This window comes from Bradyrhizobium ferriligni, assembly GCF_056837965.1.
The window spans coordinates 1-47297 of record NZ_JBXEJO010000078.1; the positions used below are offsets into that span (position 1 = coordinate 1).

At 64.9% G+C, this 47297-nt stretch carries 44 protein-coding genes; 23 read left to right on the plus strand and 21 right to left on the minus strand.

What is annotated here, in order from left to right; translation table 11 throughout:
• The 5 genes from AC1VNY_RS34525 to AC1VNY_RS34545 all read left to right on the plus strand — a co-directional run.
• Window positions 1-253: hypothetical protein (locus AC1VNY_RS34525; RefSeq protein WP_482408537.1), on the plus strand; the 253-nt coding region annotated here is incomplete at its 5' end.
• 3 nt (window positions 254-256) lie between these two features.
• A complete protein-coding gene (locus AC1VNY_RS34530) occupies window positions 257-1180 on the plus strand; it encodes a division plane positioning ATPase MipZ (RefSeq protein ID WP_482408538.1) in 924 nt (307 codons plus the stop codon).
• A 406-nt stretch (window positions 1181-1586) separates the two neighbouring features.
• A complete protein-coding gene (locus AC1VNY_RS34535; RefSeq protein WP_050999547.1) occupies window positions 1587-2528 on the plus strand; it encodes an alpha/beta hydrolase in 942 nt (313 codons plus the stop codon).
• A gap of 87 nt (window positions 2529-2615) precedes the next feature.
• Entirely contained in the window at window positions 2616-3356 is a 741-nt protein-coding gene (locus tag AC1VNY_RS34540) for a vWA domain-containing protein (protein WP_212056629.1), read from the plus strand.
• Between the two features lie 84 nt (window positions 3357-3440).
• Entirely contained in the window at window positions 3441-4160 is a 720-nt protein-coding gene (locus AC1VNY_RS34545) for a DnaJ domain-containing protein (RefSeq protein ID WP_461193090.1), read from the plus strand.
• Window positions 4161-4399: 239 nt separating this feature from the next.
• Here AC1VNY_RS34545 and AC1VNY_RS34550 read toward each other — a convergent pair whose 3' ends face one another.
• On the minus strand, window positions 4400-6193 hold the full coding sequence (locus AC1VNY_RS34550) for a serine hydrolase (RefSeq protein ID WP_482408539.1): 1794 nt from the start codon (window positions 6191-6193) through the stop codon (window positions 4400-4402).
• A 423-nt stretch (window positions 6194-6616) separates the two neighbouring features.
• On the opposite strand from AC1VNY_RS34550, the gene AC1VNY_RS34555 reads away from it, so the two are divergent.
• On the plus strand, window positions 6617-6955 hold the full coding sequence (locus tag AC1VNY_RS34555) for a phasin family protein (protein ID WP_076858084.1): 339 nt from the start codon (window positions 6617-6619) through the stop codon (window positions 6953-6955).
• A 72-nt stretch (window positions 6956-7027) separates the two neighbouring features.
• On the opposite strand, the gene AC1VNY_RS34560 is transcribed toward AC1VNY_RS34555, so the two are convergent.
• Complete coding sequence (locus AC1VNY_RS34560; RefSeq protein ID WP_482408540.1) at window positions 7028-8908, minus strand: TadE/TadG family type IV pilus assembly protein; 1881 nt, start codon at window positions 8906-8908, stop codon at window positions 7028-7030.
• 514 nt (window positions 8909-9422) lie between these two features.
• On the opposite strand from AC1VNY_RS34560, the gene clpS reads away from it, so the two are divergent.
• Together clpS and clpA are read left to right on the plus strand one after the other, a co-directional pair.
• Window positions 9423-9755: an ATP-dependent Clp protease adapter ClpS gene (gene clpS / locus AC1VNY_RS34565; protein WP_028343354.1), complete on the plus strand. Its 333-nt coding sequence runs from the start codon at window positions 9423-9425 to the stop codon at window positions 9753-9755.
• 260 nt (window positions 9756-10015) lie between these two features.
• Window positions 10016-12421, plus strand: coding sequence for an ATP-dependent Clp protease ATP-binding subunit ClpA (clpA, locus tag AC1VNY_RS34570; RefSeq protein ID WP_028336408.1), 2406 nt, complete (start codon window positions 10016-10018; stop codon window positions 12419-12421).
• Window positions 12422-12518: 97 nt separating this feature from the next.
• Here the strand turns inward: clpA and AC1VNY_RS34575 are convergent, their stop codons facing one another.
• The 3 genes from AC1VNY_RS34575 to AC1VNY_RS34585 form a co-directional block, all read right to left on the minus strand.
• The gene (locus AC1VNY_RS34575; RefSeq protein WP_482408541.1) at window positions 12519-13940 is read right to left on the minus strand and encodes an MFS transporter; all 1422 of its coding nucleotides are present in this window, start codon (window positions 13938-13940) and stop codon (window positions 12519-12521) included.
• 124 nt (window positions 13941-14064) lie between these two features.
• A complete protein-coding gene (locus AC1VNY_RS34580) occupies window positions 14065-14418 on the minus strand; it encodes a PilZ domain-containing protein (RefSeq protein WP_482408542.1) in 354 nt (117 codons plus the stop codon).
• Between the two features lie 215 nt (window positions 14419-14633).
• On the minus strand, window positions 14634-15590 hold the full coding sequence (locus tag AC1VNY_RS34585) for an AraC-like ligand-binding domain-containing protein (RefSeq protein WP_482408543.1): 957 nt from the start codon (window positions 15588-15590) through the stop codon (window positions 14634-14636).
• A 207-nt stretch (window positions 15591-15797) separates the two neighbouring features.
• Between AC1VNY_RS34585 and AC1VNY_RS34590 the strand changes: the two genes are divergently transcribed.
• Window positions 15798-16808 (plus strand): carbon-nitrogen hydrolase family protein, encoded by a 1011-nt coding sequence (locus tag AC1VNY_RS34590; RefSeq protein WP_076834510.1) that lies wholly within the window; start codon window positions 15798-15800, stop codon window positions 16806-16808.
• Between the two features lie 30 nt (window positions 16809-16838).
• Window positions 16839-17891 carry a phenylacetaldoxime dehydratase family protein gene (locus tag AC1VNY_RS34595; RefSeq protein WP_482408544.1) on the plus strand — a complete coding sequence of 351 codons (1053 nt, stop codon included), beginning with the start codon at window positions 16839-16841 and terminating at the stop codon, window positions 17889-17891.
• A gap of 242 nt (window positions 17892-18133) precedes the next feature.
• On the opposite strand, the gene AC1VNY_RS34600 is transcribed toward AC1VNY_RS34595, so the two are convergent.
• Entirely contained in the window at window positions 18134-19063 is a 930-nt protein-coding gene (locus AC1VNY_RS34600; protein WP_482408545.1) for a glycine reductase, read from the minus strand.
• Window positions 19064-19184: 121 nt separating this feature from the next.
• Between AC1VNY_RS34600 and AC1VNY_RS34605 the strand changes: the two genes are divergently transcribed.
• The 5 genes from AC1VNY_RS34605 (at window position 19185) to tsaA (ending at window position 23080) form a co-directional block, all read left to right on the plus strand.
• Window positions 19185-20261: a lytic transglycosylase domain-containing protein gene (locus tag AC1VNY_RS34605; RefSeq protein ID WP_482408546.1), complete on the plus strand. Its 1077-nt coding sequence runs from the start codon at window positions 19185-19187 to the stop codon at window positions 20259-20261.
• 188 nt (window positions 20262-20449) lie between these two features.
• A complete protein-coding gene (locus tag AC1VNY_RS34610) occupies window positions 20450-21202 on the plus strand; it encodes an AzlC family ABC transporter permease (protein WP_482408547.1) in 753 nt (250 codons plus the stop codon).
• Window positions 21199-21543: an AzlD domain-containing protein gene (locus AC1VNY_RS34615; RefSeq protein WP_028336400.1), complete on the plus strand. Its 345-nt coding sequence runs from the start codon at window positions 21199-21201 to the stop codon at window positions 21541-21543. The genes AC1VNY_RS34610 and AC1VNY_RS34615 overlap by 4 nt, the downstream gene beginning before the upstream one ends.
• Before the next feature lie 61 nt (window positions 21544-21604).
• A complete protein-coding gene (locus AC1VNY_RS34620) occupies window positions 21605-22585 on the plus strand; it encodes a Bug family tripartite tricarboxylate transporter substrate binding protein (protein WP_482408548.1) in 981 nt (326 codons plus the stop codon).
• Window positions 22586-22588: 3 nt separating this feature from the next.
• Window positions 22589-23080 (plus strand): tRNA (N6-threonylcarbamoyladenosine(37)-N6)-methyltransferase TrmO, encoded by a 492-nt coding sequence (gene tsaA / locus AC1VNY_RS34625; protein WP_482408549.1) that lies wholly within the window; start codon window positions 22589-22591, stop codon window positions 23078-23080.
• A gap of 108 nt (window positions 23081-23188) precedes the next feature.
• Here tsaA and AC1VNY_RS34630 read toward each other — a convergent pair whose 3' ends face one another.
• The 4 genes from AC1VNY_RS34630 to AC1VNY_RS34645 all read right to left on the minus strand — a co-directional run bounded on the left by AC1VNY_RS34630 (window position 23189) and on the right by AC1VNY_RS34645 (window position 26307).
• A complete protein-coding gene (locus AC1VNY_RS34630; RefSeq protein ID WP_482408550.1) occupies window positions 23189-23614 on the minus strand; it encodes an HIT family protein in 426 nt (141 codons plus the stop codon).
• A 52-nt stretch (window positions 23615-23666) separates the two neighbouring features.
• Window positions 23667-24917, minus strand: a complete 1251-nt coding sequence (locus AC1VNY_RS34635; RefSeq protein ID WP_482408551.1) for a GNAT family N-acetyltransferase — start codon at window positions 24915-24917, stop codon at window positions 23667-23669.
• A 166-nt stretch (window positions 24918-25083) separates the two neighbouring features.
• Window positions 25084-25836, minus strand: coding sequence for a glycerophosphodiester phosphodiesterase family protein (locus AC1VNY_RS34640; RefSeq protein ID WP_482408552.1), 753 nt, complete (start codon window positions 25834-25836; stop codon window positions 25084-25086).
• A gap of 3 nt (window positions 25837-25839) precedes the next feature.
• A complete protein-coding gene (locus AC1VNY_RS34645; protein ID WP_482408553.1) occupies window positions 25840-26307 on the minus strand; it encodes a RidA family protein in 468 nt (155 codons plus the stop codon).
• 265 nt (window positions 26308-26572) lie between these two features.
• Here AC1VNY_RS34645 and AC1VNY_RS34650 point away from each other — a divergent pair, with 265 nt between their 5' ends.
• Both AC1VNY_RS34650 and AC1VNY_RS34655 read left to right on the plus strand, forming a co-directional pair.
• A complete protein-coding gene (locus AC1VNY_RS34650) occupies window positions 26573-27439 on the plus strand; it encodes a cell envelope integrity EipB family protein (RefSeq protein WP_482408554.1) in 867 nt (288 codons plus the stop codon).
• Between the two features lie 246 nt (window positions 27440-27685).
• The gene (locus tag AC1VNY_RS34655) at window positions 27686-28087 is read left to right on the plus strand and encodes a RidA family protein (protein WP_038388572.1); all 402 of its coding nucleotides are present in this window, start codon (window positions 27686-27688) and stop codon (window positions 28085-28087) included.
• Window positions 28088-28277: 190 nt separating this feature from the next.
• Here the strand turns inward: AC1VNY_RS34655 and AC1VNY_RS34660 are convergent, their stop codons facing one another.
• The gene (locus AC1VNY_RS34660; protein WP_482408555.1) at window positions 28278-29594 is read right to left on the minus strand and encodes a DNA polymerase IV; all 1317 of its coding nucleotides are present in this window, start codon (window positions 29592-29594) and stop codon (window positions 28278-28280) included.
• A complete protein-coding gene (locus AC1VNY_RS34665; protein WP_225646969.1) occupies window positions 29573-29872 on the minus strand; it encodes a DUF3572 domain-containing protein in 300 nt (99 codons plus the stop codon). Before AC1VNY_RS34665 ends, AC1VNY_RS34660 begins: the two co-directional genes overlap by 22 nt.
• A gap of 228 nt (window positions 29873-30100) precedes the next feature.
• On the opposite strand from AC1VNY_RS34665, the gene AC1VNY_RS34670 reads away from it, so the two are divergent.
• Together AC1VNY_RS34670 and AC1VNY_RS34675 are read left to right on the plus strand one after the other, a co-directional pair.
• On the plus strand, window positions 30101-30466 hold the full coding sequence (locus AC1VNY_RS34670; RefSeq protein WP_016845968.1) for a response regulator: 366 nt from the start codon (window positions 30101-30103) through the stop codon (window positions 30464-30466).
• Window positions 30467-30481: 15 nt separating this feature from the next.
• Window positions 30482-31855 (plus strand): PleD family two-component system response regulator, encoded by a 1374-nt coding sequence (locus AC1VNY_RS34675; protein ID WP_028341032.1) that lies wholly within the window; start codon window positions 30482-30484, stop codon window positions 31853-31855.
• A gap of 140 nt (window positions 31856-31995) precedes the next feature.
• Here the strand turns inward: AC1VNY_RS34675 and AC1VNY_RS34680 are convergent, their stop codons facing one another.
• Window positions 31996-33201, minus strand: a complete 1206-nt coding sequence (locus AC1VNY_RS34680) for a serine hydrolase domain-containing protein (protein ID WP_482408556.1) — start codon at window positions 33199-33201, stop codon at window positions 31996-31998.
• Window positions 33202-33344: 143 nt separating this feature from the next.
• Window positions 33345-33947, minus strand: coding sequence for a TetR/AcrR family transcriptional regulator (locus tag AC1VNY_RS34685; RefSeq protein WP_482408557.1), 603 nt, complete (start codon window positions 33945-33947; stop codon window positions 33345-33347).
• Window positions 33948-34080: 133 nt separating this feature from the next.
• Here AC1VNY_RS34685 and AC1VNY_RS34690 point away from each other — a divergent pair, with 133 nt between their 5' ends.
• The 3 genes from AC1VNY_RS34690 (at window position 34081) to AC1VNY_RS34700 (ending at window position 37415) form a co-directional block, all read left to right on the plus strand.
• A complete protein-coding gene (locus tag AC1VNY_RS34690) occupies window positions 34081-35313 on the plus strand; it encodes an MFS transporter (protein WP_482408558.1) in 1233 nt (410 codons plus the stop codon).
• A gap of 503 nt (window positions 35314-35816) precedes the next feature.
• Window positions 35817-37214: an ammonium transporter gene (locus AC1VNY_RS34695; RefSeq protein WP_482408559.1), complete on the plus strand. Its 1398-nt coding sequence runs from the start codon at window positions 35817-35819 to the stop codon at window positions 37212-37214.
• A 72-nt stretch (window positions 37215-37286) separates the two neighbouring features.
• Window positions 37287-37415, plus strand: coding sequence for a hypothetical protein (locus tag AC1VNY_RS34700; RefSeq protein WP_256527872.1), 129 nt, complete (start codon window positions 37287-37289; stop codon window positions 37413-37415).
• On the opposite strand, the gene AC1VNY_RS34705 is transcribed toward AC1VNY_RS34700, so the two are convergent.
• The 7 genes from AC1VNY_RS34705 to topA form a co-directional block, all read right to left on the minus strand.
• Window positions 37412-37942, minus strand: coding sequence for a hypothetical protein (locus tag AC1VNY_RS34705; RefSeq protein WP_028341027.1), 531 nt, complete (start codon window positions 37940-37942; stop codon window positions 37412-37414). The two genes, AC1VNY_RS34700 and AC1VNY_RS34705, sit on opposite strands and share 4 nt — an antisense overlap.
• A gap of 109 nt (window positions 37943-38051) precedes the next feature.
• The gene (gene rpmG / locus AC1VNY_RS34710; RefSeq protein ID WP_018271988.1) at window positions 38052-38219 is read right to left on the minus strand and encodes a 50S ribosomal protein L33; all 168 of its coding nucleotides are present in this window, start codon (window positions 38217-38219) and stop codon (window positions 38052-38054) included.
• Between the two features lie 128 nt (window positions 38220-38347).
• The gene (locus tag AC1VNY_RS34715) at window positions 38348-39673 is read right to left on the minus strand and encodes an LLM class flavin-dependent oxidoreductase (RefSeq protein ID WP_482408560.1); all 1326 of its coding nucleotides are present in this window, start codon (window positions 39671-39673) and stop codon (window positions 38348-38350) included.
• Window positions 39674-39877: 204 nt separating this feature from the next.
• Window positions 39878-40627, minus strand: a complete 750-nt coding sequence (locus tag AC1VNY_RS34720) for an NUDIX hydrolase (RefSeq protein ID WP_482408561.1) — start codon at window positions 40625-40627, stop codon at window positions 39878-39880.
• 36 nt (window positions 40628-40663) lie between these two features.
• Entirely contained in the window at window positions 40664-41101 is a 438-nt protein-coding gene (locus tag AC1VNY_RS34725) for a DUF983 domain-containing protein (protein WP_028341024.1), read from the minus strand.
• On the minus strand, window positions 41092-43452 hold the full coding sequence (gene rnr / locus AC1VNY_RS34730; RefSeq protein ID WP_482408562.1) for a ribonuclease R: 2361 nt from the start codon (window positions 43450-43452) through the stop codon (window positions 41092-41094). Before rnr ends, AC1VNY_RS34725 begins: the two co-directional genes overlap by 10 nt.
• A complete protein-coding gene (topA, locus tag AC1VNY_RS34735; RefSeq protein ID WP_482408563.1) occupies window positions 43453-46224 on the minus strand; it encodes a type I DNA topoisomerase in 2772 nt (923 codons plus the stop codon).
• A 229-nt stretch (window positions 46225-46453) separates the two neighbouring features.
• Between topA and AC1VNY_RS34740 the strand changes: the two genes are divergently transcribed.
• Window positions 46454-46693 (plus strand): hypothetical protein, encoded by a 240-nt coding sequence (locus AC1VNY_RS34740; protein WP_482408564.1) that lies wholly within the window; start codon window positions 46454-46456, stop codon window positions 46691-46693.
• The last annotated feature ends 604 nt before the right edge of the window (window positions 46694-47297 follow it).

Here is a 47297-nt window from a genome sequence, read left to right on the forward strand (position 1 = left end):
AATCTGGGTGGGACGGGCTGGCGTTCGGCAGGTCTCGCAGCTTACCAAGTCCGAACCGCTATCGGCAAACCGCCGCGACAAGCCTTACCCGATCTCGGACGCGCGTGGATCGCAGCTGCCGTGCCGCCGATCGACGCAGCAGTCTTGCTTGATCGACGCATCATTGAGCACGGCCGCAATTGATTTCCTGTCGCGCGATGCATTTCACTTGACCGCAGCGGCGCGCGCTTTGAAGATCATTGCCGGGATTTGAATCATGTTGGTGCAGGCTCGTCAGGGTCAATCCGGCTCCGCACATGTCATCGTGCTGGGCAACGAGAAGGGTGGATCGGGAAAGTCGACCACCGCCCTGCATATCGCCGTCGCGTTGCTGAAGGCCGGGCAGCGCGTCGCCAGCATCGATCTCGACTGCCGCCAGCAAAGCTTCACCCGCTACATCGGCAATCGCCAGGCCTGGGCGCGACGCACCGGGCTCGACCTCGAACTCCCCGCCCACCACTGCATCAAGTACGGCGAGACGATGCAGATCGAGGCGAACGAGAACGCGGAATTCCAGCAGTTCATGGCCGCGGTGAGCGCGGTGGAATGCGCCTATGATTTCATCGTCATCGATACCCCGGGCGCCGACAGCTACCTGATGCGGCTCGCGCATTCGATGGCCGACACGCTGGTGACGCCGATCAACGACAGCTTTCTCGATTTCGACGTGCTCGGCACCGTCGATCCCGCGACCTACGCGGTGACCGGCGAGAGCCATTATGCGGAGATGGTGCGCGACACCAGGCGCAAGCGCCGCCAGCTCGACGGTGCCTCGACCGACTGGATCGTGGTGCGCAACCGCCTGTCGATGCTCGGCTCGCGCAACAAGCAGCTGGTCGCCGACGGCTTGAAGCAGCTGTCGCTGCAGCTCGGGTTCCGTTCGGTCGACGGCTTTGCCGAGCGGGTGGTCTATCGCGAATTCTTCCCGCGCGGGCTGACGGCGCTCGACGACATCGACGAGGCGACGCTCGGCACCCGCCCGAGCCTCGGCCACGTCACCGCCCGCGAGGAGGTGATGAGCCTGCTCCGCCAGCTCAAGCTGCCGCTGGACGAGCGCGGCCGCCGCCGGGCCGCCAACCGGGCCGAATGGTTCAGCCAGGTCGACAAGCCGCTGGAAGTCGACGACATCATCGGCAGCTAGGCCGTCAGGCCTCCCCTCGGGCAGGTTCCAGGTCGGGCAGGTTCCAGGGCGGCGGCCGTACAGGAGGTGACGATCGTCACTTCCGGGACGATGTCGAAGCGCGGTAGTCTTGCGGGGTTTTCGGCCACTCCGTCGCCAAAATGCCGGAACAAAGCTGGCCAGATCCGGTTTTCCCAAGCCAGCCGTGTTCTCGCTCCCGCTCGGCTGGTCTTGAGGTATTATCGTGCCGCAGAGCCATGGCGCTAGAAGCGAATGCACAAAGGTTGTGTGCACCGCACAATGAACGTGCTGCGAAGTCCCAACTTTTAGACTTCCTGTCACAGCGCTGTGACATATATTCTCAAAAGGAGGCCGAAGAGTCTCCGGCCAAGAATAGCCCTGAAAAGGCGGGCACCTCGAGGACGTCATGAAGCGTGGAATTCTCGTTCTGCTTTCTCTCTCCGTGGTGATCACGGCGGCCTATTTCACCGCGAGCAAGTGGGCGATCCGTCACGAAACTCTCATGTTCAAGGACCCGACGCGCGATGAGCGGCCGGTCGCGGTCGATGTTGCCGTGCGCTTCGACAAGGAGATGCAGGCCGACGCTGGCATGATCACGCTGCCGGTTGCGATCCTCAATCATGGCAATACCGTCAAATTCACCGAATATTCCTTCCTCGCGAACGTGTTCGCCGCGCGCGGCTATCTGACCATCAGCATTCAGAACGACCTGCCGTCGGACGGACCGATGGTGACCAAGGTCGGCGAGCTCTATGTCGGCCGCCTGCCGCAGTACCAGCGCGGCATCACCAACATCAAGTTCGCGATCGAGGAGATGAAGAAGCGCCAGCCGAACGCGGACTACAGCAAGCTGACGATGGTCGGCCATTCCAATGGCGGCGACATCGCGATGTATTTCGCCAAGCAGTATCCGGACGAGATCAAGAAGGTGGTGACGCTGGACAATCTGCGCGTGCCGTTCATGACCGACGGCAAGTTCAAGATTCTTTCATTCCGGTCTCACGATTCGCAGTTCAAGCCGGATCCGGGTGTCGTTCCCGATGCCGACGAATGCGAGAAGGCCGGCATCACCGTGGTGAACACCAACTTCCAGCACAACGACATGCGTGACACCGGGCCCGAGAAGGCCAAAGACTCGATCCAGGCCATGCTCGATAAATTCCTGGCCGACACCGACAGCGCTGTCGCGCCGGTCGACACCAGGAACGCGCCGCCGAAGATTCTGGAGCCTGGTCCCGTCTCGCTCTACGTGCCGGTCGAGAAACCTCAGACCTTGACCGACAAGCTCAAGAAGTCGCTCTCGCTGACCAAGACCGAGACGAAGAAGGATCCGTCGGTTACGAATTGACCGGGCGGCCCGGGATCCAGGCTCCCGTCACGTTGACCAATCCGCTGCCGCGGCCCACATAGTGTTTGCTGTACGAGGCAAGCGCTGATGGCCGGCAAGACGATCAAACCGACATCCGGAAGCGATGTACGCCCGGCCCATGCGCCTGGCGTGCCGACATCCAGCGCGAACGACATCGCGGCATTCGTCGCCAAGGCGCGGGCGATGTCGCCGCATCGCGCCGGCGCCCGCGGCAGGCTGGTGTTCGCGCTCGACGCCACGATGAGCCGGCAGCCGACTTGGGACATGGCGTGCACGCTGCAGGCGGACATGTTCCGCGAGGCCGGCGCGCTCGGCAGTCTCGATATCCGCCTGGTCTATTATCGCGGTTTCAACGAGTGCCGTGCGTCGGGCTGGATCTCCGACAGCGCGCAGCTCGCGCGGCTGATGAGCAAGATCGATTGCCAGGGCGGCAATACCCAGATCGGCAAGGTGCTGTCCGAGACGCGTCGCGAAGCGGTCGAGGCAGGGGTGCGCGCGCTGGTGTTCGTCGGCGACGCGATGGAGGAGAGCGCCGACGATCTCTGCGCCAAAGCCGGCGAGCTCGGCCTGCTCAAGGTGCCGGTCTTCATGTTCCAGGAAGGCCACGACGCGACCGCCGAGCAGACGTTTCGCGAGGTCGCGCGGCTGACCGGCGGTGCATGGTGCAGGTTCGATCCCGGCGCGGCCGCCCAGCTCCGCGAATTGCTGCGTGCCGCCGCAGCCTATGCCGCCGGCGGCCGCGAGGCCCTGCTGCAACTGGCCAAGACCGCGAGCGGCGCGGCGAAGCTGATCGGTCAGATGAAATAGCGCCGCGTCGTGTCAGGCTCCGCCTGATGCCGGTGAGACGAAGCTTCGCATGCTTTTTGCCGCCGGGCCGCCTATATTCCGGACATGCCAACCCTGATCGCTGGCGTCGTCGCCGTTGTCGTCCTTTATTCCGCGCTGCAGATGTTTCGTGCGGCCAATCCCGCCGTGCTTGCGCGCGCGATCAAGATCGGTGGCGGGGTGCTCGCACTGGCGGTCGCGGCCTTTACCGGCGTGCGGGGCGAACTGGCGGTGGCAATTCCGCTCGGCATCTTCGGCGCCGGACTGCTCGGCTGGTCGCCGTTCGGAAGCACCGGATTTCCCAATTTCGGCGGCATGTTCGGCGGTTCGCGCAGCCAGGGACAAAGCTCGCGGGTGCGCTCGCAATATCTCGATATGACCCTCGATCACGGCAGCGGCGTGCTCAGGGGCCAGATCGTGGCCGGACCGCAGGCCGGCCGCATGCTCGACGAGTTCGACCTGTCGCAGCTATTGGCGATGGTCCCGAGCTTCGACGCCGAGAGCGTCGCGCTACTTGAAAGCTATCTGGACCGCCGTTTTCCCGCCTGGCGTCAGGACGCACAGGGCGACCGGGCACGGGGGCAGGGCCGTGCGGCGTCGGGTGGCAAAATGACGAACGAGGAGGCCTATCAGATCCTTGGCCTGCAGCCGGGAGCGTCGCGCGACGATATCGGCCGGGCTCACCGTACCCTGATGAAGAAACTCCATCCCGACCAGGGGGGCTCGACGTACCTCGCGGCCCGTGTGAACGAGGCCAAGGATACTTTGCTTCGCACGCATCTCTAACTCCGGCTACGCTACCAACGCCACAGCCGAGAGCTGCCTTCCGTTTCTGATTGATGCCCCGTCTGGCCCGCCGCTGTCCGGCGTGGCCGATCGTTGTTTCGGGAAAACTTAACCGTAAAATCTTGACGAGAAGTTTCATGGTCGCGCCGCGCGCGGCCGGCCGGCCGTTTTCGCGACGGCAAAAGCAAAACGGCCGGCGCTTGCGGCGCCGGCCGTTTGAAGTCAGCTGATACCGACGATCAGTTGCGAACGGTGATGCAGGAGATCTCGGCGCGCTTCAGCGTCTTGCAAGCCGCCTCGGCCTGATCGCGCTCGAGGCCGGCAAAGCGGGCGCGATAGAGCTTGCGATTATCCTTGGCGACCACCTCGGTGAACGGATCCGCCTTGCTGAGCAGGCCGCGGGCCGAGCTGCGCGCGAGGTCGATGCGCTTGTTGGCCTCGCCCTCGGACTCCAGCGCGCCAACCTGGATGATCCAGCCGGTGTGCGCGGCGCTCGGCTTAGCGGAGCTGGTCGGCGGAGCGGCCTGCAGGCTGCGGGTAGCGGGTTCGATCGACGCCACGGCCTGCGGCGCCGGGGCCGCGGGTGCATGGACGGCCGAGGCCGGCAGCACGCCGAGGATGCCGTTTCCGGTGCCGAAATTGGCCGGCTGCGGCGGCATTTCGGGCCTCGAGGTCTCGGCGGCCCGCGCCATCATCGCATTGGAGGTCTCGGGGACTTCGCCGCGCGCGGGGATCGTGTTGGTGACCGGAGGCGCGGACTGGGCCGGGCCGGCCGCGGCGAGCTTGATCTGGCCGGCCTTGACCTGCACCGTCTTCACCTTGACCGGCTTCATCGGTTCAGCCGAGCCGGGGATCGCGGCGATCGGCTGGGTCTGGATCACGCCTGAGGTCAGCGGCGCCGGCTCGGGCTTGGCCTGCGGCTCCGGCTTGGCCGGGAGCGGCGGCAGCGCGGCGGCGGCGGCTGCCATCAGCGAGGGCTTGCTGGCCGGGCGCGGAGCCTGGATCGCAGCAGCTGCAGCGGCGGGCTCCGACGCGGCGACGGGCGAGGTGTCCGGCGCGCGCGCGTTATCCGCGTCGGCGACCTCGACATTGGCGTCGGCCGGATTGCGTTCGGAGATCGCGGCGGCGGTGCGGGTGGTCGCGGCCTTCCCGACGTTCTCTGCGAGCAGGTTGCGCATGATGGCGTCACGCGAGCCGCCGCTGCGCCCGCCGAGCACCACGCCGACCAGGAAGCGATTGCCGCGGCGCATCGAGGTCACGAGGTTGAAGCCGGAGGCGCGGGTGTAGCCGGTCTTGATACCGTCAACGCCCTCGACGTTGCCGAGCAGATGGTTGTGGTTGCGGATCGATTGGCCGCGGAAGTTAAACACCGAGGTCGAGAAGTAGCGGTAATAGCGCGGGAAGCGATCCTGGATCGCGCGGCCGAGCGTCGATTGATCGCGCGCCGTCGTCACCTGCTCATCGTTGGGCAGGCCGGAGGCGTTGCGATAGACGGTCCGGCTCATGCCGAGCGCACGGGCCTTGCGGGTCATCATCCGGGCGAAATCGTCTTCGCTGCCGCCGATCGCCTCGGCGATCACGACCGCGGCGTCATTGGCCGAGCGGGTGACCAGGCCCTTGATGGCATCTTCGACCTTGATGGTCGAGCCGGGCCGCAGGCCGAGCTTGGTCGGGTCCTGTTCGGAGGCGTGCTCGGACACCGGCATCTCGGTGTCGAGTTTCATCTTCCCGGAATCGAGGCGCTCGAACAGCAGATAGAGCGTCATGATCTTGGTCAGCGAGGCGGGGTGGCGCAGACCGTCGGGACTGGTGGCGGTGAGCACCGAACCGGTGTTGCCGTCGACGATGATCGACGCGAATTGCGGGCTGTAGCTCTCGCGCGCTTCCTGGCTGTGATGGTGACGGGCGTAGTGGCGCCGGTGACGGCGCGCCTCGGCGCTATCACTCGTGATCAGGATCGCCGTCGTGACGGTAACGAGCCCAAGAACGCCAACTCGCAGCGCCCGCGAGGAGGCCAAGGTTGTTCGAAGCATCTACTTCCCCGTCCCAATTTCTATCTAGATCACTGGCTCGTGAGGCGAAATTGTGCCCGGCGGCCATCGATCCTTGCCTGCGCAACAAACCACTTCGGGCCGAACCATCGGCCCACGTGGCGGCTCAGGTCGCTCTTCTAGCTAAGGTGTTGTTCACAAACAGCTTTCGAGGCTGCCTGTCGGAAGGCGAACAAAGTCCGGGAATCAGGTTAGGCGGACCGAGTTTCCAAAAGATTAAGCAACCGTTGCGTAGTCCCCCGGGGTTTATCGCGAATGCCGGAGATTCGAAGCTGTGTGATTGTGCGATGCACAATATTCATTGACTCTATTGTGCGATGCGATATGGCTATCGGCGTCAGGGGGCCGGGAGCTTCCCGGCAATGGGAATTTGCGCCTTCAAGTCTGGGAAAAGGAATTCCATCCATGGTCAAGATCGAAGACATTCAGAACTACGGCAAAGAGCATTTCGAGTCGGTCACCGCGTCGGCCAACAACCTGCAGAGCGGCGTTCAGGCCATCGCCACCGCCTATGGCGACTATGCCAAGAAGTCCTTTGAGGACACCAAGTCGTTCGTCGAGAAGCTGTCGGGCGTGAAGTCGCTGGACAAGGCGCTTGAGGCGCAGACCGAGTACCTGCGCTCGTCCTACGAGACCTTCGTTGCGGAATCGCAGAAGATCGCCGGCCTGTACAGCGACTGCGCCAAGCAGACCTTCAAGCCCTATGAGGGCTTGGTCTCCAAGTTCACGCCGGCCGCTCAGTAAGCGTTGCCGACCAGGACAAACGAAAAGCCCGGCCGTTTGGCCGGGCTTTTTTGTCGTGCCTGAAGCGGGCAGCTATTTCGCCAGCCGCAGCTTGCTGAGGGCGGTTCCGATCGTGTTGAACGTCGTCAGGATCTGGGTCGAACTGGTCAGCATGAAGAATTTGTCGGGCGTGCTGGCGCAGTTCTTCAGGACGGTTGAGGTCGGATCGGCGGGCGAACTCGTGTTCACCTGGATCGTGTAGATCGTATACAACGGCGCTCCGTTGGAATCCTTCGCGTTCTGCAGGTTTTGGCACATCAATGTCTGCCTTGCGTCGATCGGATTGCCTGAGGCCTGCGAGCTGCCGTCGCCGTATTCGGGCCAGCGGTCCTCGGTATTCAGACCGTCGGACAAGAGGATAATGACCCGGTTGTAGGTCGTGTTGGTGTCCTCCGACGGCGTGTTCAGCGGACCGCCCACCAGCAGCGACTGCCACGCCCAGGCGAGCCCGACGGCCTGGTTGGTACCGCCGGTCGGCTGCATCGCGTTGACCGCCGTCTTGAGCGCGCTCCAGTTGTAGCTCAGCGGAATGATGGGCTCGAGCGACGTCGAGGCGCTGCTGTTGCAATAGAAGGTGCTGTTCTCATAGTACTCGTTGGCCGGGAACAGCGTGGTGACGTCGGACGACGCCGGCAGCACGCCGGTCGCATCGTTCGGCTGGGTGCGGTCCGTGATGCAGCCCGTCCAGTTGCCGATCGGATTGGTAGAGGCCTGCCGCCAGTCGTTCTTTACCGTCGGAGTCTGACTGGTCGAGGTCCACTGGTTGTTGGTCCACCCGACAACGGCGCTGACCCGGGGCTGGCTCGTATTGTCCACCGTGTCGTTGGGGCCCGGCTGCGTCCAGTCGTGGGTATACAGCTTGCCGGTGCACTGATAGACGCCGCTGGTCGTCTTGCAACTGCAGCCGGACACCGCGTTGCCCGAGGAGTCCGTCGGACATGCACAGGAGTTCGACCCGCTGCAGAACACGCCGGTGCCAGCCGCGGTGCTCACCCAGCAGCCATTGTAGCGCGTGTGCGAGTTCGCATCGACGCTGGGGCAAATGTAGCCGGAATAAGTCCCGCTCGAGGGGATGTAGTTCGTGTTGGACGTGCTGGTCGGGTTCTTCGTGCAGGTGAAGCCGCCATTGCTGTTGGTCCAGGGGCATCGCGCACCGGGTCCGACCGCGTGCCAGTTCATCGGCAGGCTCGCCTGCATGGTGCCGTTGGCGGGCTGTGTGGTTGGCGGGTTGAGCCAGTCGGTCCAGTCGATCCAGCTTTGGCCGACATTGCTGGTGCCGACATTGACGACCTTGGCGAACGGAATGACGGAGATGTAGACGTCACCATTGTTCTTGCTCAGCGCGCTGAGCTGGTCGATCAGTCCGCCGGTTCCGGCCACGGCGTTGCGCAGCGCAGTGATCTTGCCGTCCTGCGACATCGATCCCGTGTTGTCGAGGGCGAGGGCGACGCGCATCTTGACGTTGCCCCAGGTGGTGGTCGTCGAGCTCTTGAAACCCAGCGTCGGAAAACCGGCCAGTTGCATGAAATCGGATTTGATGTGGCCGGATCCGCCCAGCAGGATGTTGGCCGCCGCGCTCGAGGTCGGGGTGGTGTAGTTGGCCGTGACGGAAATGCCCTGGCCGTCCTTGTTGGTGTAAAGCGCGGTGAAGTAGGTCTGCGCCTTGCTCGGGATCTCCGCAGCCGTGATGTTGCCCATGGTCAGATCCTTGGACAGCATAAGCGCGGTCGAATCGAGCGCCGCTTGCATCGCGGAGCGGGCGTTGTTGGCGCGGGTATAGTCGATCGCGGCTCCCACGAAAGCGAGGAGCGGCAGCATTGCGAAGGTGAAGATCACCGCGACATTGCCGTTATTTGCCCTGGAAAACCGGCGAGCAACCGCGCAGATGCGATCGGAAATGGCTGAACGAAGCATGGCACTCTCGTCGAAATGAATTGCGGTGGCATCTCGACCGGCGCCGCTAAACAGATGGTGAATCGGGCGCGGGAAACCCGGCAGGGTGGCGTGGGGGAGGCTCAAAAGCCGGGCAAAAGCGCTGGCTATCCTCAATGACGTCTAAATTGGCCGCCCGACTCCTTTGTCAAATCAGGCAGAAATGATTAACCTTCCGAGGGTTGCCGCGCCGGGAATCGGACCGGTGGGCCGCGCCGGGTCCGCGCTTGCGGCAGGGCCTCGCGAGGCCCATATTCGGGAGGTCGATCCGGCCGCCGGATCGGACCGGGAGCGGCAATCTGGAAAGCATTGCTGGGGGTTCCGCGATCAGTCTTGCGGCAGTCGCGACCACCGTCCAATTGCCATCCGGTTTCCCGCCATCCGGTTTCCCTTGGGGAATTCGAACGCCTGAGCCATGTTGCGATCCACGTTGACAGTCCCGATTTCCGAGCCGGTTTCGTCGATGCCGGCGGTGGCCGCCGCGCCGGCGCCGAAAATGAACAATGATGACAACCGCAATGGGACGGGCAGCGGCCCGTCGACCTCGGTCATCACCAAGGTCAAGCCGAAGACCAAGCGCCCGAACCTGTACCGCGTTCTGATCCTGAACGACGACTACACGCCGATGGAGTTCGTCGTTCACGTGCTGGAACGATTCTTCAACAAGGACGCCGAGGCGGCGACCAAGATCATGCTGCACGTTCACCACCACGGGATCGGCGAGTGCGGCGTTTTTACCTACGAGATCGCCGAGACCAAAGTGACGCAAGTCATGGACTTCGCGCGCAAGCATCAGCACCCACTGCAATGCGTGATGGAAAAGAAATAGCTCGCTGGAACGACTGACCCGCCGCGGGGCGCGGAACGGGTCTTGCATCGCGGTTTTTGATGGTGGTGAACGGCGTTCCCGTACGATCACGGGGCGCCGCCGCGCGACGCCCCGATGCCCCGAATTTAGAAGAAAACCATCATCGCGGGACCGGTCTTTCGCCACGATCCGTCGTAACTATATCAAAGGCGATCACGAAGGTTGTTATTGCCTGACCCGGTAATGGCGATCATGATGGCAGGGGGCCATAGAGGACGCGAATGCCAACTTTTTCCCAAAGCCTTGAACAGTCGCTGCACCGTGCATTGGCGATCGCAAACGAGCGTCACCATCAATACGCGACGCTCGAACATCTGCTGCTGTCGCTGATCGATGACTCGGATGCGGCGGCTGTGATGCGGGCCTGCAGCGTCGATCTCGACAAGCTCAGGACGAGCCTCGTTAATTATCTCGAGACCGAATTCGAAAACCTGGTGACTGACGGCGCCGATGACGCGAAGCCGACCGCCGGGTTCCAGCGCGTGATCCAGCGCGCGGTGATTCACGTCCAGTCGTCCGGTCGCGAGGAAGTGACCGGCGCCAACGTCCTGATCGCGATCTTCGCCGAGCGCGAGAGCCATGCCGCGTACTTCCTGCAGGAGCAGGACATGACGCGCTACGACGCCGTCAACTACATCAGCCACGGCATCGCCAAGCGGCCCGGCGTGTCCGAGGCGCGGCCGGTGCGCGGCGTCGACGAGGAAACCGAGACCAAGGGCAACGAGGACGCCAAGAAGAAGGGCGAAGCGCTCGAGACCTATTGCGTCAACCTCAACAAGAAGGCGCGCGACGGCAAGATCGATCCGGTGATCGGCCGCAATGCCGAGATCAATCGTGCGATCCAGGTGCTGTGCCGCCGCCAGAAGAACAACCCGCTGTTCGTCGGCGAAGCCGGCGTCGGCAAGACCGCGATCGCCGAAGGCCTCGCCAAGCGCATTGTCGACAGCGACGTGCCGGAAGTGCTGGCGGCCGCGACCGTGTTCTCGCTCGACATGGGCACGCTGCTCGCGGGCACCCGCTATCGCGGCGATTTCGAGGAGCGGCTCAAGCAGGTCCTGAAGGAGCTGGAGGCGCATCCGAACGCCATCCTGTTCATCGACGAGATCCACACCGTGATCGGCGCCGGCGCCACCTCCGGCGGCGCGATGGATGCGTCCAATCTGCTGAAGCCCGCGCTGGCTTCGGGCACGATCCGCTGCATGGGCTCGACCACCTACAAGGAATACCGTCAGCACTTCGAGAAGGACCGCGCGCTGGTGCGGCGCTTCCAGAAGATCGACGTCAACGAGCCGACGGTGGAAGACGCGATCGCGATCCTCAAGGGCCTGAAGCCCTATTTCGAGGATTACCATCGGCTGAAATACACCAATGAGGCGATCGAGGCGGCGGTGCAGCTGTCGTCGCGCTACATCCACGACCGCAAGCTGCCCGACAAGGCGATCGACGTGATCGACGAGTCCGGCGCGGCGCAGATGCTGGTCGCCGAGAGCAAGCGCAAGAAGACGATCGGCATCAAGGAGATCGAGACCACGATCGCGACCATGGCGCGAATCCCGCCGAAGAGCGTGTCGAAGGACGATGCCGAGGTGCTGAAGCATCTCGAGCAGACCCTGAAGCGCACGGTGTTCGGCCAGGACAAGGCGATCGAGTCGCTGGCGGCGTCGATCAAGCTGGCGCGAGCCGGCCTGCGCGAGCCGGAGAAGCCGATCGGCAGCTATTTGTTCTCGGGTCCGACCGGCGTCGGCAAGACCGAGGTGGCCAAGCAACTCGCGGCGTCGCTCGGTGTCGAGCTGCTGCGCTTCGACATGTCCGAATACATGGAGCGGCACACCGTGTCGCGCCTGATCGGCGCGCCTCCCGGCTATGTCGGCTTCGACCAGGGCGGCCTGCTCACCGATGGCGTGGATCAGCATCCGCATTGCGTGGTGCTGCTCGACGAGATCGAGAAGGCGCACCCGGATCTCTACAACGTGCTGCTGCAGATCATGGATCATGGCCGGCTCACCGACCACAACGGCAAGCAGGTCAACTTCCGCAACGTGATCCTGATCATGACCACGAATGCCGGCGCGGCCGATCTTGCACGGCAGGCCTTCGGCTTCACCCGCTCGAAGCGGGAAGGCGACGATCACGAGGCGATCAATCGCCAGTTCGCGCCGGAGTTCCGCAATCGGCTGGATGCGATCGTCTCCTTCGCGCACCTCAATGCCGAGGTGATCGGCATGGTGGTCGAGAAGTTCGTGCTGCAACTCGAGGCGCAACTCGCCGACCGCGACGTCACGATCGAGCTGTCCGAGCCTGCCAAGGCCTGGCTGATCGAGCACGGCTATGACGAGCAGATGGGCGCACGTCCGATGGCGCGCATCATCCAGGAGCACATCAAGAAGCCGCTCGCGGATGAGGTGCTGTTCGGCCAGCTCAAGGGCGGCGGACACGTCCGCGTCATCCTGGTCAAGGACGAGGCGACCGCCAAGGACAAGATCGGCTTCGAATATGTCGAGGGCCCGGTCACGCCGAAGCCCGAGAACCTGCCGCCGCGCAAGCGCAAGCCGCCGAAGGGTGGTCCCAACGGCGGCGGAGGCGGCACCAAGGGGCCGGCCTCAAAGGGGCCGATGGTCAAGGTCTGAGGCGCGAGCGAACACCCAAACGAAAAGGCCGGCTGAACAGCCGGCCTTTTTGTTTGCCGCGGTGAAGGGCCCGATGCGATCCGCATTGTATGCGGCGTCACTCGCCCTTCAGGCGCTGGCCCTCATGGACCCGGACCCGCTCGGCGCCGCGGCTGCCGGCCGAGGACAGCCTTAGCGTGCTGAGCACGGCGCCCACGACGGCAAAGCCGACGCCGACCATCAGCGAGATCCGGGTGCCGTCAGCCGGATAGCGCGCCAGCAAGAGTGCCACCAGGGCGGCGCCGATGGTCTGTCCGAGCAGGCGCGCGGTCCCTAGCATGCCGCTGGCACCGCCCGAGCGCTCGCGCGGGGCGGCGGCGATCATGGTGCGGTTGTTCGGGGTCTGGAACAGGCCGAAGCCGGCGCCGGCGAGCGCCATGCGCCAGATCACGTCGATCGGCGTGGCGTTGACCGGCATCAAGGCCAGCGTGCCCAATCCGGTCGCGAACAGCAGCAGGCCGATGCCGCCGAGCAGGCCGGCCGGATAGCGTTCCACCAGCCAGCCCGCGAGCGGGGCGGCGAACGCGACCGCGATCGGCCACGGCGTGATCAACAGGCCGATCTGCACCGCCGAATATCCGAAATGGTTCTCGAGATAGAACGGCATTGCGACAAAGGCCAGCATCTGGCCGCAGAACGAGGCGATCGAGGTGCCGATCGAGAGCGCGAAGATCGGAATTCGTAGCAGGTCGACGGGCAGCAGCGGCGAGGGCAGGTGCTGCTGCCGCCGGTACAGCAAATGCGAGGCGACCGCGGCGACGGCGAACTCCAACGCGCAGAGATACAGCGCCCCGCCGTGGCCGGCGCTGTCGATCGCGCTGATGCCAAACCCGAACGCGATGGCGCTCATCGCTGCGCTCTGCCAGTCGAAGGCGTGAACCGCCGGCCTGGTGTGCGGCAGGAAGCGCCAACCCAGCGCCAGCGTGACGATGCCGAGCGGGACATTGATGGCAAACAGATACGGCCAGGTCCCGACCGCCAGGATGAACGAGGCGATGGTCGGGCCGACCGCGGCCGAGATCGCGACCACCAGCGCGTTGACGCCGATGCCGCGGCCGAGCTGCGAATGCGGGTAGATGAAGCGGACCAGCGCGGTGTTGACGCTGAGGATTCCGGCAGCGCCAAACCCCTGCAGGATGCGGGCGACCGTCAGCAGCGGCAGCGTATGCGACAGCGCGCAGAACAGCGAGGCCAGCGTGAACAGCAACAGCCCTGCCAGATAGACGCGGCGATAGCCGATGATTTCGCCGAGCGAGGCCAGCGGCAGCAGCGAGATCGTGATCGCCAATTGATAGCCGTTGACGATCCAGATCGAAAACGCGGGGCTGGCGTTCAGATCCCGGGCAATGGTCGGCAGCGCAACGTTGGCGATCGAGCCGTCGACGACAGCCATCACAAGGCCGAGCGCGATCGTGAGAATGGCCCAATTGCGCTGCGGCTGCGGCAGCCCGTCGGGATGCTCGATGATCGCGGACGACATGTCGTGGAGTGGCTCTCGGTTCCGGCGTTGCGGGGATTACCGCATGCTGGATTAGCCCAGCCTTTGCAACCCCGAATGCCGGATGCCGGCCGCGACGGAAACGATGGCTACCAGCGGAGCTGGCTCAGCCCTGGCCGAGCAAATCGTTGATGCGCCGCTGCAGCTGCCGCTTCTTAATTTCGCTGCGGCGGACCCGCTCGTCGAGATCGCTGACCGGTGTGTCCGAGGTCATGATCCGGAAGGCGAGGCCGACCTTGTTGGCCTGGCGCCAGATCAGGCGGGCCAGGAACGAGCGGCCCTTGCGTGCGACGCTGAGATTCATCTCTTCGGGCAGATGCACAGCATCGCCAAATTCAACGCAGGCACCGCCTTCGCTGATATTGCGGACGACGCAGTCCATCGTCGAGCCGCGTTCATTGATCTCCGCAACCGCACCATAAAACACCTTGTCGCGTACGCTCTGGCGCCGGTCCTGCATGGGAAATCCTCCAAATGAACGGCACGACTGTACCGGTCCGCCTCAGCGAAAAGAAGGGCACCGGGGGAACCCGTTGCAGTTAGTGTAAATTGTTTGCTCTGCGAGGGTGCGGATTCCCGGGTATTTTTTGCGCCGCAAAGACCCCCCGGGCTTTGGCTTCTTCCTTTGGCGCGTTTTCTTAAGGCGAACCGGTATCCACTTCGCTCGAAAATGCTTTAGTTCGGCAGCCGGCTTTGCCGCCAGTCGCGCGGCGACAGGCCGTAATGGTCGCGGAACACGCGGCCGAAATGCGAGAGATCGTTAAAGCCCCAGGCGAATGCGATCTCGCCGATGTGGCGATGCGCGTGCGCCGGCGAGGCGAGGTCGCGCTTGCAGCGCTCCAGCCGCTGCGCCAGCACGAAGCGCTGGAACGAGGTGTCCTCGTCGGCCAGCAGGCTGTTGACGTAGCGCGGCGAGATGCCGAGCGCGGCGGCAGTCTCGGTGAGACTGAGCTCGGGGTTCGGCAGATGCGCGAGCACATGCGCCTTCAGCCGATAGAGCAGCGCGGAGCGGTGGGTCGACGCGGGCAGCGCGGCGCCACCGAGCCGCTCGCTCATCGCCATCGCGAGCAGGTCGGCAGCCTGGTCGGCGAGGCGGATCGCGTTGTCAGGATCGAGCTTGTCGGCGATCTCGGAGAGCCCCGCGATGAACTGCCAGGCGAGCCGCTGCACGGGACGATCCGATGTGAACGTAGTCGCAGTTAAGCCCTGGGTGCCGGCGAAGCGCCGGTGCAGCATGGCGCGCGGCACCTGGAAGATGGTCTGCGTGAAGTCGGCGTTGAAGCGCAATTCATAGGGCCGGGTGGTGTCGTAGAATGCGAACTCGCCGGGCTGGATCACGGTCTCACGGCCGTCCTGCAGCACGGCGCCCGCGCCGCTCCGGCCGAGCGCGAACAGTACAAAATCCTCGCTGGCGCGTGCGATCCGCGACGGCGTCCGCAGCACACGCTGCCGGCTCGACGAGACAACGGAGCACTTCGCGGCGCCCAGCTGCGCGCTGGTGATGGCGCCGTGGAAGGCGCCGCCGAGATCGGACTTGCAATCGAGCTGCACGAAGACGTCGCAGACGATGTCCTGCCAGAGCGCAAGGCGCCGATGGGTGGGCGCGTCTTCCGTGGTGAACAGGGCCGGCATGATTTCCTCCCTTCACGAGTGCAAACGCTGGCCACGCAAACAAAGCAAGCTTCATACCGGGGGCGGCTCGGGAATCTCCTCCGCAGTCGAATTTTCCTTCCGTCCTGGTCGAACGGCGTGCCCGGTCCCGGTGCAGCATGATGTCAGAGGCCGCCATGGCCGATCAAGCACGAACCGGCCGGAAGCGTCGGCCGTGAGGAGGACATCATGGGCATCGAACATCCGAAATACCGCGTTGCGGTGGTGCAGGCCGCACCTGCCTGGCTCGACCTCGACGCCTCCATCGCCAAGTCCATCGCGCTGATCGAGGAGGCAGCCGCCAAAGGGGCGAAGCTGATCGCGTTTCCCGAGGCCTTCATCCCCGGCTATCCCTGGTACATCTGGCTGGACTCGCCGGCCTGGGCGATCGGGCGCGGCTTCGTGCAGCGCTATTTCGACAACTCGCTCAGCTACGACAGCCCGCAGGCCGAGAAGCTGCGGCTCGCGGTGAAGAAGGCCGGCATGACCGCGGTGCTCGGCCTGTCCGAGCGCGACGGCGGCAGCCTCTATCTCGCGCAATGGTTGATCGGGCCCGACGGCGAGACCATCGCCAAGCGGCGCAAGCTGCGGCCGACCCATGCCGAGCGCACCGTCTATGGCGAGGGCGACGGCAGCGATCTTGCGGTGCATGACCGCCCCGGCATCGGCCGGCTCGGCGCGCTGTGCTGCTGGGAGCACCTGCAGCCGCTGTCGAAATACGCGATGTATGCGCAAAACGAGCAGGTCCATGTTGCGGCCTGGCCGAGCTTCTCGCTGTACGATCCGTTCGCGCCGGCGCTCGGCTGGGAGGTCAACAACGCGGCCTCGCGGGTCTATGCGGTCGAGGGCTCGTGCTTCGTCCTGGCGCCCTGCGCCACGGTCTCGCAGGCGATGGTCGACGAGATGTGCGACCGCGACGACAAGCACGCGCTGCTGCATGTCGGCGGCGGCCACGCCGCGATCTACGGGCCGGACGGCAGCTCGATCGCCGAGAAGCTGCCGCCCGAGCAGGAGGGGCTGCTGCTCGCCGACATCGATCTCGGTGCGATCGGGATCGCCAAGAACGCCGCCGATCCGGCCGGGCACTATTCGCGCCCCGATGTCACGCGTCTGCTGCTGAACAAGAAGCCCTCGAAGCGCGTCGAGCATTTCGCGCTGCCGCTCGACAGCCTTGAGGAGATCGACGCGGCTGCGAGCTGAACGCACGACATCCAACCGGAGGCGACTGCCATGGAATCCGCGATTCCCTCTCACCTGAAGACAGAGCGGACCCGTCATCGTCGCGTGCCCGACGACTATGCGCCGCCTTATCCGTCCTTCGTCGCACGCCACAAGCCCGCGGTCGCACGCGTGATCATGGCCTATTTCGGCGTGCAGTTTCGCGGCGAACTGACTGCCGCGGCGAACGAGGCCCTCGCATCGATCGCAAAACGCTTTGCCGGCGAGAACGGCCCGACGCATTGGGATCGTGCGCAATATGTCGACCAGGCCGGCTTCACCAACGTCGTCTCGGTCGCCTATTGGGACGACGCCGGGCGTTTCGACGCCTGGTTCGACGGCGCGCGCGAGGCCTGGACCGGCAGCGGCGCCACGGAGGGCGTCGGCCGCTTCATCGAGGTGCTGCGGCCGCATGTTGCGCGCTACGAGACGCTGTTCTCGTCGCTCGGCCGTCCGGAGGGCGTCGCTGTGCTTGCCGACGGCATGAGCGGAGAGGTGCAGGAGCACGCCTATTGGGGCGGCATGCGCGACCGTATCCCGCTGTCGCAGACCGACGCGATGACGCCAGGCGGCGAGCCGCGCGCGATCCGCGACGGCGCACGCATCCGCGTGATTGCGCATGACAATCTCTGCCTGATCCGCTCTGGCCAGGACTGGAGCGACACCGAAACATCGGAGCGCAAGATGTATCTCGACGATGTCGAGCCGGTGCTGCGCGAGGGCATGGATTTCCTGCGCGACGATGGCGTGCCGATCGGCTGCTACGCCAACCGCTACATGCGCGTCGTCGATGCCGAGGGCAGGCCGACCGAAAAGTCCTACGGCCAGAGCTGGTGGAAGAGCCTTGCGGCGCTGGAGCGCTGGGCGGAGTCGCACCCGACCCATGTCCGGATTTTTGGCGCGGCGATGAAGTATCTCTCGACCTTGGGGCCGAACGCCAAGCTCAGGCTGTATCACGAGGTCACCGTCGCCGCCGCCGACGAGCAGTTCTTCGAATATCTCGGCTGCCACGAACGGACCGGTATGCTCACCGCCGTACGGGTCGCGGCAGACCCGCCGAGTTGAGTTAGCCCTAAGAGGCGGCCGTGAGAGGTAGCTTCATCATGACCGGGCTTGTCCGCGCCCATGGCTGACAAGAAGCGAGAGCAAGCATTTCGCCTCCACTTGTCGTCCCCCGGCTTGACCGGGGGACCCAGTACGCCGCGGCTTCTCCGTGACTGGCTGGTGTCTCTGGAATACTGGATCGCCCGGTCAAGCCGGGCGATGACACCGTGAATTGGCCAAGCGATCGTGTCTAACGGCGAGCCTTACGCGACGCGCAGCCCCTTGGCGACTTCCTTCTGTGCGTCGAACTCGCGGCGCAGGCGGGCCAGCTCCTCGGTGCTGAGCGCATCGGCGTTGCTGTAGTCGCGCTTCCAGGCAGCGTCCGCGCTCCAGCGCAGCGGCGACTGCACCGTGGTCTGCGGGCCGGGCGCGGACTCCAGCACGCGCAGCGCCAGCTCCAGCGTGAACGCCTGCGAGGCGACGTCCTGCGGCTTGCCGGCGGAATTGCCGAGCGGGAAGTCGGAGAACAGGAAGCGCGGCACCGCGGCGTGCTCGACGATATCCTTGGCGCAGCCCATCACGACCGTGGAGATGCCGTTGGCCTCGAGGTGCCGCGCCACCAGGCTGACGGTCTGGTGGCAGACCGGGCAGTTCGGCACCAGCACCGCGGCGTCGACATTGTCGTCACGGCAACGCTTGAGGATTTCGGGCGCGTCGGTCTTGATGGTGACGCGGTGGCTGCGGTTGGTCGGGGCGCCGAAGAAGCGCGGGGCGACTTCGCCGATCGTGCCGGCCGCGGCGAGGCGCTTGAGCTGTGCCAGCGGGAACCAGGTGCCGCTGTCGGTCGCCGTGGTGTGGGTGCGGTCATAGGCGATGTGCGAAATCCGCAGATCGTGCTGCTCTGACGTGCCGCCGTCATAGACCGCATAGAACTTGGCCCCGCCATTGTATTTTGCGCCGGGACCCTGGTCGCCCCTGGCGGGATCGAACGGCGCCGCGGTCGTGATGATGGCGACGCGGGACTGGTTCAGCGGCTTCTTCAGGGGCTGGAACGGGGCGAAGGTGTAATGCGCCCAGCGATAGGGGGTGGTGTACCCGATCGCCGCATAATAATCGCGGGTCCGCTTCATGTAGCCGATCGGGGCGTCGTCGTCGGGGGCAAAACCGAGTTGATCGTCGGATGCTGCGGCCATTTTGCGCTCCCTTTTGCGCGCCATCATTTCAGTCCATAGCTAGACCACGAGCTTGCGGTGTCAAGCCACGCCGCGCGGGAACAGATTTGCGATGCGAACGGGTCGTTGCGCCGCATGGGTCATGCTTGTGTTGCTGGTGTCGCCGGTCGGCGCCGGCGCCGAGGACGCGCCTGCCGCAGCCCCGCCATCCGCCGAGCAGCCCGCAGCGCCGCCCGCTGACAAGCCCGTCGCGCCCGCCGAGAAACCCGCCGCGGCGCCGGCGGAGCCGCCTGCGCCACCGCCGGGAGAGCAGGCTGCGCCATCGGCCGAGAAACCTGCACCCCCCGAGGATACGCCGGCCACACAGGCCGAGAAACCTGCGGCAACGACTGAGAAACCCGCAGACGACGCGCGCGAGAGCGACACCCGCGAGGCGATGTGCCTGATGATCGAGTCGGCGGCGCGGGCGAACGACCTGCCGCTCGAATTCTTCGCACGCGTGATCTGGCAGGAGAGCCGCTTCCAAGCCGATGCGGTTGGTCCGATGACGCGCAACGGCCAGCGCGCGCAGGGCATTGCGCAGTTCATGCCGGGCACGGCGAATGAGCGCGGGCTTCTTGATCCCTTCAATCCCGTCCAGGCGCTGCCGAAGTCGGCCGAATTCCTCAGCGAGCTGCGCAGCCAGTTCGGCAATCTCGGCCTCGCGGCGGCAGCCTACAATGCCGGCCCGCGCCGGATCCAGGACTGGCTCGCCGGCTCCGGCTACATGCCGCAGGAGACGCGCAATTACGTCTCCGCGATCACCGGCTCCAGCGTCGACGACTGGGCCGCCGCCGGGCGCAACGGCAAGATGCCGCAGCGCGCGCCGACCACGAGCTGCCGCGAGCTGATGGCGCTGCTGAAGCGCGCGCCGAATCCGTTCGTCGCTGGGCTCGAGCAGCACATCACGCTGTCGGCCGCCAAGGTCTGGGGCGTGCAGCTTGCCGCCGGCTTCAGCCGCGACAAGGCGCTGGCGATGTATGCCCGCGCCATCAAGCGCCTCGCCAACGTGATCGGCGACCAGGATCCGAGCCTCTTGAGCTCGCGGCTGCGCACCCGCGGCAGCGCGACCTTCTACCAGGTGCGCATCGGCGCCGACACGCGCCCCGAGGCCGACGGCCTGTGCAATCGTATCCGCAAGGCGGGCGGGGCGTGCTTTGTGCTGAAGAACAGGGCGTGATTGCTTTGATCCCGTAGCCCGGATGAAGCGCCAGCGAAATCCGGGGCCGCTTTTGCAATCGGTGAGAGTGTCCCGGATTGCGCTTCGCTCCATCCGGGCTACTGCATAGCAGCGCTGTGCCGTCTCTTGCTTGACCCTGCGTTGTCCGCGCCCTAATCCGCCGCGATTGCAAAACCATCCGGTTCCCCGTGGCGCTTCCTCCGCTCGATTCTCCGCAATGGCACACCTCGTTCCGCGCCTTCCTGTGGGGCGCACGGTCGATCGGCGCGACCGTGCTGACCCTGGTGCTGTTTGCGACCTATCTCGGCATCGGCGCGCTGGCGCATGATTCCGGCTTCTCGCTGGGCTGGACCCTGGCAAGCACGGCGTTTGTCTGGGCCGGTCCTGCGCAGATCATCGTGATCACGACGCTCGGCTCCGGCGCCACCGTGCTGCAATCGGCAATCGCGGTCACCGTCAGTGCGATCCGCCTGTTCCCGATGGTGGTGTCGGTGTTGCCGATGATGCGCACCGAACAGACCAAGCGGCGGCATCTGATCTTGGTGGCGCATCTCACCGCCGTCACGCTGTGGGTCGAGTGCTTCCGCTTCCTGCCGCAGGTGCCGCGCAACCGGCGGATCGCCTTCATCCACGGGCTCGGCTGCGGGCTGGTCACGGTCTGCCTGATCGCCAACATGATCGGTTACATGCTCGCGGCCAACCTCACGCCGTTGTTCGCCGCCGGCATGCTGATGCTGACGCCGCTCGCCTTCCTGTTCTCCACGGCGCGCAATTGCCGCGAGCTCGCCGATGTCATCGCGCTGGTGCTCGGCCTATTGCTGTTCCCGCTGGCGGCGATGCTGAACAGCGGCGTCGACATCCTGGTCAGCGGCGTCGTCGCGGGCACAATTGCCTATGCCGTGCACCGGGCGAGGGCGGGCATCGTCGGGGCGCGCGCATGAGCGGTTTCATTGGCGACTGGCACGCGCTCGCGATCCTGTTCGTCGCGGGCGTCATTCCCAACCAGATCTGGCGCATGCTCGGCCTGTGGTTCGGCGGCGGCATCGACGAGAATTCCGAGCTCCTGGTCTGGGTGAGGGCGGTCGCCACCGCGATCCTCGCCGGTATCATCGCGCAGATCGTGGTGCAGCCGCCGGGCGCGCTCGCCAGCGTGCCGGACTGGCTGCGCTACGGCGCCGTCGCCGCGGGCTTTGTCGTGTTCATGCTGGCGAGGAAATCGATCTTCGCCGGCGTGATCGCGGGCGAGATCGTCATGATCGCAGGCAAATACTGGCTCGGCTGATTGCGGCGTCCGCATTATCCGCTACTCTCGCTCCCCAAGAACAAGACAACGGGGAAACGGCATGCAGCGGCGCGCATCATCGCTATTCATTGTTGCTCTGACGGCGTTGCTGGCGGCGACGCTGCCGGCGCGTGCCGCGGATTATCCGACGCGACCGATCAAGCTCGTGGTGCCCTATGCCGCGGGCGGGCCGACCGACGTGCTCGGCCGCATCGTCGGCGAATATCTCGGGCGCGATCTCAAACAGGTGGTCGTGGTCGAGAACAAGGCCGGCGCGCAGGGCGCGATCGGCGCCGAGGCCGTGGCGCGCTCCGATCCCGACGGCTACACGCTGTTCGTGACGGCGGCCTCGATCTTCGTGCTCAATCCGCTGCTCTACAAGAAGCTGCCCTACGATCCGGCCAGGGATTTTCGCCTGCTGTCCGTCATCACGGACGCGCCGATGATCATGGAGGTGCATCCCTCGGTGCCGGCCAGGACGATCGCGGAGTTCGTCGCCTACGCCAAGAAGAATCCCGGAAAACTCAATTTCGGATCGGCCGGCACCGGCGGCACGGTTCATCTCGCCGGCGAGATGTTCAAGCAGATGGCCGGCGTCGAGATGACCCACGTACCGTACAAGGGCGCAGGACCCGCGCTGACCGACCTTTTGTCCGGCAACATCCAGCTGATGTTCGACACGCTCGGCACCGCGCTGCCGCCGGTCAAATCAGGCATGCTGCGGCCGCTCGGCGTCAGCTCGACCGACCGCATCCCCGATTTGCCCGATCTGCCGACGATCGCCGAGAGCGGCTATCCCGATTATGCGGTCAGCGTCTGGTATGGTATCGCAGCGCCGTCGAAAGTGCCTGACGACGTCGCCGACAAGATCAAGGCGAGCCTCGACCGGGCCTTGAACGACGAAGCGTTCCGCGCTTCGCTGGTCAAGATCGGCTTCCCGCCGCTGCATGCGAAGAGCCAGGCCGAGATCGACAAGTTCGTGAATACCGATCGCGCGCGATGGGCGGGCGTGGTCAAGGCGCTGAACATATCGCTGGATTGACACATGGTACGTGAAATGGAACTGCGCCAGGGCGAGATCGCCGTCGACATGCCGACGGCGCGCGATGCCGGGCTGGTCTTCATCGGCCGCATCCGTACGCCCTGGACCTCGCGGCTGGCGACGCCGCGGCAGGGGCGGCACGACGGCCCGGTGTGCCGGCTCGAGATTTTCGAGCCCTGGGTCGCCGCGATTAAGGGCGTCGGTTTCTATTCAAATCTCGAGGTGCTGTACTGGCTGCACCAGTCGCGCCGCGACATCGTGCTGCAAAGCCCGAAGAACAACGGCAACACCCGCGGCACCTTCTCGCTGCGCTCGCCGGTGCGCCCGAACCCGATCGGCACCTCGATCGTCAAGCTGGTCGGTGTCGAGGGCAACGTCATCCTGGTGCGCGGCCTCGACTGCCTCGACGAGACGCCGCTGATCGACGTCAAGCCCGACCGCTGCGAGTTCACCCCGCTGGCCCCGCCGCAGGCGGGGGATTTTGAGACGGAGTAGGATCCGTAGCCCGGATGGAGCGAAGCGAAATCCGGGGTGGTCTTACGACGCGGCAGAGATTCCCGGATTGCGCTGCGCTTCATCCGGGCTACGGAATGGCGCCGTGGCCTACTTCAACGCCGCGCTCAGCTTTGCCGCGCTCGCCTCCAGCACCTTGGTATCTTCCTTGTGGCTCGCAGGCGGCAGCAGCGCGACGCCGTCCTTGCGTGGCATGACGTGCATGTGCAGATGGAACACGACCTGGCCACCGGCTGGTTCGTTGAATTGCTGCACGGTGATGCCGTCGGCCTCGAATGCCTTCATCGCGGCGGCGGCGATCTTGTGCGAGGCGCGCGCGACGTGCGCGTAGTCGTCGGGCTTGATGTCGAGGATGTTGCGGGCAGGGGCCTTCGGAATGACGAGCGTATGCCCCGGCGAGCGCGGCATGATGTCGAGGAAGGCGAACACGTGCTCGTCTTCATAGACCTTGTAGCAGGGCAGCTCGCCGCGCAGGATCTTTGCGAAGATGTTGTTGCTGTCGTAGGCGGCGGGCATGGTGGCGGCTCCTCGATGATGCTGCTTTATTGCCTAGGCGGCGGCGGAGACGTCAAGCGTCGTCGTCGACCGTCTTGCGGAACGGGCCGGCCTCGGCGAGCTCACGGCCGACCTCGGCGACATAATCGCGCTCGCGCTTGAGGTAATCGGCGATCGCCCTGCGCAGTCCGGGATCGGCGATGAAATGCGCCGAATAGGTGGTCTGCGGCAGGTAGCCGCGCGCCAGCTTGTGCTCGCCCTGCGCGCCGGCCTCGACCACCTTGAGCCCGCGTTGAACCGCGAAATCGATCGCCTGGTAGTAGCAGACCTCGAAATGCAGGAACGGGTGGTGCTCGATCGCGCCCCAGTTGCGGCCGAACAGCGTGTCCGAGCCGATGAAGTTGATCGCGCCGGCGATCCAGCGTCCGTTGCGCTTGGCCATCACCAGCAGCACGTCGCGGCTCATCGTCTCGCCGATCAGCGAGAAGAATTCTCGGGTCAGATACGGCCGGCCCCATTTGCGCGAGCCGGTCTCCATGTAGAACTCGAAGAACGCATCCCAGGCGTCCTCGGTGATGTCGGCGCCGGTCAGCCAGTGAATGGTGATCCCGGCGGCAACCGCCTCGCGGCGCTCGCGCTTGATGCCCTTGCGGTGGCGCGAGTTCAGCGAGCCGAGAAAGTCGTCGAAGGTCTTGTAGCCCTCATTGTGCCAGTGGAACTGCTGGTCGGTCCGCTGCAGGAAACCGTGGGCGCCGAGGAACCTGGCCTCGTCCTCGCGGGCGAACGTCACATGCACGGATGAGGCCTCGGTGGCGTTGCAGAGTGCCCGCAGGCCTCGCGCCAGCGCGGAGCCGATCACCTCGCGGTCGACGCCGTCGCGGATCAACAGCCGCGGCCCGGTCGCGGGCGTGAAGGGGACGGACACCTGAAGCTTCGGGTAATAGCTGCCGCCGGCGCGGTGATAGGCTTCGGCCCAGCCGCGGTCGAACACGTATTCGCCCTGCGAGTGCGATTTCAGATAGCAGGGCACGACGCCGACGATCCGGCCGTCGAGTTTGGCGATCAGATGCCGCGGGCCCCAGCCGGTCCGCGGGCAGGCCGAATCGGAGGCTTCGGCGGCGGCGAAAAAGGCGTGGGAAACGAACGGGTTATAGCTCGAACTTGCGGCGGTCTGGCAATCGTTTGCGGAGCCGGGCGAGGCCAGCGTGTCGAGGTTGTGGATGCTGTCCGCGTCCGCCTTGGGATTGGCGCAGGCGTCCCATTCGGCGGCCGGAATGCCGCCGATGTCAGCTACAGCCTCTAGGGTGATTTCAGAAGACGCCATCGAGAATGAAGACCGGTGCCTCGTTTGAGCATGATCTTTCCGGAACAGCTGGCTCCACTTCCGGATCATGCCCCGCATTCCGCCATCGCCGATGACGACCAACCTTCGCCAACATCGTGCGTCGCAGCGACGAGTTCAAGACTGCAAGGGGCATGTCTCGGACATGTCAGGTTCCCGGCACAAACCCCTCGAAAATCATCTGGTCGGCGTAGCGCGCCGCGCGTTCGCGCTGTTCCGCGGTCCGCACGGTCCAGGCCAGCAGCGGACAGCCGAACACGTGGCGGGCGATCCACGGCTCCGGCGCCGGCAGCTGGTTGACCCAATAGGCGACGAAATGCGGTTCGGTCGTAAAGCCGTGCCGCAGGTACAGCATGCTATCGCGCTGCGCCGGCGTCAGCTTGTCCCAATGGCCGTCGTCATAGGTGCGCTGGGCGGTGATGCCGCGCGGCAGGTTCGGCATGATCTCGCGCAGCGCCAGCACCTGGTCGGGATCGAAGGACATCCCGACCACCGGGCCGGAATAGGACCCCAGCACCTCGGCCATCCGCCGCACCAGTCTGCGGTCGCCGTCGAAATGGCTCTTCACCTCGACCACCAGCGGCACGCGGCCGGCGACCAGCGCGCAGAGATCGCCGAGCGTCATCATCTGCTCGGCGGTGTCCTTGAACTTGACGGTCTTCAGCTCGGCCGCCGTCTTGGTCGCCAGCAGGCCCGACCCCTCGGTGAGGCGGCCGAGCGCATCGTCGTGATGCACCATGGCCTCGCCGTCGGCGGTGAGCTGGATATCGCACTCGATGGCGAAGTTGCCGGCGACCGCGGCGGTGGCCGCGGCCGGCATGTTCTCGATGATGCCGCGCGCGGCATCATGCAGGCCGCGATGGGCGACCGGCCGCTTCGTCAGCCAATCAGGAGCGCGCATCGATCAGGCGACTTCGAACACGCCTTGGACTTCGACCGCGGCGTCCGCGGGCAGCGAGGCGACGCCGACGGTGGTGCGGGCATGGCGGCCCTTGTCGCCGAATGCCTCGACCATCAGGTCGGAAGCGCCGTTCAGCACCTTCGGCCCGTCGAAGAAGTCGGGCGCCGAATTGATGAAGCCGCCGAGCCGCACCACGCGCACCACCTTGTCGAGGTCGCCGAGCGCGGCCTTGATCTGGGCCAGCAGGCTGATTGCGCAGCCGCGGGCGGCGGCGGCGCCCTGTTCGAGCGTGACGCCGGCGCCGAGCTTGCCCTTGGCGATCAGCTTGCCTTCGGCGTTGAAGCAGACCTGGCCGGACACGAACAGGAGGTTTCCGCTGCGGACGAAGGGGACATAGTTTGCGACCGGGGAGGTCGGCTCGGGAAGCGTGATGCCCTGTGATGCCAGTTTTTGTTCGACGGTACCCGCCATTTTTTGGTCCCCCAAATTTGATTGCACAAAGCCTGAAACGCGGTCAGGGCCAAGTTTGTTTCGATTGTTTCGCGCATCGTGCCGCCGGTTGCAAGCGACGGTAAGGTGAGGGCAACGCGGCCATGAGGTGCCGAATCGCACGGAAAGCTGCCGAAAATGACGGCATTTTCGCAGCGTACATTGCCATTTTGTCAGACTTGCCCCAGTTGCGGCGCAATACCACCGTCACTATTGTGGCGAATCCCTGCCTCCTTGAGGAAACCACATGACCCTGCCGTTCCGGACTCCGTCGCGTGCCCTGGTGTTTGCGATCGCCGTTGCCGCAGGATCCGGCCTGGTTCAGGGGGCCGCGGTCGCTGCGGCAAGCGGGCCGTTCCTCGCGCATCAGGCGCTCTACGATCTGAGCCTCGTGAAATCGCGCGGCTCCAACTCGGTGAGCGATGCGCGCGGGCGCATCCTCTACAATTTCTCCGGCAACTCCTGCGAAGGCTATACCTCCGAATTCCGCCAGGTGTCCGAGCTCGACAGCGGCGAGGGCAAGGTGACGCTATCAGATCTTCGCTCCACGTCCTGGGAGGACGCGTCGGGCAAAAGCTACCGCTTCAAGATCGACACGCGGATGAACGACAGCGAATCGTCGCCGGTCGACGGCATCGCCGAGCGGGTCGGCGATCATATCACCGTGAAGCTGACCCAGCCGGTGAAGAAGACGTTCAATATCGACGGCAAGATCGTGTTCCCGACCGAGCAGATCCAGCACATCATCGCTGCCGCCCGCGACGGCAAATCGGTGCTCGAGCAGACCGTCTATGACGGCTCCGACAACGGCGAGAAGATCTACAACACGCTGACCGTGATCGGCCGCCCGATCGCAGGCGACCGCGCGCCGTCATCGCCCGATCCGTCGACGGCGAGCAATGCGATGAAGGCCATGACGCGCTGGCCGGTGACGGTGAGCTACTACGACAGCGACGCGCGCGCGAAGGACGGCGAGCAGACGCCGGTCTACGCGATGTCGTTCGAGCTCTACGAGAACGGCGTCTCCCGCGCGCTGGTACTGGACTACAACGATTTCGTGATCTCGGGCGCGCTGGACAAGTTCGACGTCAGGGATTCCAAGCCCTGCAAGTGAGGGGGCTGAGTATCGCCAGCCCTCGCTGTCGTCCCGGCGAAGGCCGGGACCCATAACCACCGAAGGTGAATTATTGCGCAACGCTGGGGCCACAGCTTCCTTCAACAACGCGACCCTGTGGTAATGGGTCCCGGCTTTCGCCGGGACGACAGCGGAGCAGGCCCGAGCACTCCACGACACCGCTCTGGCCGTAACCGTCCGACACGAGTAGGCTTCCTACAAACACGCGTGTCAGGGAGGCACACCATGAGCGAGCTCAACCATCTTCGCCCCAGCGGCCTGCATCACAATCCGGCTTACTCCCACGTCGTCGTCGCCTCGGGCGCGCGCACGATCTACATTTCGGGACAGGTGTCGGTCGACGAGGAGGGCCGCGTGGTCGGCGCCGGCGATCTCGCCGCGCAGACGACGCAGGTGATGCAGAACCTCGGCATGGCGCTGAAGGCCGCCGGGGCCAGCTATTCCAATATCGTCAAGATCACGACCTTCGTCGTCGGCTACAAGCCGGAGCTCCGTCCCATCATCGGCAAGGCACGCTCGGCGTTCTTTGAGGGCATGGAGCCGCCGGCCTCTACGTTGGTCGGCGTCACCGCGCTTGCGGCGCCGGAATGGCTGATCGAGATCGAGGCGGTGGCGGTCGCTGATTGAGGGGGCATCGTCACGCTGAGTACCGTCACCCCCGCGCAACGGCGTTGCCGTTGTCGCTGGAGGAGCGCGCATCGCGCGCGTCTCGAAGGGCGACGGCCCGAGTCTTACCGGTCATCCTTCGAGGCTCGCTCCGCTCGCACCTCCAGCGACAAAGGCGAGGCCTTTGCGCGGGGATGACGTCAACGATGAATTACTCCTCCGCGTTTTTCTGCGGCCCCTCATAGGCAATGCCCCTGATCACGGCGGCATTGCCGAACTTCTTGCGCAGATTGTCCATCGCGCGTTCGGCGTGTGCCGAGCGGCGGTCGAGCATGTCGGAATCATTGGCCTGCGCGCCCGGGCGCAGCGCGCTGACGCCGGTGCCCATCAGGCGGAAGGCGGTGCCGTCGATTTCCTTCGCGAGCATCTCGCGCGAGACCGCAAAGATCTTGGCGGCAAGCTGGGTCGGGGTCTGGATCGATTGCGAACGGGTGCGCTGGCGGAAGTCCGCGGTCTTCAGCTTCAGCGTGATGGTACAGCCCGAGAGCTCGCTGGTCTTCAGCCGCGCCGAGACTTTCTCGGACAGTTTCCAGAGCAGTTTCTCCAGCGTTGCGAAGTCGCGGATGTCGGTCTCGAAGGTGGTCTCGCTCGAAATCGTCTTGGCGCCGCGATCGGCGACCACGCTCCGGTCGTCGATGCCGCGCGCCAGCCGCCACAGCCGGCGGCCTTCGCTCGCGAACTGCTTCATCAATTCGTTTTCGTCGGCGCGCTGTAGGTCGGCGATGATGCGGAAGCCGCGCTGCACCAGCTTCTCCTGCGTCGCAGGTCCGACGCCGTAGATGAACCCGACCGGTTTGGCGGCCAGCATCTCGCGCGCCTCGTCCTGGTCGAGCGTGGCAAAGCCCCTCGGCTTGTCGAGGTCGGAGGCGATCTTGGCGAGGAATTTGTTGCAGGACAGGCCGACCGACACCGTGATGCCGATGTCGCGCTCGACATCGCGGGCGAATTTGGCGAGCACCTTGGCCGGGATCATGCCGTGGACGCGCTGCGTGCCGGCGAGATCGAGGAAGGCCTCGTCGATCGACAGCGGCTCGACCAGCGGCGTCAGCGCCTGCATCGCCTGCCGCACCTCGCGTCCCACCCGGACATACTTCGCCATGTCCGGCGGGATCACGGTCGCGTCGGGGCAGAGTTCCAGCGCCTTGAACATCGGCATCGCCGAGCGGACGCCGTAGGTGCGGGCGATGTAGCAGGCGGCGGACACCACGCCGCGCTTGCCGCCGCCGATGATGACCGGGCGGTCGGCGATGTCAGGATTGTCGCGCTTCTCGACGGTGGCATAGAACGCGTCGCAGTCGATATGCGCCAGCGCCAGCGCGGGCAGGGCGCGATGACGCACCAGCCGCGGCGAGCCGCAATGGCTGCATCGCTTCACCTTGATATCGAGATCGCCGAGGCAGTCTCGGCAGAAACTGAGGGGGCCGTCGGAAGCTGCCGCTGCCGTCGTCACGGCACGTCGCGCTCCCATTTCGGGTCGCCCAGCGCCTGATGGGCGGCAGCGATGTTGGTCGGGTGCAGTTCGGAGGCCTTGGCAAACGCCTTCACGGTGGCGTCGTCGCGCATCACGAAATCGAGCACGCTCGCAAGAAATTGAGGATCGGACGCGGCGTTCCGCAGCGTCTCTGGACCGATTCCAGTTTCGGCCAGGAACAAGCCCAGCCGCTCGGGATCACCAGCAATGAAGCCGAGCGCCTGAATCGCAACGATTTCAGCAACTTCCCGGGGGTTGTGAACAGGCTTTTTCAACGCGCCGGTTTGCCTTTCCGTTAACTTATGGTCTCTATTGAGAGGCCCATCATGCCCGAGTCTTCCGCATGTGTTCAAGCAACGGAAACCACGCTGCGGAAGTTGGACTTCGGGTTAACGGGTTAGAGCGATTCTGGCGCTAGTTTGAATTCACATTTTCGACGCGCCCCGAGCGCGGTGCGTGAGGTACCGCAGCCGGGCCCGTCTCCTGGGTTTGGGAGGGACGGGATGGCCAAAACCGTCCTGATCGTGGAGGACAATGAGCTCAATATGAAGCTCTTTCGCGATCTGTTGGAAGCGCACGGCTATCAGACTTCGGGCACCAGCAATGGCTTCGAAGCGCTTGATCTTGTCCGCAAGCTGCGCCCCGACCTGATCCTGATGGACATCCAGCTACCCCAGGTTTCCGGTCTCGAGGTCACGCGCTGGATCAAGGACGATCCCGATCTGCGCACGATTCCGGTGGTCGCGGTCACTGCCTTCGCCATGAAGGGCGACGAAGAACGCATCCGCGAGGGCGGCTGCGAAGCCTATTTGTCCAAGCCGATCTCGGTCGGCAAATTTATTGAGACTGTCCGACGCTTTATCGGATAGGGGAGTTGTGGTGCAATGTCCGCGCGTATCCTCGTGGTCGATGACGTTCCAGCGAACGTCAAGTTGTTGGAAGCCCGTCTGTCAGCCGAATATTTCGATGTGCTGACCGCTTCCAACGGGAGCGAGGCACTGGAAATCTGCGCACGCGCCGAATGCGACATCATCCTGCTCGATGTCATGATGCCTGATATGGACGGCTTCGAGGTCTGCCGCCGGCTGAAGTCGAATCCGGCGACCCATTTCATTCCCGTCGTCATCGTCACCGCGCTCGACAGCCCGGCCGATCGCGTGCGCGGCCTTGAAGCCGGCGCCGATGACTTCCTGACCAAGCCGGTGTCCGACGTCGTGCTGATCGCGCGCGTGCGCTCGCTGACGCGGCTGAAGATGATGACCGATGAGCTGCGCATGCGCGCCATCACCTCGCTCGAGATCGGCATGCAGGCGCCCGAGCGCAGCGCGATCGCCGACAAGGGCACCGGCGGCCGCATCCTTCTTGTCGACGACCGGCCGTCGTCCTACGAGAAGTTGGCGCCGATCCTCTCCGCCGAACATACCGTCGACGTCGAGATCAATCCGTCGGAAGCCTTGTTCCACGCCGCCGAGGGCAATTACGACTTGCTGATCGTGTCGCTCAGCCTCGACAATTACGACGGCCTGCGGCTGTGCAGCCAGGCCCGCTCGCTGGAGCGCACGCGCCAGGTCCCGATCCTCGCGATCTCGGATGCCGACAACAACACGCGGCTGATGCGCGGGCTCGAGATCGGCGTCAACGATTATCTGCTGCGTCCGGTCGACAAGAACGAACTGCTGGCGCGTGCGCGCACCCAGATCCGCCGCCGCCGCTACACCGATCATCTGCGCGACAATGTGCAGAACTCGATCGAGATGGCGATCACGGATGCGCTGACCGGTCTCAACAACCGGCGCTACATGGAAAGCCACCTCGCGACGCTGGCGGAGCAGGCCTCGATCCGCGGCAAGCCGCTGGCGCTGATGATCCTCGACATCGACTACTTCAAGGCGATCAACGACACCTACGGCCACGATGCCGGCGACGACGTGCTGCGCGAATTCGCCGTCCGTATCCGCAAGTCGATCCGCGGCATCGATCTCGCCTGCCGCTATGGCGGCGAGGAGTTCGTCATCGTGATGCCCGAGACCGACCTGCATGTCGCCGGCATGGTCGCAGAGCGGCTGCGCCGCTCAATCGCGGGCGAGCCCTTCACCGTCGACAAGGGCGGCAAGCGGATCACCGTCACGATCTCGATCGGTCTCACCACGCTGGAGCGCAAGGGCGAACTGGTCACCGATGTGCTCAAGCGCGCCGACACCGCGCTCTATCGCGCCAAGCACGACGGCCGCAACCGCGTGGTGTCGGCCGCTGCGTAGTGCGATCTGGTAGCCCGGATGCAGCGAAGCGCAATCCGGGGTATTGCGCCGCTTGCACAAGCTTCCCGGATTTCGCGGAGCCTGTCATCGGGCGCGCGTTCGCGCCGACCCGTTGGCTCCATCCGGGCTACGAAGTGCCCTTAGCGGCCGCGTCTTACGGCGTCATAGGCCATGCGCTTGAACTCGAACGAGAACGGATGGACGAACGCCATCTGGCGCTGCGCCATCATCACGCCGGCGATGCCCGTTTTGGGCGAAATCCACCACTGCGTGCCTGCGACGCCGCCCCAATAGAGCTCGCCGGCGGCGTCGGGATGATCGATCGGGGAGGGGTTGAGGATCAATCCGCCGGCGAGACCGTAGGTCTTGCCGGGCTGCTCGCCCATCATCGCAAAGCGGATCCATTGGCCCGGTGTGAGCTGGTTGGTCATCGCCTGAGCGATCGTCTCCGGCTTCAGCAGCGTCGGCCCGCCGGGCAGCAGGCTGCGGATCAGCGCGACCATGTCATGCAGCGTCGAGACGAGACCGCCGCCGCCATTGAAGCGCGGCACCGGGCGCAGATAGGCGCCGGGATAGGGTGCGTTGTCGGTGCGCGTCAGTCCGGGCTTCATCGGATCCATCAGATCGGCGCCCGCGTAATAGGCGACGAGCCGGTTGTGGTCCTTCTCCGGAACATGGAAGCCGGTGTCGATCATGCCGAGCGGATCGAGGATACGCGCCTTGATGAACTTGTCGAACGGCTGGCCGCTCACGACCTCGACCAGCCGTGCGACCACGTCGATGGCAACGGAATATTCCCATGACGAGCCGGGATGGAACACCAGCGGCAGATCGGACAGACCGTCGACCATGTCGGCGAGCGTCGTCATCGGATTGAGGATCTTGCGCTCGTTGTAGGCCTTGAAGATCGGGGTGCCCGGATCGAACAGGCCGTAGCTGAGGCCGGCCGAGTGGCTCAGCAGATGGCGAATGGTGATCGACCGCTGCGCCGGCTCGGTATCGTCGATCGACGTCGCACCCGGCCGCAGCACCTTCCGGTTTCTGAGCTGCGGGATGAAGGTCTCGATCGGATCGTCGAGCCGCAAGCGGCCTTCCTCGACCAGCAGCAGCGCCGCGCAGGAGGTGATCAGCTTGGTGTTGGAGAAGACGCGGAAGATGTGATCGGTGCGCAGCGGAGTCTGCGCTTCCTTGTCGGCCCATCCGACGCAGCCCGTGTCAGCGATGTCGCGCCGGACCAGAACCGTCCAGGAGATGCCGGACAGGAGATCATTGTCGATATAGCGCTGCATGGCAGCGCGCGCCGGCGCGAAATCGTAGCCGGTGGCCGTCACCTTCAGATCTTCCATGGTCGTTCCCCTGTTGTGCCGCAGATCTTGTGTGTAGCAGGTCTTTGCGCGGTCGTTGTCAATCTCGCCGGACGGAATATCGGGAATGCTGTGGCCTGCGGTCGGCGCAACCAACCAAACCTGACTTCCGCACGCAACCGGATTTATCCGGCGCGTTTCTTGCCCGCGGGGGCGGGGCTGCCGACCTTGACGCCTGCATTTGCCAGCAACACGCGGGCGGCTTCCCTGGCCGCGCGCGCCATCGCCGGATCGTCGCGCACCAGATCCTGCGCGATCGATCCATCGACCAGGAGCGTGAGCTGAGTCGCAAGTCCCTCGGCGTCGGCGACGCCGAGCTGACGCAGCAGATCTCGAAACCAGAGCCGGCGGCTTTCCTTGAAGGCGATTGCGATGTTCCTGAAGGTGCGGTCCTCGTCCTCCGGCCCGAGCTCGGCCACCGCGTTCACGAACGGGCATCCGCGAAAATCCTTCGCCGAGAACCGTCGCTCCAGCGAATCGAAAGTTGCAAGGATCTGCTCGGCCGGCGGCTTGTCGGAGGGGCGGGACTGCACGAAGCGGCGCTGCAGATAGGCCTCGATCAGCGCATCCTTCGACGGGAAGTGGTTGTAGAGCGTGCGCTTGCTGATGCCGATCTCGGCCGCGATGGTGTCGACGCCGATGGCGCGAATGCCCTGCAGGTAGAACAGTCTGTCGGCGGTCTCGAGGATCCGCTCCTTCATGGTCTGTTTGGGAGGCGGGGAAGCCATGCGCCAGCCGTGATCCTCTTCGCTTGACAGTCGGCCCCCTGTATAGCCTAAGTACACAGGTCTGTGTAACCAAAACATGCATGAATCGCAGGCCATGGCACGCGTGCCGTGCCGTTATGGGAGAACAAGAACAATGCCCCTGTTGCAGGTCCTGCGTCCCACGCTTCCCATCCTGATCGGCGCCTCCATCATGCTCACGCTGAGCATGGGGCTGCGGCAGAGCCTCGGCATCTTCATGCAGCCGCTCACGCACGACATCGGCATCTCGATATCCCACTTCACGCTGGCGCTCGCGGTTCAGAACCTTGCCTGGGGTTTTCTGCAGCCGGTCGCCGGCGCGATGACGGTGCGTTACGGCTTCCGCCCGATCATGTTGGTCGGCGCGCTGGCCTACATCGCGGGCCTCGTGCTGATGACGACGGCGCATGGGCTCGTTGCCATCATGATCGGCGCCGGTGTCCTGATCGGCCTTTCACTCGCCTGCACCGCGAATGCGATCGCAATGTCGGTCTCGGCGCGCGCGGTGCCGGAGACGGTACGCTCGACCGTGCTCGGCATGGTCTCCGCCGCGGGCTCGCTCGGCGCGCTGCTGTCGGCGCCGATCGGCCAGATGCTCAATGAAGGCTTCGGCTGGCGCGTCGGGCTTGCCGGCTTCGTGATCCTCTCGGTCTTCATGATTCCGGCTGCGTTGTACGCCGGCCGTGTCGACAAGATCCCGCTGCCGAAGCCCGCGGCTGACGATATCGGCAACGCCACCGCGGCGACCGCGGCGAAGACCGCGTTCAGCAACGCACCCTTCGTGGTGATGACCTGCGCCTACATGGTCTGCGGCATGCAGCTCGTCTTCCTCACCACGCATCTGCCGTCGTATCTCGCGATCTGCGGGCTCGATCCGATGCTGAGCGCGCAGACGCTCGGCATGATCGGCGGCTTCAACGTGCTGGGTTCGCTGTTCTTCGGCTGGGCGGGCCAGCGCTGGAACAAGCTGGCGCTGCTCGGCGCGATCTACATCCTGCGCTCGCTGGCGCTCGCCTGGTACTTCATGCTGCCGGCAACGCCGGGCTCGACGTTGCTGTTCGGCGCCATCATGGGCTTCCTCTGGATGGGCGTCGGTCCGCTGGTCGCGGGCGCGGTGGCCGAGATGTTCGGGCTGCGCTGGCAGGCGATGATCCAGGGCCTTGCCTTCATGAGCCACCAGGTTGGCAGCTTCCTCGGCGCTTACGGAGGAGGGCTGATTTACGACTCGCTCGGCTCCTACACCATGGCCTGGCGCATCGGCGTCGCGCTGGGCCTTGCCGGCGGCATCGTCCAGCTCGCATTCGCGCTGATCCGGCCGGCGCAACCGCCACTGCTCAAGACCGCTTAGCTTTCAGAATCCCCGCCAAGCTGGCGGCTGCTCCTTGCGAGGGCAGTCGTCAGATGCTGCCTAGTTTTTGACCGGTCACTTGCCGCAAGAGCGTGCAATGGAGCGCGGTGCAGTTCCGGCCACGGATCGAAGCGATAGCGTTTTCAAAGTGTTATGCGGCGCGCAGTGGTGGCACGAATCTTGTTTCAATTTGGCTAGAAATCGTGCCGGAAACCCTCGCTGAGGTTCCGGCCTGGGGACCTTTGGGAAGGACTGGCCGCGATGGGGCTAGTCGCCGTCATTCTCCAGCCATCTGCGCACCACGGCCTTTGCCGCGCCGCCGAGCAGGAGGCCCTTGTGCCCTGCGTCGGGCCTGATGCCGCTGCGACTTCGCTGCATCCCGCCACCCGCACCGCGGCACTTCGAGACATCCCGATAGCCGGACGCGCTGTCCTTCGGCGCTCACGCTGCGAACGCGTCGCGCCCATTCCGAACGCCAGCATTTCTCTTGTGATGGGAGGTTGATGATGGAGTCTACGACACACACGCGCCAGAAGCTCGTGAGAATCGTGGTTGCCTTGTTGGGCGTAGCGTTCCTTTGCCTACTGTTCAACGATCTTGCGCTGGCCGAGGATGCGGCGGCGCCGCCTGCCTGTGGCGGCAAGGTTCTCGAGAAGTGTACGCCAAATTCCGGCGACACCGCCTGGATGCTCACGTCCGTCGCGCTCGTCCTGATGATGACGGTCCCGGGGCTCGGCCTGTTCTATGGCGGCATGGTGCGCAAAAAGAATGTCGGCGACACCGTGATGACCAGCTTCGCCGTCACCTGCCTGGTCACGATCCTGTTTGCCGTCCTCACCTACAGCCTGGCGTTTCGTGCCGGCACGCCGTTCATCGGCGGTCTGGATCGCATGTTCCTCAAGGACATCCTGAGCGACATCGGCAAGGGGGGCATCGGCAATCCCAATCCACTCGCCGCGACCATTCCTGAGTCCGTTTACATCTGCTTCCAGATGACGTTCGCCATCATCACGCCGGCGCTGATCGCCGGCGCGTTTGCCGAGCGGATGAAGTTCTCCGCGATGCTCTGGTTCATCGGGCTGTGGGCGATCTTCGTCTATGCGCCGATCGCGCACTGGGTCTGGGGCCCTGACGGGATCTTCTCGGCGGGTAACGACGCTGCGTATGTCAAGGTTCTCGATTTCGCCGGCGGCACCGTTGTGCACATCAATGCCGGCGTGGCCGGCCTGATGTGCGCCATCATGCTAGGCAAGCGCGTCGAGACGGGGCCGGCGCACAATATGGTGCTGACCTTCATTGGCGCCTCGCTGCTGTGGGTCGGCTGGTTCGGGTTCAACGCCGGCTCTGCTGTCACGGCCGGAATGCAGGCGGGCATGGCCATGCTGGTGACCCAGATCGCCACGGCGGTCGCGGGATTCACCTGGATGCTGGTGGAATGGGCGTTGAAGGGTAAGCCGACCGTCGTCGGAATCTGCTCGGGTGCCGTGGCGGGCCTCGTCGCGATCACGCCGGCCTCCGGTTTCGTCGGGCCGGTCGGCGCTTTCGCGATCGGCATCGCCGCCGGCGTCTGCTGCTACTGGGGATGCACCGGCTTGAAGCGCATGTTCAGCTACGATGATGCGCTGGACTGCTTCGGTGTCCATGCCCTTGGCGGCATCGTCGGGGCGCTGCTGACCGGGGTGTTCGCGGTCGAGCAGTATGGTGGAACGGCAGGCGTTCTGGAAGGAAATCCCGGGCAGTTCCTCAATCAATGCATCGGCGTCGCGACGGTTTTCGTGTATGATGCCGTGGTGAGCCTGATCATCCTGTTCGTGATCAATCTCTTCGTCGGGCTTCGCGTGACGCGGGACATCGAGCGCGAAGGGTTGGATCTGGCACTGCACGGCGAGGTCGTGCAGTAGACTTTGGCGGCATTCCGCGCAGCCGGCGATCTTCGCCGGCTGGCGCGGATCTAAGCTGTTCGAGGTGATCCGATGAACTGGTTCTATTGGAACACAGCGTGGTCGCTGTTCTTCAGCCTCATTTGGTTCATGACGATCACACACAATCCGGATGCAGAGATCGCGGACGCGCATCTGCGCGATGAGGCGTTCAAAGGTTAGCTCCGATAGTAGCGCCACATCCTGAGGAACGTCCGGTGGATCTCGTCGGGCGTCCGGTCGAATGGCTCCAGATTGACGCGGACCACGCCACGATGGTCCATGCGCCACGGCAGGCGCATCAGCAGCCGGTAGGCCGGCCGCTTGCGCCAATCGGCCACCAGCGCGCTGCCGAGCGGCCCGCTGAGTGCGATCTGCAATTCGTGAACGGTCATCGCGCGCTCGGCGATCTCGACGAGGTCGATGCGCGTGATAGCGCGCCACCGGATCAACCCGAAGGCCTGGATGAAGATGCCGTACTGGTTGGCCCCGATCGTCGGACGACCGGCCTCCAGCAGGGGGATGTTGTAATAGGTGAAGCCGCCCGCTGCCGCCGCCGGCGCCAGCCAATAGATCGCGCCCGTGATCCAGGTCGCGGTCAGAAAGATCGCGGCGAGGGCTGCCGTGACATAGACCGGAAAGTAGATGTCCTCGCGGCCGTAAGCGACCGAGTAGCCGCCGACGTTTCCCTCGTCCAAGGTTGCGATCATCTGAGCCCTGCGCCCGGGACTGGTCCGGGAATCATGAGGGATGACGCAAGCCTAGAAAGCAAAAACGGGGCCGCGAGGGCCCCGTTTGAAACGTCGGAAGCAGCCGATCTTACTTGATCTTGGCTTCCTTGAACTCGACGTGCTTGCGCGCGACCGGGTCGTACTTCTTCTTGACCAGCTTGTCGGTCATGGTGCGCGAATTCTTCTTGGCAACGTAGTAGAAGCCGGTGTCGGCCGTCGACACGAGCTTGACCTTGATGGTGACCGCCTTGGCCATGTGCAAAACCTCGAAAATCGGGGGAATTCGGGAGCCGGCCAAATCGGCCCGCGTTTGGCCGGGAAACTAGCCAGAAACCGCCCAAAGTCAAGGATTTCTGAGCCAAGATCACCCCGATTCCGAGCCTATTACCCCTCGAAGAACTGATTTTTCGGCCGCGGCAGGCCCAAATTCTCGCGCAAGGTCCGCCCCTCATACTCTGTGCGGAAAATCCCGCGCCTTTGCAGTTCCGGGACCACCTTGTCGACGAACTCGAACAGGCCCTGCGGCAGATAGGGGAACATGATGTTGAAACCGTCGCTGCCGCGGCCGGTCAGCCATTCCTCCATCTGGTCGGCGACGGTCTGCGGCGTGCCGACGAAGGCGAGCCCGCCATAGCCGCCGACGCGCTGCGCGAGCTGGCGCACGGTGAGCTTGTCGCGCGCCGCGACATCGACGAGGCGCTGCCGGCCGCTCTTGCTTGCATTGGTTTCGGGGATCGGCGGCAACTGTCCGTCGGGATCGAAGCCGGACGCATCGGTGCCGAGGATCACCGACAGCGAGGCGATCGCGCTGTCGTAATGCACGCGGCTGTCGAGCAGCGCGCGCTTCTCTTTGGCTTCCTCGACGCTGTCGCCGACCACGACGAAGGCACCGGGCAGGATCTTCAGATGCTCGGGATCGCGGCCGATCTTCTCCATGCGGCCCTTGATGTCGGCGTAGAGCTTCTGTCCGTCGGCCAGGCTGCCGCCGCCGGTGAACACGGCTTCCGCCGTCTCGGCCGCAAGCTGCCTGCCGTCATCGGAAGCGCCGGCCTGCACGATGACAGGCCAGCCCTGCACGGGGCGGGCGATGTTCAGCGGGCCGCGCACCGAGAGATATTTGCCCTTGTGATTGAGCACATGCATTTTCTCGGGATCGACGAACAGTCCGGATTCGACATCGCGCACGAACGCATCGTCGGCGAAGGAATCCCAGAGGCCGGTGACGACGTCGTAGAACTCGCGGGCGCGCTTGTAGCGCTCGGCGTGCTCCATGTGATCGTCGAGGCCGAAATTCAGCGCCGCGTCCGGATTGGACGTGGTGACGATATTCCAGCCGGCGCGGCCGCCGGAGATGTGGTCGAGCGAGGCGAAACGGCGGGCGACGTGATAGGGCTCGTCGAAGGTGGTCGAGCCGGTCGCGATCAGGCCGATATTCTCGGTGACGGCCGCGAGTGCCGACAGCAGCGTGAACGGCTCGAACGAGGTCACAGTGTGGCTGCGCTTCAGCGCATTGATCGGCATGTTCAGCACGGCCAGATGGTCGGCCATGAAGAAGGCGTCGAACTTGCCGGCCTCGAGCTTGCGGATCAGCGTCTTGATGTGGTCGAAGTTGAAATTGGCGTCGGGCCAGGCCCCGGGGTAGCGCCAGGCGCCGGTGTGGATGCTGATCGGCCGCATGAACGCGCCGAGCTTGAGTTGACGCTTCGCCATTGCCCCGTTCCGTGCTTGATGTCGTTAGCGAAACAGATAGGGAGGCGCTTTGCGGCGCGCCATCGGGAAGATTATTTTGTTTTTGGCCGCTCTCTCGACATTGTCATTCCGGGCATCGCGCAGCGATGAACCCGGAATCTCGCGCCGCAATCTCGGGATTCCGGGTTCGATGCTGCGCATCGCCCCGGAACGACGAGGATCATCTTACGCCCCCAGCACATCCTTCTGCATCTTGCCGCCGTAGAAATGGAAGAACGGCACCGACGCGTCGTGGCGGAGCGGGCCGGTGGCGAGACGGCGGTCGAGCTCGGCGAGCACGTTCTTGGTCATCGCATGCGCGTCGGCGAGCGGCTCGGAGCCGATCTCGACCCAGACCAGCTCGACCAGTTCGGCATCGGCATGCACCACGCCTTCGACACGATGCGCGATCGTCGAGGCATCGGCGGTGAAGAAGCGCGTGTCGAAGCGGCGGACGCGGCCGGGCGGGGTGATTGCGCGCGCGATCAGGAAAAGGCCGGACGGATCGGGCAAGAGACCTGCGTCGGCGAACGGCGCCCAGGGCCCGTCGAGCTTGTGCCGCTTCTCGACCTTGCGGCCGAGGCAGAGCCCGGTCTCTTCGCAGGCCTCGCGGATCGCGGCGTTGGCTAGCGCACGCGCGCGGCCGGGCGTGATCTTCGGGCTGCCCTTCAACAGATTGGCTTCGAGCTCCGGCGTGATCGGCGCTGCGACCGGCACGCGGTTGTCGGCCTTGTCGACGCGGCCGCCGGGGAAAACGAACTTGCCGGGCATGAACACCACTTTGTCGTGGCGCTTGCCGACCAGCACCTTCGGCTTGGCGCCGGAGCGATCGATCAGGATCAGCGTCGCGGCATCCTTCGGCCGGAAATACGCATGATGATCGGCTTCTTTTTCGCCCTGGTGGACGACAGCGGCGGGTGCGGCAGCTTCAGTCATTTCATCCCTTTCATTTCTTCTTGCGGCCCGGTTTAGCTAGACCGGCGGGATGTCGCTAGGGGGATTCTCGTCAAAGCCATGCATGCGCAGGGCCCATTGCAAGCCGATCACGGCTCCCTTCACCGGCTGCAACAAAGCCAGAGATGCGAACAGCGTGAACGGCAGATAGATCGCAAGTTGCAGCCACACCGGCGGCGAATAGTTAGTCTCGATCCACAGCGCCATCGGTACCACGATATGGCCGACGATAACGATGACGAGGTAGGCAGGCAGATCGTCGGCGCGATGCGGCGTGAAGTCGAGGTCGCAGACCGGGCAATGGCCGTCGCATTTGAGAAACTTGCGGAACAGTCTGCCATTTCCGCAGCGCGGACAGCGGCAGCGGAACCCACGCTTCATCGCGCTCCACACGTCGCGCTTCTCGGGCTCGGCCGCTTCGCGAGTCCAGACCACCGTCGGCGGTGTCACTTCCATGACTTGCCTCGCTTCGATTTGCCGGACTTCTGCTGCGCCGGCTTGCGGTCCTTCTTGTTGCGCGATTTTCGCTCCTTGTGCGCCTTCTTGCCTGATCCTTTTGGTCCCTTGCCAAATCCGGCGGCACGGCGCTCGGCCCTTACGCCGTCGCGTTTTCTGCCGCGCGGAATTGCCTGACCATCGGATAATAACTCAAACCGCAGCGCGCCGGCTATCGGCGCGGCTTCCACCAGCCGCACATCGACGACGTCGCCGAGCCGATACATGGTGCCGCTGCGCGTGCCGATCAGCGCGTGGCGGGTTTCGTCATAGTTGAAATACTCGCTGCCGATGGTGCGGATCGGGATCAGACCGTCGGCGCCGGTGTCGTCGAGCTTCACGAACAGGCCGGATCGCGTCACGCCGGAAATGCGGCCCTGGAACGAGGCGCCGACCTTATCGGCAAGGAAATGCGCGATCAGCCGGTCGGTGGTCTCGCGCTCCGCCTTCATCGCGCGGCGCTCGGTGACGGAAATCTGCGCGGCGATCTCGGCGAGCGTCTCCACGGTCTCATCGGTCGGCAAGGCGCCTTCGCCAAGCCCGAGCGCGCGGATCAGCGCGCGATGCACGATCAGATCGGCATAGCGGCGGATCGGCGAGGTGAAGTGCGCGTAGCGGCGCAGGTTCAAGCCGAAATGGCCGTAGTTCTCGGCGGAGTATTCGGCCTGCGCCTGCGAACGCAGCACCACCTCGTTGACCAGCGGTTCGTAGTCTTCGCCGGCAACCTGCGCCAGCACGCGGTTGAATTGCGTGGGACGCAGCGCGCCCTGCTTGGTGAAGGGCAGGTCGAGCGTCTTCAGGAATTCCTGCAGGTTGTGCACCTTCTCCTGGCTCGGCTCGTCGTGCACGCGGTAGATCAGCGGCAGCGCCTTCTTCTCAAGCATCTCGGCCGCGGCGACGTTTGCGAGGATCATGAACTCCTCGATCAGCCGGTGCGCGTCGAGCCGCTGCGGCACGATCACGCGATCGACCGTGCCGTCGGCTTTCAGCAGGATCTTGCGCTCGGGCAGATCGAGATCGAGCGGGTCGCGCTCGTTGCGTGCAAGCTTGACGAGCTCATAGGCCGACCACAGCGGCTTCAGGATCGGATCGAGGATGGGGCCGGTGGTGTCATCGGGCCTGCCGTCGATCGCGGCCTGCGCCTGCGCGTAATTGAGCTTCGCAGCCGAGCGCATCAGCACGCGGTGGAAGCTATGCGAGCGCTTGCGGCCGTCGGCGCCGATCACCATGCGCACCGCGAGCGCGCCGCGCGGCTCGCCCGGCACCAGCGAGCAGAGATCGTTGGAGATCCGCTCGGGCAGCATCGGCACGACGCGATCAGGGAAATAGACCGAGTTGCCGCGCTGCAACGCGTCGCGGTCAAGCGCCGAGCCGGGCCGCACATAGTAGGCGACGTCGGCGATCGCGACATGGACGATGAAGCCGCCCTTGTTGTTCGGATCATGATCGACTTCCGCATGCACCGCGTCGTCGTGATCCTTGGCATCCGGCGGATCGATGGTGACGAGCGGCACGTCACGCCAGTCCTCGCGGCCCTGCAAGGTCGCGGGCTTGGCGTCTTCGGCTTCGCGCAGCGCAGAGGACGAGAACACCTGCGGGATGTCGTGGGTGTTGATCGCGATCAGGCTGATCGCCTTTTCACTGGCAATCGAGCCGAGCCGCTCCTTGACGCGGGCGGAAGCCAGCCCATAGCCGCGGGTGCGGATCAGGTCGACGCTGATGAGATCGCCGTCCTCGGCGCCGCCGCTGTCGGCCTTGGCGATGTTGAGCTCGCGGCCGGCCTGCTTCTTGTCGACCGGGATCAGGCGCCCGCCGCCATCGGGATTGCGGCGGAAGATGCCGAGGATCCGGGTGCGCCCGTGATCGATCACCTTGATGACGCGGCCGCGATAGGGCGTGCCGTCTTGCTCGTCCGTGACTTCGACGCGCAGCAGTGCGCGGTCGCCGACGCCGGCGGTGGTGCCGGGCTTCGGCCGCCGCGGCGTCTCGATGCGGATTTTCGGGGCGGTGCCGTTCTCGTCCGAGTCCCACTCGGCGGGCGTGGCGATCAGCTCGCCGTCGCTGTCGCGGCCGGTGATATCGGCCAGCAGGGTCGGCGGCAGCGCCGCCGGCTCGTGAATCTTGCGGCCGCGCTTGGCGATCGTGCCGTCGTCGGCGAGCTCGCGGAGGATCCGCTTCAGCTCGACGCGGTCGGCGTTCTTCAGGCCGAACTCGCGCGCGATCTCGCGGGTGCCGACCTTGCCTGGATTGGCGCGGATGAAGGCGACGATGGCGTCCCGGCCCGGAAAGCCATGGTCGGGTTTTCGTTTCACTTATCCTCGTGCCTTGCCGGCGCTCTTCTTCGCGGGCGCTTTCGCTGGTGCCGATGATTTTGCAGGCGACGTCTTGGCACCGGAGGCGACCGGCGCGCGCGCCTTGCTGGTCGCATCCGTCTTCGGCTTCGCCGCGGCCTTCTTCGATGCAGCCTTCTTGGCGGGCTTGGCCTCGGCGTCGCCGTCAGTCTCGGTCGCCTCGGACTTGGCTTTCTTCGCCTTGGCGGGCTTTTCCGCCTTCGCTTTCTTGGCCTTCTTGCCGCCGCCCTTGGCCGCGCGCTCGTCGATCAGCGCGATCGCTTCCGCGAGCGTGATCTGGTCGGGCGTGCGGTCGCTCGGGATCGTCGCGTTGACGCCGCCGGCCGCGACATAGGCACCGTAGCGGCCGTTCTTCAGCGCGACCGCGCCGAGCGTCGGGTGATCGCCGAGTGGCTTGCCGGGGTCGGCGCCGAAGCGTCGACCGCTCGGGCCCTTGGCAATCTTCTCCGCGATCAGCGTGACGGCGCGGTTCAACCCGATGTCGAACACCTCGTCGCCGGCCTCGAGGCTGGCATAGGTCTTCTCGTGCTTCACGAACGGCCCGAACCGACCGAGGCCGGCGGTGATCGGCTGCCCGGTTTCCGGATGCTTGCCGATCTCGCGCGGCAGCGACAACAGCTTCAGCGCCAGTTCGAGGTCGACATCGGCCGGCGAGGTGCCTTTTGGAATGCCCGCGCGCTTCGGCTTCTCGCCTTCGGCGTAATCCTTCTGCTCGCCGAGCTGGATGTAGGGGCCGAAGCGGCCGGCCTTCACCGTGACATCGAAGCCGGTGTCGGGATCGGTGCCGAGCACGCGGTCGGCGCTTTCGGCGCTGTCGGCCGCGAGCGGGCGGGTGTAGCGGCATTCGGGATAGTTCGAGCAGCCGACGAAGGCGCCGAACTTGCCGGCCTTGAGGTTGAGCCGGCCGGTGCCGCAGGTCGGGCATTGCCTGACATCGCCGCCATCCGCGCGCGGCGGATAGATGTGCGGGCCGAGCATCTCGTCGAGCGCGTCGAGCACCTCGGCGACCCGGAGGTCCTTGATGTCGTTGACCGCGCCGATGAAGCCGCGCCAGAAGTCCTGCAGCACCTGCTGCCAGGCGATCTCGTTGTTGGAGATGCGGTCGAGCTGCTCCTCGAGATCGGCGGTGAAGTCGTATTCGACATAGCGCGAGAAGAAGTTCTCCAGGAACGCAACCACGACGCGGCCCTTGTCCTCGCCGTGCAGCCGCTTCTTCTCGAGCTTGACATAGCCGCGGTCCTTCAGGACCTGCAGGATCGAGGCATAGGTCGAGGGACGGCCGATGCCGAGCTCTTCCATCCGCTTCACCAGTGAGGCTTCCGAGAAGCGCGGCGGCGGCTCGGTGAAATGCTGGGTGACGGCGAGGCTCTGGCGCTTCACGGTCTCGCCCTCGCTCATCGCGGGCAGGCGGCGCGAATCCTCGTCCTCCTCGTCGTCGCGGCTTTCCTGATAGAGCGCGAGGAAGCCGTCGAACTTGATGACCTGGCCGGAAGCGCGCAGGTCCAGCACGCGGGAGCCGGCCTTGGCCTCGATATCGACGGTGGTGCGCTCGAGCTCGGCCGACTCCATCTGGCTCGCAATGGTGCGCTTCCAGATCAATTCATAGAGCCGCGCCTGATCGGCATCGAGCCTTCGGCCGATGGTGGCCGGGCGACGCGACAGATCGGTCGGGCGGATCGCTTCGTGCGCTTCCTGCGCGTTCTTGGCCTTGGCCTGGTACTGGCGCGGGGCGTCCGGCACGTAGGCGTTGCCATAGTCCTCGCCGATCACCTTGCGCGCCTGCGTGATCGCCTCAGGGGCGATTTGCACGCCGTCGGTTCGCATATAGGTGATGAGACCGGTGGTCTCGCCGCCGATGTCGATGCCTTCATAGAGCCGCTGCGCGATGCGCATGGTGTGCGCCGGCGCGAAGCCGAGCTTGCGGCTCGCTTCCTGCTGCAGGGTCGAGGTGGTGAACGGCGCCTGCGGATTGCGCCGCGCCGGCTTGGCCTCGACGGTCGCGACCTTGAACAGCGCGGCCTCGATCGCCTTCTTGAAATCCTCGGCTTCCGCGCCGGAGCCAATGTCGAGCCGTGCGATCTTCTTGCCGTCGGCGCCGACCAGCCGCGCCTCGAAGGCGTCGCCGCGCGGCGTAAGCAGCGTCGCGACCAGCGACCAGTACTCCTTCGGCACGAACTTCTCGATCTCGAGCTCGCGGTCGCACACCAGCCGCAACGCGACCGACTGCACGCGGCCGGCGGAGCGGGCGCCGGGCAGCTTGCGCCACAGCACGGGGGAGAGGGTGAAGCCGACCAGATAGTCCAGCGCCCGACGCGCCATATAGGCGTCGACCAGCGCGCCATCGATCTGGCGCGGCGCCTTCATCGCCTCGGAGACGGCCTGCTTGGTGATGGCGTTGAACACCACGCGCTCGACCTTCTGGTCCTTCAGCGCGCGCTTCTCCTTCATCACCTCCAGCACGTGCCAGGAGATTGCTTCGCCCTCGCGATCAGGGTCGGTTGCGAGGATCAGGCGGTCGGCACCCTTGAGCGCCTTGGCGATGTCGTTGAGCCGGCTCGCGGCCTTGGCATCGACCTCCCAGATCATCTGGAAATTGGCGTCGGGATCGACGGAACCATTCTTGGCCGGGAGGTCGCGAACATGGCCGAACGACGCCAGGACCTCGTAGGAGGATCCCAGATATTTGTTGATCGTCTTGGCCTTGGCCGGCGACTCCACAATGACGATATTCATGTCATTCCAATAGCTTATGGGAAAACTTGAAGGCGGATTCCGCTAGACTCGCGGCCCGCCGTGTCGGGGCGAACATGGGTGCTGGGGCGGTCCCTGTCAAATCGCCAGATATTGAAGGGCGGGGCCAAGCTGTGGAGTTTCTATCCCAAGGGTTGCAAAATGCGTCCTAGAGTTGCGGCCGGAAAGGGCGTATCTCTTTATATATGGGGTGGGAATCGGATTAGGCCTTTTGAGCAGCACAGGGGGCGGCCGGAAGCGCAAGGAATCCGGCCGGCGGCGACCGGCGGGCGACGAGACAGCTGGGGAGGGCGGCCCGGACGACGCTCTGGTCCTGATCGGAGCCGCCGCGACCGAACTCGCCAAACTCGCCCGGCGACACAAATTCGAAGTCCTCGAGCGCTTGTTCGCGATGGCCCGCCTGGAGGCCGACGAGCAACTGCGTTCGCGCAGCCGGCGGAAGTTGTCGTGAGGGTATGTTGGGGGATGACGGCGCCGGCCTATGAACGGGCTCCCTCCATTCGTCGTCCTGGCGAAAGCCAGGACCCATAACCACCGCATTCGGTGATGAACGTGTTCGCGGCCCCAGCGTCGCGCATCAATTGAGATTTGGGGTAATGGGTCCTGGCTTTCGCCAGGACGACACCGAATGTGTGGGCACGGCCTACATCCCGATCGTCGTCCCGGCGCAGGCCGGGACCCATACGCCGCGGCGGATCTTGTTGGATGCGACTCGGCATTCCAGCGTTGCGTAACAATCTGCATTTGGGGTTATGGGTCCCGGCGTTCGCCGGGACGACACCGAGTAGGTGACACAGCTGGTGAGTCGACTTCGCATTCTCGCGACATGATCTGTCCGAGCTTTGCATTTCGTTTCGCCCTCTCTCTTGAAGAGGGCGCAGGGAAAGCCGGGTGCCGATCGCACCCATGGGCCCCGTGCAAAAGGTAGAAAGCACGGGGGTAGGACCACAGGTGTAACCGGAAACAACCCGGCTTTCCCTGCGCGATGGGTTACGGCTTATACGTGCTCTCCCCGGCGAGACTGGGCTTTTTTGTCACCGTCTTCGCAACGACGC

Bases quoted from the DNA above. Each gene is read 5' to 3' on its own strand.
- AC1VNY_RS34530 (WP_482408538.1), top strand. From the start codon at position 257: ATGTTGGTGCAGGCTCGTCAGGGTCAATCCGGCTCCGCACATGTCATC.
- AC1VNY_RS34535 (WP_050999547.1), top strand. From the start codon at position 1,587: ATGAAGCGTGGAATTCTCGTTCTGCTTTCTCTCTCCGTGGTGATCACG.
- AC1VNY_RS34540 (WP_212056629.1), top strand. From the start codon at position 2,616: ATGGCCGGCAAGACGATCAAACCGACATCCGGAAGCGATGTACGCCCG.
- AC1VNY_RS34545 (WP_461193090.1), top strand. From the start codon at position 3,441: ATGCCAACCCTGATCGCTGGCGTCGTCGCCGTTGTCGTCCTTTATTCC.
- AC1VNY_RS34550 (WP_482408539.1), bottom strand. From the start codon at position 6,193: ATGCTTCGAACAACCTTGGCCTCCTCGCGGGCGCTGCGAGTTGGCGTT.
- AC1VNY_RS34555 (WP_076858084.1), top strand. From the start codon at position 6,617: ATGGTCAAGATCGAAGACATTCAGAACTACGGCAAAGAGCATTTCGAG.
- AC1VNY_RS34560 (WP_482408540.1), bottom strand. From the start codon at position 8,908: ATGCTTCGTTCAGCCATTTCCGATCGCATCTGCGCGGTTGCTCGCCGG.
- clpS (WP_028343354.1), top strand. From the start codon at position 9,423: ATGAACAATGATGACAACCGCAATGGGACGGGCAGCGGCCCGTCGACC.
- clpA (WP_028336408.1), top strand. From the start codon at position 10,016: ATGCCAACTTTTTCCCAAAGCCTTGAACAGTCGCTGCACCGTGCATTG.
- AC1VNY_RS34575 (WP_482408541.1), bottom strand. From the start codon at position 13,940: ATGTCGTCCGCGATCATCGAGCATCCCGACGGGCTGCCGCAGCCGCAG.
- AC1VNY_RS34580 (WP_482408542.1), bottom strand. From the start codon at position 14,418: ATGCAGGACCGGCGCCAGAGCGTACGCGACAAGGTGTTTTATGGTGCG.
- AC1VNY_RS34585 (WP_482408543.1), bottom strand. From the start codon at position 15,590: ATGCCGGCCCTGTTCACCACGGAAGACGCGCCCACCCATCGGCGCCTT.
- AC1VNY_RS34590 (WP_076834510.1), top strand. From the start codon at position 15,798: ATGGGCATCGAACATCCGAAATACCGCGTTGCGGTGGTGCAGGCCGCA.
- AC1VNY_RS34595 (WP_482408544.1), top strand. From the start codon at position 16,839: ATGGAATCCGCGATTCCCTCTCACCTGAAGACAGAGCGGACCCGTCAT.
- AC1VNY_RS34600 (WP_482408545.1), bottom strand. From the start codon at position 19,063: ATGGCCGCAGCATCCGACGATCAACTCGGTTTTGCCCCCGACGACGAC.
- AC1VNY_RS34605 (WP_482408546.1), top strand. From the start codon at position 19,185: ATGCTTGTGTTGCTGGTGTCGCCGGTCGGCGCCGGCGCCGAGGACGCG.
- AC1VNY_RS34615 (WP_028336400.1), top strand. From the start codon at position 21,199: ATGAGCGGTTTCATTGGCGACTGGCACGCGCTCGCGATCCTGTTCGTC.
- AC1VNY_RS34620 (WP_482408548.1), top strand. From the start codon at position 21,605: ATGCAGCGGCGCGCATCATCGCTATTCATTGTTGCTCTGACGGCGTTG.
- tsaA (WP_482408549.1), top strand. From the start codon at position 22,589: ATGGTACGTGAAATGGAACTGCGCCAGGGCGAGATCGCCGTCGACATG.
- AC1VNY_RS34630 (WP_482408550.1), bottom strand. From the start codon at position 23,614: ATGCCCGCCGCCTACGACAGCAACAACATCTTCGCAAAGATCCTGCGC.
- AC1VNY_RS34635 (WP_482408551.1), bottom strand. From the start codon at position 24,917: ATGGCGTCTTCTGAAATCACCCTAGAGGCTGTAGCTGACATCGGCGGC.
- AC1VNY_RS34640 (WP_482408552.1), bottom strand. From the start codon at position 25,836: ATGCGCGCTCCTGATTGGCTGACGAAGCGGCCGGTCGCCCATCGCGGC.
- AC1VNY_RS34645 (WP_482408553.1), bottom strand. From the start codon at position 26,307: ATGGCGGGTACCGTCGAACAAAAACTGGCATCACAGGGCATCACGCTT.
- AC1VNY_RS34650 (WP_482408554.1), top strand. From the start codon at position 26,573: ATGACCCTGCCGTTCCGGACTCCGTCGCGTGCCCTGGTGTTTGCGATC.
- AC1VNY_RS34655 (WP_038388572.1), top strand. From the start codon at position 27,686: ATGAGCGAGCTCAACCATCTTCGCCCCAGCGGCCTGCATCACAATCCG.
- AC1VNY_RS34660 (WP_482408555.1), bottom strand. From the start codon at position 29,594: ATGGGAGCGCGACGTGCCGTGACGACGGCAGCGGCAGCTTCCGACGGC.
- AC1VNY_RS34670 (WP_016845968.1), top strand. From the start codon at position 30,101: ATGGCCAAAACCGTCCTGATCGTGGAGGACAATGAGCTCAATATGAAG.
- AC1VNY_RS34675 (WP_028341032.1), top strand. From the start codon at position 30,482: ATGTCCGCGCGTATCCTCGTGGTCGATGACGTTCCAGCGAACGTCAAG.
- AC1VNY_RS34680 (WP_482408556.1), bottom strand. From the start codon at position 33,201: ATGGAAGATCTGAAGGTGACGGCCACCGGCTACGATTTCGCGCCGGCG.
- AC1VNY_RS34685 (WP_482408557.1), bottom strand. From the start codon at position 33,947: ATGGCTTCCCCGCCTCCCAAACAGACCATGAAGGAGCGGATCCTCGAG.
- AC1VNY_RS34690 (WP_482408558.1), top strand. From the start codon at position 34,081: ATGCCCCTGTTGCAGGTCCTGCGTCCCACGCTTCCCATCCTGATCGGC.
- AC1VNY_RS34695 (WP_482408559.1), top strand. From the start codon at position 35,817: ATGATGGAGTCTACGACACACACGCGCCAGAAGCTCGTGAGAATCGTG.
- AC1VNY_RS34700 (WP_256527872.1), top strand. From the start codon at position 37,287: ATGAACTGGTTCTATTGGAACACAGCGTGGTCGCTGTTCTTCAGCCTC.
- AC1VNY_RS34705 (WP_028341027.1), bottom strand. From the start codon at position 37,942: ATGATCGCAACCTTGGACGAGGGAAACGTCGGCGGCTACTCGGTCGCT.
- rpmG (WP_018271988.1), bottom strand. From the start codon at position 38,219: ATGGCCAAGGCGGTCACCATCAAGGTCAAGCTCGTGTCGACGGCCGAC.
- AC1VNY_RS34715 (WP_482408560.1), bottom strand. From the start codon at position 39,673: ATGGCGAAGCGTCAACTCAAGCTCGGCGCGTTCATGCGGCCGATCAGC.
- AC1VNY_RS34720 (WP_482408561.1), bottom strand. From the start codon at position 40,627: ATGACTGAAGCTGCCGCACCCGCCGCTGTCGTCCACCAGGGCGAAAAA.
- AC1VNY_RS34725 (WP_028341024.1), bottom strand. From the start codon at position 41,101: ATGGAAGTGACACCGCCGACGGTGGTCTGGACTCGCGAAGCGGCCGAG.
- topA (WP_482408563.1), bottom strand. From the start codon at position 46,224: ATGAATATCGTCATTGTGGAGTCGCCGGCCAAGGCCAAGACGATCAAC.